The organism is Thermomicrobiales bacterium, from assembly GCA_041390825.1.
Classification (GTDB): Bacteria; Chloroflexota; Chloroflexia; order Thermomicrobiales; family UBA6265; genus JAMLHN01.
Window position 1 is genome coordinate 1 of record JAWKPF010000021.1, and the last position, 57,671, is coordinate 57,671.

Annotated in this window: 48 protein-coding genes and 1 pseudogene (1 of these 49 running past the window's edge); 25 read left to right on the forward strand and 24 right to left on the reverse strand. The window is 61.6% G+C overall.

What is annotated here, in order from left to right; genetic code table 11:
- Both coaE and R2855_12270 read right to left on the reverse strand, forming a co-directional pair.
- Nucleotides 1-348, reverse strand: a 348-nt coding sequence (gene coaE, locus R2855_12265; protein ID MEZ4531781.1) for a dephospho-CoA kinase, incomplete at its 3' end; no start/stop codon positions are given.
- A complete protein-coding gene (locus tag R2855_12270; GenBank protein ID MEZ4531782.1) occupies nucleotides 345-2,300 on the reverse strand; it encodes an ABC-F family ATP-binding cassette domain-containing protein in 1,956 nt (651 codons plus the stop codon). The genes coaE and R2855_12270, both read right to left, overlap by 4 nt.
- Before the next feature lie 161 nt (nucleotides 2,301-2,461).
- On the opposite strand from R2855_12270, the gene lysA reads away from it, so the two are divergent.
- The 3 genes from lysA (at nucleotide 2,462) to obgE (ending at nucleotide 7,086) form a co-directional block, all read left to right on the forward strand.
- Entirely contained in the window at nucleotides 2,462-3,769 is a 1,308-nt protein-coding gene (gene lysA / locus R2855_12275; protein MEZ4531783.1) for a diaminopimelate decarboxylase, read from the forward strand.
- Nucleotides 3,770-4,077: 308 nt separating this feature from the next.
- On the forward strand, nucleotides 4,078-5,538 hold the full coding sequence (gene rpoD, locus R2855_12280) for an RNA polymerase sigma factor RpoD (GenBank protein ID MEZ4531784.1): 1,461 nt from the start codon (nucleotides 4,078-4,080) through the stop codon (nucleotides 5,536-5,538).
- A 123-nt stretch (nucleotides 5,539-5,661) separates the two neighbouring features.
- Nucleotides 5,662-7,086 (forward strand): GTPase ObgE, encoded by a 1,425-nt coding sequence (obgE, locus tag R2855_12285; GenBank protein MEZ4531785.1) that lies wholly within the window; start codon nucleotides 5,662-5,664, stop codon nucleotides 7,084-7,086.
- A 2,059-nt stretch (nucleotides 7,087-9,145) separates the two neighbouring features.
- Here the strand turns inward: obgE and R2855_12290 are convergent.
- Nucleotides 9,146-9,484, reverse strand: coding sequence for a hypothetical protein (locus R2855_12290; GenBank protein MEZ4531786.1), 339 nt, complete (start codon nucleotides 9,482-9,484; stop codon nucleotides 9,146-9,148).
- Nucleotides 9,468-10,064, reverse strand: coding sequence for a hypothetical protein (locus tag R2855_12295; GenBank protein ID MEZ4531787.1), 597 nt, complete (start codon nucleotides 10,062-10,064; stop codon nucleotides 9,468-9,470). Before R2855_12295 ends, R2855_12290 begins: the two co-directional genes overlap by 17 nt.
- Nucleotides 10,065-10,810: 746 nt before the next feature.
- Here R2855_12295 and R2855_12300 point away from each other — a divergent pair.
- The 3 genes from R2855_12300 to R2855_12310 all read left to right on the forward strand — a co-directional run bounded on the left by R2855_12300 (nucleotide 10,811) and on the right by R2855_12310 (nucleotide 11,876).
- Entirely contained in the window at nucleotides 10,811-10,939 is a 129-nt protein-coding gene (locus tag R2855_12300; protein ID MEZ4531788.1) for a hypothetical protein, read from the forward strand.
- Nucleotides 10,940-10,958: 19 nt separating this feature from the next.
- Nucleotides 10,959-11,432 (forward strand): hypothetical protein, encoded by a 474-nt coding sequence (locus tag R2855_12305; GenBank protein MEZ4531789.1) that lies wholly within the window; start codon nucleotides 10,959-10,961, stop codon nucleotides 11,430-11,432.
- A 231-nt stretch (nucleotides 11,433-11,663) separates the two neighbouring features.
- Nucleotides 11,664-11,876: a hypothetical protein gene (locus R2855_12310; protein MEZ4531790.1), complete on the forward strand. Its 213-nt coding sequence runs from the start codon at nucleotides 11,664-11,666 to the stop codon at nucleotides 11,874-11,876.
- Between the two features lie 332 nt (nucleotides 11,877-12,208).
- Here R2855_12310 and R2855_12315 read toward each other — a convergent pair whose 3' ends face one another.
- The 10 genes and pseudogenes from R2855_12315 to R2855_12360 form a co-directional block, all read right to left on the reverse strand.
- Nucleotides 12,209-12,655, reverse strand: coding sequence for a hypothetical protein (locus R2855_12315; protein ID MEZ4531791.1), 447 nt, complete (start codon nucleotides 12,653-12,655; stop codon nucleotides 12,209-12,211).
- 21 nt (nucleotides 12,656-12,676) lie between these two features.
- Nucleotides 12,677-12,913: pseudogene (locus tag R2855_12320) on the reverse strand (ribonuclease PH).
- A 1,546-nt stretch (nucleotides 12,914-14,459) separates the two neighbouring features.
- Nucleotides 14,460-14,645, reverse strand: a complete 186-nt coding sequence (locus R2855_12325; protein ID MEZ4531792.1) for a hypothetical protein — start codon at nucleotides 14,643-14,645, stop codon at nucleotides 14,460-14,462.
- A 19-nt stretch (nucleotides 14,646-14,664) separates the two neighbouring features.
- Entirely contained in the window at nucleotides 14,665-15,612 is a 948-nt protein-coding gene (locus R2855_12330; protein ID MEZ4531793.1) for a hypothetical protein, read from the reverse strand.
- 54 nt (nucleotides 15,613-15,666) lie between these two features.
- Complete coding sequence (locus R2855_12335) at nucleotides 15,667-16,350, reverse strand: L-threonylcarbamoyladenylate synthase (protein ID MEZ4531794.1); 684 nt, start codon at nucleotides 16,348-16,350, stop codon at nucleotides 15,667-15,669.
- Nucleotides 16,351-18,186 (reverse strand): excinuclease ABC subunit UvrC, encoded by a 1,836-nt coding sequence (gene uvrC, locus R2855_12340; protein MEZ4531795.1) that lies wholly within the window; start codon nucleotides 18,184-18,186, stop codon nucleotides 16,351-16,353.
- A gap of 25 nt (nucleotides 18,187-18,211) precedes the next feature.
- Nucleotides 18,212-18,781 (reverse strand): hypothetical protein, encoded by a 570-nt coding sequence (locus R2855_12345; GenBank protein MEZ4531796.1) that lies wholly within the window; start codon nucleotides 18,779-18,781, stop codon nucleotides 18,212-18,214.
- Between the two features lie 236 nt (nucleotides 18,782-19,017).
- Nucleotides 19,018-19,977, reverse strand: coding sequence for an ABC transporter permease subunit (locus R2855_12350; GenBank protein MEZ4531797.1), 960 nt, complete (start codon nucleotides 19,975-19,977; stop codon nucleotides 19,018-19,020).
- Nucleotides 19,970-20,977, reverse strand: coding sequence for a sugar ABC transporter permease (locus R2855_12355; GenBank protein ID MEZ4531798.1), 1,008 nt, complete (start codon nucleotides 20,975-20,977; stop codon nucleotides 19,970-19,972). The genes R2855_12350 and R2855_12355 overlap by 8 nt, the downstream gene beginning before the upstream one ends.
- Nucleotides 20,978-21,062: 85 nt before the next feature.
- Nucleotides 21,063-22,304 (reverse strand): maltose ABC transporter substrate-binding protein, encoded by a 1,242-nt coding sequence (locus tag R2855_12360; protein MEZ4531799.1) that lies wholly within the window; start codon nucleotides 22,302-22,304, stop codon nucleotides 21,063-21,065.
- Between the two features lie 189 nt (nucleotides 22,305-22,493).
- Between R2855_12360 and R2855_12365 the strand changes: the two genes are divergently transcribed.
- Together R2855_12365 and R2855_12370 are read left to right on the forward strand one after the other, a co-directional pair.
- Nucleotides 22,494-23,384 carry a hypothetical protein gene (locus R2855_12365; protein MEZ4531800.1) on the forward strand — a complete coding sequence of 297 codons (891 nt, stop codon included), beginning with the start codon at nucleotides 22,494-22,496 and terminating at the stop codon, nucleotides 23,382-23,384.
- 87 nt (nucleotides 23,385-23,471) lie between these two features.
- Nucleotides 23,472-24,125, forward strand: a complete 654-nt coding sequence (locus tag R2855_12370) for a VTT domain-containing protein (GenBank protein ID MEZ4531801.1) — start codon at nucleotides 23,472-23,474, stop codon at nucleotides 24,123-24,125.
- 129 nt (nucleotides 24,126-24,254) lie between these two features.
- On the opposite strand, the gene R2855_12375 is transcribed toward R2855_12370, so the two are convergent.
- Nucleotides 24,255-25,625 carry a TrpB-like pyridoxal phosphate-dependent enzyme gene (locus R2855_12375; GenBank protein ID MEZ4531802.1) on the reverse strand — a complete coding sequence of 457 codons (1,371 nt, stop codon included), beginning with the start codon at nucleotides 25,623-25,625 and terminating at the stop codon, nucleotides 24,255-24,257.
- A 167-nt stretch (nucleotides 25,626-25,792) separates the two neighbouring features.
- Nucleotides 25,793-26,815: a magnesium and cobalt transport protein CorA gene (locus R2855_12380; protein ID MEZ4531803.1), complete on the reverse strand. Its 1,023-nt coding sequence runs from the start codon at nucleotides 26,813-26,815 to the stop codon at nucleotides 25,793-25,795.
- Between the two features lie 465 nt (nucleotides 26,816-27,280).
- Here R2855_12380 and R2855_12385 point away from each other — a divergent pair, with 465 nt between their 5' ends.
- The 5 genes from R2855_12385 (at nucleotide 27,281) to R2855_12405 (ending at nucleotide 33,773) form a co-directional block, all read left to right on the forward strand.
- Nucleotides 27,281-28,237: a phosphoribosyltransferase family protein gene (locus R2855_12385; GenBank protein ID MEZ4531804.1), complete on the forward strand. Its 957-nt coding sequence runs from the start codon at nucleotides 27,281-27,283 to the stop codon at nucleotides 28,235-28,237.
- Nucleotides 28,238-28,410: 173 nt separating this feature from the next.
- Complete coding sequence (locus R2855_12390; GenBank protein ID MEZ4531805.1) at nucleotides 28,411-29,841, forward strand: magnesium chelatase; 1,431 nt, start codon at nucleotides 28,411-28,413, stop codon at nucleotides 29,839-29,841.
- Between the two features lie 79 nt (nucleotides 29,842-29,920).
- Nucleotides 29,921-31,999 (forward strand): VWA domain-containing protein, encoded by a 2,079-nt coding sequence (locus R2855_12395; GenBank protein MEZ4531806.1) that lies wholly within the window; start codon nucleotides 29,921-29,923, stop codon nucleotides 31,997-31,999.
- Between the two features lie 46 nt (nucleotides 32,000-32,045).
- Nucleotides 32,046-33,233, forward strand: a complete 1,188-nt coding sequence (locus R2855_12400) for a cupin domain-containing protein (GenBank protein MEZ4531807.1) — start codon at nucleotides 32,046-32,048, stop codon at nucleotides 33,231-33,233.
- A gap of 240 nt (nucleotides 33,234-33,473) precedes the next feature.
- Complete coding sequence (locus R2855_12405; protein MEZ4531808.1) at nucleotides 33,474-33,773, forward strand: DUF1905 domain-containing protein; 300 nt, start codon at nucleotides 33,474-33,476, stop codon at nucleotides 33,771-33,773.
- An 18-nt stretch (nucleotides 33,774-33,791) separates the two neighbouring features.
- On the opposite strand, the gene R2855_12410 is transcribed toward R2855_12405, so the two are convergent.
- The 4 genes from R2855_12410 to R2855_12425 form a co-directional block, all read right to left on the reverse strand.
- Nucleotides 33,792-34,589: a hypothetical protein gene (locus tag R2855_12410; GenBank protein MEZ4531809.1), complete on the reverse strand. Its 798-nt coding sequence runs from the start codon at nucleotides 34,587-34,589 to the stop codon at nucleotides 33,792-33,794.
- Between the two features lie 206 nt (nucleotides 34,590-34,795).
- Nucleotides 34,796-35,506: an amidohydrolase family protein gene (locus tag R2855_12415; GenBank protein MEZ4531810.1), complete on the reverse strand. Its 711-nt coding sequence runs from the start codon at nucleotides 35,504-35,506 to the stop codon at nucleotides 34,796-34,798.
- Between the two features lie 471 nt (nucleotides 35,507-35,977).
- The gene (locus R2855_12420; protein ID MEZ4531811.1) at nucleotides 35,978-36,709 is read right to left on the reverse strand and encodes a hypothetical protein; all 732 of its coding nucleotides are present in this window, start codon (nucleotides 36,707-36,709) and stop codon (nucleotides 35,978-35,980) included.
- A gap of 80 nt (nucleotides 36,710-36,789) precedes the next feature.
- The gene (locus R2855_12425) at nucleotides 36,790-37,866 is read right to left on the reverse strand and encodes an endo-1,4-beta-xylanase (GenBank protein MEZ4531812.1); all 1,077 of its coding nucleotides are present in this window, start codon (nucleotides 37,864-37,866) and stop codon (nucleotides 36,790-36,792) included.
- Nucleotides 37,867-38,180: 314 nt separating this feature from the next.
- On the opposite strand from R2855_12425, the gene R2855_12430 reads away from it, so the two are divergent.
- Entirely contained in the window at nucleotides 38,181-40,004 is a 1,824-nt protein-coding gene (locus tag R2855_12430; GenBank protein MEZ4531813.1) for an ABC transporter ATP-binding protein, read from the forward strand.
- On the opposite strand, the gene R2855_12435 is transcribed toward R2855_12430, so the two are convergent.
- Both R2855_12435 and R2855_12440 read right to left on the reverse strand, forming a co-directional pair.
- Nucleotides 39,996-41,219: a crosslink repair DNA glycosylase YcaQ family protein gene (locus tag R2855_12435; GenBank protein ID MEZ4531814.1), complete on the reverse strand. Its 1,224-nt coding sequence runs from the start codon at nucleotides 41,217-41,219 to the stop codon at nucleotides 39,996-39,998. The two genes, R2855_12430 and R2855_12435, sit on opposite strands and share 9 nt — an antisense overlap.
- A 191-nt stretch (nucleotides 41,220-41,410) precedes the next feature.
- Nucleotides 41,411-42,142 (reverse strand): HAD family hydrolase, encoded by a 732-nt coding sequence (locus R2855_12440; GenBank protein MEZ4531815.1) that lies wholly within the window; start codon nucleotides 42,140-42,142, stop codon nucleotides 41,411-41,413.
- Between the two features lie 143 nt (nucleotides 42,143-42,285).
- On the opposite strand from R2855_12440, the gene R2855_12445 reads away from it, so the two are divergent.
- Nucleotides 42,286-43,176, forward strand: coding sequence for a glycerophosphodiester phosphodiesterase (locus tag R2855_12445; protein MEZ4531816.1), 891 nt, complete (start codon nucleotides 42,286-42,288; stop codon nucleotides 43,174-43,176).
- Between the two features lie 11 nt (nucleotides 43,177-43,187).
- Here R2855_12445 and R2855_12450 read toward each other — a convergent pair whose 3' ends face one another.
- Together R2855_12450 and typA are read right to left on the reverse strand one after the other, a co-directional pair.
- Nucleotides 43,188-44,672 (reverse strand): MDR family MFS transporter, encoded by a 1,485-nt coding sequence (locus R2855_12450; protein MEZ4531817.1) that lies wholly within the window; start codon nucleotides 44,670-44,672, stop codon nucleotides 43,188-43,190.
- A gap of 228 nt (nucleotides 44,673-44,900) precedes the next feature.
- Nucleotides 44,901-46,796: a translational GTPase TypA gene (gene typA / locus R2855_12455; protein ID MEZ4531818.1), complete on the reverse strand. Its 1,896-nt coding sequence runs from the start codon at nucleotides 46,794-46,796 to the stop codon at nucleotides 44,901-44,903.
- Nucleotides 46,797-47,083: 287 nt separating this feature from the next.
- Here typA and R2855_12460 point away from each other — a divergent pair, with 287 nt between their 5' ends.
- From R2855_12460 to R2855_12505, 10 genes are all read left to right on the forward strand, one after another.
- Nucleotides 47,084-47,854, forward strand: a complete 771-nt coding sequence (locus tag R2855_12460; GenBank protein ID MEZ4531819.1) for an FCD domain-containing protein — start codon at nucleotides 47,084-47,086, stop codon at nucleotides 47,852-47,854.
- An 87-nt stretch (nucleotides 47,855-47,941) separates the two neighbouring features.
- Nucleotides 47,942-49,627 (forward strand): ABC transporter substrate-binding protein, encoded by a 1,686-nt coding sequence (locus R2855_12465; GenBank protein MEZ4531820.1) that lies wholly within the window; start codon nucleotides 47,942-47,944, stop codon nucleotides 49,625-49,627.
- Nucleotides 49,628-49,715: 88 nt separating this feature from the next.
- Nucleotides 49,716-50,672, forward strand: coding sequence for an ABC transporter permease (locus R2855_12470; protein MEZ4531821.1), 957 nt, complete (start codon nucleotides 49,716-49,718; stop codon nucleotides 50,670-50,672).
- Nucleotides 50,669-51,562, forward strand: coding sequence for an ABC transporter permease (locus R2855_12475; GenBank protein MEZ4531822.1), 894 nt, complete (start codon nucleotides 50,669-50,671; stop codon nucleotides 51,560-51,562). The genes R2855_12470 and R2855_12475 overlap by 4 nt, the downstream gene beginning before the upstream one ends.
- A gap of 21 nt (nucleotides 51,563-51,583) precedes the next feature.
- Nucleotides 51,584-53,164 carry an amidohydrolase family protein gene (locus R2855_12480; GenBank protein MEZ4531823.1) on the forward strand — a complete coding sequence of 527 codons (1,581 nt, stop codon included), beginning with the start codon at nucleotides 51,584-51,586 and terminating at the stop codon, nucleotides 53,162-53,164.
- Nucleotides 53,161-54,264, forward strand: coding sequence for a Gfo/Idh/MocA family oxidoreductase (locus R2855_12485; protein MEZ4531824.1), 1,104 nt, complete (start codon nucleotides 53,161-53,163; stop codon nucleotides 54,262-54,264). Before R2855_12480 ends, R2855_12485 begins: the two co-directional genes overlap by 4 nt.
- Nucleotides 54,261-55,187, forward strand: a complete 927-nt coding sequence (locus R2855_12490) for a dihydrodipicolinate synthase family protein (protein ID MEZ4531825.1) — start codon at nucleotides 54,261-54,263, stop codon at nucleotides 55,185-55,187. The genes R2855_12485 and R2855_12490 overlap by 4 nt, the downstream gene beginning before the upstream one ends.
- Before the next feature lie 170 nt (nucleotides 55,188-55,357).
- Nucleotides 55,358-56,251 (forward strand): Gfo/Idh/MocA family oxidoreductase, encoded by an 894-nt coding sequence (locus tag R2855_12495; protein MEZ4531826.1) that lies wholly within the window; start codon nucleotides 55,358-55,360, stop codon nucleotides 56,249-56,251.
- A 25-nt stretch (nucleotides 56,252-56,276) separates the two neighbouring features.
- Nucleotides 56,277-57,374: a hypothetical protein gene (locus R2855_12500; GenBank protein ID MEZ4531827.1), complete on the forward strand. Its 1,098-nt coding sequence runs from the start codon at nucleotides 56,277-56,279 to the stop codon at nucleotides 57,372-57,374.
- A gap of 22 nt (nucleotides 57,375-57,396) precedes the next feature.
- Nucleotides 57,397-57,671, forward strand: the beginning of a protein-coding gene (locus R2855_12505; protein ID MEZ4531828.1) for a DegT/DnrJ/EryC1/StrS family aminotransferase. It continues 964 nt past the right edge of the window; only the first 275 of its 1,239 coding nucleotides appear in the window; the start codon lies at nucleotides 57,397-57,399; its stop codon lies beyond the right edge, outside the window.

Here is a 57,671-nt window from a genome sequence, read left to right on the forward strand (position 1 = left end):
CTTGACGCCCTCGGTGGCGACGACTGGGGTGGGGGCCAGATCGATGCGCCGCAGGACCTCATCGACAACGGCCGGGTGTGTGAGGTGATCGAGACGGTGCAGGGCCTCGGAGTCAGAGAAGACGATGTCGCCCAGCGCTTTCCGGTTCAACGAGCCGTCGTCATTGGCGATCTCGTTGCCGAAGACATCGGCGAGCTGCTGGACCAGCGGAGAGCCAGGACCGGTCAGATCGCGATAAACGAGATCGCCATCGATGATCGTTGCACCGTGATCGCGCAGCATGGACATGACTGCGCTCTTGCCGCACGCAATGTTGCCGGTGACGCCGATCAGATACGGCCGTGTCACGAAACAGCCGCCTCTTCCATCATCTCCTGCAGTTCAGCGCTGGCGGCTTCCCATGCCTCGTAGGCCAACTCCAGCTGCTCCTGCGTCGTGTCGAAGCGCTCGCTCAGGTCGGCCATCTTCTCGAAATCCTGATCGACCTCGGCAATGGTGAGCGCATCGCTGATTTCGTTGAGCTTGCTTTCGAGCCGGGAAATCTCCCGCTCCGCATGCGCGACGGCTTTGCGCACTGCGCTCTCGGAACGATTGTCTCGGGAGCGGGTTGGAACCGGCTTCGGCGCCAGTTTGACCGGTTCTGGCCTGGGTGGAGGCGCAGCGGCGTTTGCAGCTTTCTTGCGTTGATAGTCGGAATAGTTGCCGAGCGACTGGACGACGGTTTCGTCCTCCACCACCCAGAGCTTGGTGGCCAGTTTGTCGATGAAATAGCGGTCATGCGAAACAAAGAGGAGCGTTCCGGGGAAACCGGACAGCATCTCTTCCAGCGATTCGCGCGCCGAGACATCGAGGTGATTGGTCGGCTCGTCGAGCACGAGGAAGTTCGCTCGCTTCAGGAGCAAGAGTCCAAGCGCCAAGCGGGAACGCTCGCCGCCAGAAAGCGCTCCAATTGGCTTGAATACATCGTCGTCGGAAAAGAGAAACCGGCCCAGAAAGGTGCGGGCGGATTCCTCGCCCATCGGTTGCGCATCGAGAACGACCGACAAGGGTGTACCGGAGAGCGGCAACTGCTCATGCGATTGCGCGTAGTAGCCAACCTGGACGTTGGTGCCGAACTCGAAGTGCCCCTTGAGCACGGGAATATCGCCCATGAGGGTGCGGAGAAGGGTGGTCTTGCCTCCACCGTTCGGACCGATGAGGCCGACGCGGTCTCCCCGCTCGATCAGCAGTTCGGGTGTGCGCACCAGGACGTCCTGCTCGTCGAGATTCCCGCGCAGCTTGTTGGCATAGCCAACCGTGAGCTTCGACGTCCGCAGGACGGTTTCGCCGCTTCTGGTCACCGGGGAAATGTTGATGTTGAGTTCCTGATGCTCGCGTGGACGCTCGATGCGTTCGAGCCGGTCGAGTCGCGTCTGCCGGCCGCGGGCTTCCCGGGAGCGCTGTCCGGCCCGAAATCGGCGGATAAACTCCTCGGTCTTCTCGATGAACTCTTGCTGCTCCTCGTACTCCTTCCAGTGCCGAGCTCTCCGCTCCTCGCGGAGTTTCAGGTAGCCGGCGTACGGAGCGGGATAGTCCTCGACACGGCCGAAGGAGAGATCGAGCGTGCGGGTGGTGACCCGGTCGAGAAAATAGCGGTCGTGCGAAACAATCAGGCAGGCGCCGCCCCAACTTCGCAGGAAGTCTTCGAGCCAGTCGAGCATCGCAAGATCGAGATGGTTGGTCGGCTCATCGAGCAACAGCAGATCCGGGTCCGCCAGAAGCGCCTTGGCCAGCGCGACACGGGTTTTCTGTCCGCCGCTGAGCTGTTTGACTGGCTGGTCGAACTGCTCCTCCTCGAACCCGAGTCCGGAGAGAACTTCCTCGGTGCGATGCTCCATCTCGAAACCACCATGGGTCTCGAAACGTTGCTGAAGCTGGGCATACTCATCGATGAGCGCATCGAACGAATCGCCGTCGACGACGCCCATGAGGTGCTCGAGCTCGCGCATCCTATCGGCCGCGGCCATGACGGGAGCGAAGGCTTCCTGCGCTTCCTCGAGCACGGTGCGGTCGGAATCGAATCGCGCTTCCTGCGGCAGATAGGTGACTCGCACGCCGTCGGACTTGACGACGACGCCCTCGCTCTGCTCTTCGATGCCGGCGATGATGCGCAGCACGGTCGATTTGCCAGCGCCGTTGACGCCGACCAGAGCGACGTGTTCGCGCTCGGCAACCTGAAACGAAATACCGGAGAAGATTTGCTCGCTTCCGAATCGCTTTCCAAGCTGCTGGACAGAAAGAATGGTCGGATTAGGGGGCATTGCGCTTACCTGGACAGACGAATATCGGTCGTCTCATGTGAGCCGATCAGCCGGAAAGTATACAAATGCGCGCTCGCGCACCCGGGTGGCTTGTGCGCATCGAGCGGCATCCCTACACTCACGCGCGGCGGATGACCCATTAACGCGACCAAGGACGAACAATGCTCTGGCCAGAAGGAACCCACCGTACAGCCGACGGCGAACTTATGATCGGCGGCGTCTCGACCGTTGCGCTCGCCGAAACGTATGGAACTCCCCTCTACGTCTTCGATGAGGCGACACTCCGGCATCGGGCGCGGACAGCCGTGGCCGCCGCGCTGTCGGGTGGCCCGGGGAGCCGGGCGGTGTTCGCTTCGAAAGCGCTGGAGCTGCCTGCGATCCTGACCATCCTGGCGGAAGAAGGGTTGGGCATCGATGTCGTCTCCGGGGGAGAACTGTTCGTTGCGCTTCGGAGTGGGGTCGATCCGAGCGTCATCACATTTCACGGCAACAACAAGAGCCGCCAGGAACTGGCGGAGGCAATCGACGCCGGGATCGAGCTGATCGCCGTCGACAACTTGCATGAACTCGATCTGCTTGCCGAGTTGACACAGGGGCGTGACACACCCGTTCCGGTGATGCTCAGGGTCAACCCCGGCATCGACGTGCATACCCACGACAAGATCGCCACCGGAGTGCTCGATTCGAAGTTCGGCTTCCCCCTCTGGAACGGTGACGCAGCAGAAGCGGTCGTACGCGCGATCGAGATTCCGGGAATCACGCTCAAGGGATTCCATTGCCACCTTGGATCTCAGCTCTTCGACGAACACGTTGCGGAGCTGGCAATCGAGAAGATCATCGCCTTCGCAGCAGAGATGCGGGCCAGACACGGAATCGAGGTGGAAGTTGTCTCACCCGGCGGGGGAATGGGCATTTCATACCTGGAGGGAATGCCGGAGATGGACATTGCCGAATGGATGGGTGCGACTGCCGACGCGCTCGAGCGCAGTTGCGCGCATGCGAAACTGCCGCAGCCATCGCTCGTGTTCGAGCCGGGCCGTTGGATAGTCGGTCCAGCGGGAGTGGCGCTCTACACAGTCGGGTCGCGACGGTGTATCGACGGCGTCCGCACCTATGTCTCGGTGGACGGCGGAATGGCGGACAATATTCGCCCCTCTCTCTACGATGCGGAATACACGGCCGAACTGGCCAACCGAAACGGCGAGGGGACGGAAACAGTCACGATCGCTGGGAAATACTGCGAATCGGGCGACGTGCTGGTTCGCGACATCGCGCTTCCTCGCCTGGAAGCGGGCGATTTGCTGGCCATTCCGGCGGCAGGCGCCTATTGCATTCCTATGGCGAGCAATTACAATCTCGCGCTCAAGCCTGCGGTCGTGCTCGTCTCTGAGGGAAAGGCGACGCTGATACGACGGCGGGAGACCTATGCCGATCTGCTCGCGCTCGACATGGTTGCCGTCGGCGCCTGATCTGACCGATGTCACAGATTTGCACGGACTGACGTTTGGTAGTAGCGTTGGGCATCCCCTCTGACCGACGCTGGAGGAAGAAGCGACCGAACCGCGCCTGAGCGCCCAGTTTCACCGAGCGACCTTCCAAGCGTCCGGAGCAATCGATGTCGAATCGCACGCCGCAAGACGACCAGTACGAAGGAGATGAGTCCAACCAATGGCCTCGCTCTGAGGCATCGCAGCCACTTTTCAACCGATCCAGACATGACCAGTTCGATGGCGCCGCAATGAATGGCGGGGCGATCGAAGGTAATGGAGGCCATGATTTGAGCGAGGATGTACTACTCGAGCTCGAGGACGGGACGGATGACGCGTTGTTCCTCGAAGCAATCATCGAAGCCGTCGATACTGAAGCAACCACCAGCTCGTCGATCGAACCGCTTGCCGATGTCGATGCTCCAGCCGAACTGGATGATGACATCGTCGAGGCGTTCGAGATCGAAATCGAACAGGTCAACTTCGACGTTGGCCCGGCGAATCTGGACGATTCCGTGCGCATGTATTTGCGGGAGATCGGCCAGGTCAAGCTGCTCGATGCCGCAAGGGAGATCGAGCTGGCCTCGGCGATGGAACGCGGGGCGTACCTGGCGCAGCGCCGGGCGCAGCTTACCAACGACTTTGGGGAACCTCCTGCCGCCGATGTGCTTGGGCGAGCGCTCTTCCATTCGTTCGAGCAAGGGTGGCCGCACATCGAAGGGCTCTATGCCCTTGCCTATGATGATGATCCCGACATCGGCAAAGATCGCATGCTTCGGGCCGTGCTTCCGCTCAGCCAGGTGCCGAGCGAACATGTCAAGGTCATTACGGAGCAATACGAGCTTTCGCCCGAGGAATTGGAAGGTTCGATTCGCCAGCGGTTCGTCGAGTGGGAACTCTTCCCGTCGGTGCTGCAAAGCGAAGTGCGCCCGCGCCATCAATGGCCGAGCTCGGAACTCGTCGATCAGATTTTCCGCGAGCGATCGAGTCGTCTCGAGGGCGTCTGGACTCGCACGATCGAATCGGGCGAACGCGCCAAGATCGCGCTGACCGAAGCGAATCTCCGTTTGGTGGTTTCCGTTGCGAAACGCTATTCGCAGCGTGGGATGAGCATGCTCGACTTGATCCAGGAAGGGAACCTGGGGCTGATTCGGGCCGTCGAGAAGTTCGACTACCACAAGGGATTCAAGTTCAGCACCTACGCCACCTGGTGGATTCGGCAGGCAATCACGCGCGCGATTGCGGATCAGGCGCGCACGATTCGCATTCCGGTGCACATGGTGGAAACGATCAACCGGGTGATTCGCAAGAGCCGCCAACTGCAACAGGAGCTTGGACGCGAGCCAACTTCGGAGGAGATCGGCGAGGCATTGGAGATGCCGCCGGACCGTGTGCGCGAGATTCTCAAAATCAGCCAGGATCCGGTCTCGCTGGAAATGCCGATCGGCGAGGAAGAGGACAGCAACCTGGGCGATTTCATCGAGGACTTGAAAGCGCCTGCCCCGGCCGATATCGCCAGCAACGAGGACCTGAAGAAGCGTGTCAAGGATGCGCTCGGCACGCTCTCATCGCGCGAGCGGGACGTCATCATGATGCGTTTCGGCATGATCGATGAGCGGCCGCGCACGTTGGAAGAGGTTGGCCGAGAGTTCAATGTCACTCGCGAGCGGATTCGCCAGATCGAAGCCAAGGCGCTGCGGAAGCTCCGTCACCCGAGCCGGGCAAAGACATTGAAGGATTTCCTCGAGTAGCCGGTTCGTTTGCGCCACCCGTCTGCTTGCGGCTGTGGCCGGGCAGAGAGAATCGTCGCGTATGCTTGTCAGGTTCGCTCGCTTTGGGGCGAACCTGATTTTTCGACGGAAAGATCGTCCCCAGTGCTCATCGATCGTGCCCAAATCTATGTCAGAGCCGGTGACGGCGGAAACGGCTCCATGTCGTTTCGCCGCGAAAAGTTCGCGCCCAAGGGCGGTCCCGATGGTGGCGACGGAGGCCGCGGTGGCGATGTGGTGCTCAAGGTCGCGTCGAATGTCACGAGCCTGATCGAGTTCCAATACAACCAGAAGTTCATTGCCAGGAACGGTGGGCAAGGACTGGGGCGCCAAAAGACCGGCAAGTCGGCGCCGCGGCTTGTCATCAAGGTGCCGCCCGGCACCGTTGTCTGGGACGACGATTCCGGGGAGATCATTGCCGACCTGACCGAGGACGGAGAAACCTTCCGCGTCGCCAAAGGTGGACGCGGCGGGCTTGGAAACGTCCATTTCAAGACGTCGACTCGCCAGACGCCGCGTATCGCGGAATTGGGCGAGCCGGGCGAAGAGCGCAGGTTGCGTTTGGAATTGCGGCTGATTGCCGACGTCGGGCTTGTCGGGCTGCCGAACGCTGGAAAGTCGACTCTGCTCGCGGCCTCGACCCGCGCCACGCCGAAGATCGCAGACTATCCATTCACCACGCTGGAGCCGAATCTCGGGGTGGTGCAAATCGGCGGCCGCAGCGGCCCCACCTATGTCATGGCGGATATTCCTGGGTTGATCGAGGGCGCCGCGGATGGCACCGGATTGGGTCACGACTTTCTGCGCCACATTTCACGCACCGCCGTGCTGATCCATGTGCTCGATGCCTCGGGCGGACTCGAAGGCCGCGACCCGATGGTCGATTTCGAGACGATCAACAACGAATTGCGCTCATACGACCCGGAACTTGCCAGGCGCCCGATGCTGGTGGCCCTGAACAAAGCCGACCTGACCGAGGCACAGGAACGCATTCCTGCCCTGGAAACGGCCATTCATGCCCAGGGGCTGCGCACGTTTCGCATCTCAGCAGCGACCGGGCAGGGCGTTCAGACGCTTCTCGAAGCAACCGAAGCAACGTTGCGGGAAGCGCGAGAGGCAGCAGTGCACGAGCAGAAACCGCAGGAACGCCGCCGCTACACGTTGTCCGAAGCAGATGAGCGCGCGTTCAAGGTAACTCGCACGGGTGAAACGACCTACACCGTGAGTGGCGTGGCGATCGAACGGCTCACACGGATGACGAACTTGACCAGATGGATCTTGTCGAGCGGTACCAGCGTGTACTGGAACGGAGCGGTATCTCGAACGAGCTCGAAAACAGGGAGTCGAGCCGGGGACGTTGTCACCATTGCCGATTTCCCGCTGATCTGGGGCGAGGAGTCTGGAGCTCCCGAACTGCCATCACGACGAACGGCCAAGGAGTTGTTATGTCGGCTTCGGCGCCGGACGATCTCGAGGGGGAAGGATGTAGAGATCTACGATCTCGACGATGCCGACTACGAGCCGGAGTGATCGGCGACGAAGATCTCGACGGTGACGACTTCGATCCGGCGGATTTCGAATTGGTCGACGATGACGATGAGGAGTAGGGGATGATCAGCCGGTGTTTCTGCTCCGCCAGCTTTTCCGCGTAGACGCCGCGGTAGCTCTCCGGGAGTAGCCGCGCGATTTCGAGCATGATGATATCGGCCGCCTCGGCGGCCGATATCTTTTTCCCATCGACCGTGCGCGGCAGGTAGAACGGCTCTGCAGACGATGTGCTACCACCTGGGCGATCCGCCCTGGCGTAGCCGCGCGGTGTCCCCTTCGACCCGCTGAATGGCAGGTGTTCTCCGACCTCGAGATTGCCACCGGAGCACCGGGCGCCCGTCTTGAGCGCCAGCAATCCAACCTGGCCTGGCTTCGCTGGAGCGCGCCAGTGACGCTGCGGGTGCCTTCGGCATAGATTCCGACAGCCAGACCCTTCTCGAGACGCTCCTCTGCCTGGCGCAGGCTTCCCGGTCGAACTTCCCGCGATCGACTTCGGGAACCCTCCCGATGCTTCGGAGATCTGGCCAAGACCGGTGTGTCGAAGAGTTCCTGTTTTCCCATGAAGTTCAGCGGCCAGGAAGATAGAACTCGATGCTGGGATCGAGATTGTGCAAATGGTTCGACACATAGAGCAGCGGGCCGAACGGGGGATATTGTCGACGCCTTCCTGGGTGATATCGGCCACACGGTGAAGCCAGGGCCAGATGGCCCAGTAGGCGCGAGCTTGCCGCGCGCCTGGCGACGCGCGCTCTGCGCGAAATAATTTCCGGGTCGAGTCTCGACCGTGAACGGCGCTTGCGCCAGACTGGTCGCTGAGCGCTTGGTAGGCATCGACAATGCGGTCGGCAACCTGGTCGACGGAAAGATCGTCTGTGTGAACCACGAGCGCGTCCTTGTGCAGCTTCAGCGGAGAGGTCGCAATGTGATGAACGCATCGCGCTGTTCGAGCTCGCTACGGACATCGTCGATCGAGACACTGGCTCCAGAACGTTGAAGATGAAACGACGGCGCGCGCGCTCTTCGATGCCAGCGTCGAGGAACACCTTGAGCCCGGCGTCCGGAATGACCACGGTCGCGATATCACGCCCCACCATGACAACCGGGCGCCCACTGGCGATGCTGCACGGGCAAGAGCGCGTGCGCACCGCGGATGGGCCGAGACTTCGAGACCCAGCGATCGACTCCTGGTGTCCGAATCGCGCTGGACACGTCTTCGCCATCGAGCAGCACCGCTCCAGAATCGAAATTGCGATCGAAATCGACTTGGTCAATGTAGCCAGCGCGGACCCATCGGACGGCGCAATGCCCTGGCGAATCGACGCGAGCGTGACGGCGCGATAGAGCGCGCCGGTATCGAACATGGTGATGCCGAGCCGCTCCGCCACTGCGCGGGCAACGGTCGCCTTGCCGGAGGCCGACGGTCCATCGATGGCAATCACGCGCAAATGGGCCAGCGCTCATTCGGATTCACCTTCGAATGGTCGAGGCCGACAGCTTCGTAGAGACCGCCGACCTCGCCGGGACGCAACTCGCGTGACTGGCCGACCCGCAGTGCGCCCAACGATCGGAATCGATGCGCGTACGGCGTAGCCGGGCGACTTCGATCTCGTGCTTATCCATCATCTTGCGCACAACCCGGTTGAGTCCTTCATGGATGACCATTTGAGCTCGATCCCTTCGGCGGTCTCAGGCAGAATGCGGAACTCACGCGGAACGACCAGCGTGCCATCCACCCTGGCACCCTTGCGGATCGCCGCCATTGTGGCATTCGCGGGCCGAAGGTGCGTGAGAATCTGGTACTCCTTGTCGATCTCATACGCGGATGCATGACACGGTTGGCGAGATCGCTGTCGTTCGTCAAGAGCAGCAACCTCTTCCGTCTCCCGGTCGAGACGACCTATGGGATAGACCCGCTCTCTCGTTCGACTGTGTCCATGACGGTGCGGCGTCCGCGCTCGTCACTGGCGGTCGTGATATAGCCCGAGGCTTGTTCAGCATGAGATAGCGTTTCTGCTGTTGCACCAGGAGTCGGCCATTGACTTCAAGATCCGGTCGACGGCGGGATCGGCCTTGGCGCCTGTGCCTTCCGCACGACCTTGCCGTTGATTTCGACTCTGTCGAGGATGAGCTGTTCCGAGGCGCGGGCGGGCGATGCGATGCCGTGGGCGGCAATGATGCGCTGGAGCCGTTCCATGGCCAGGGCAGTGCCGGCTTGCAGCACCGGCCGCGTCGCAACGACTGTAATGCCACTGAAGAACAGCACTGTGCTGACCGGCGCATCAGGTTCGGCTGGCGGCCCGAGCTGGAGGAGATAGCGAAGTGAACCGCACTGGCGGAAGGTGAACGATGGCGTGGTCGTCTCCTCAGCCGGACGTTCCAAACCGCCAATTCTTGTGAGTCCCGGGGAACGCTGCATCGCCAGGCTGGACCCAGCGATAGCTCTCATTCATGGCGCCAATGACCGTGCTCATATCGTCGAACCGCATGTCGGTTTCGGCAATTTGAACCTGGTCTTCATCGAACTCGATATCGCTGCCGAGCACCACGCCAATCACCATGTTGCCGTTGCCCTCGTCGAGCAGCACGACCAGACAAGCGCCAGATTCCATCAGGGTGCCTGTCTTGCCGCCGATCACCCCGTCTTGCCCGGAAAGATCTTGTTTGTGTTGGTGAGCGTCATTTCGCGGGGATTCGCGCCTCTGGGTCGTCAGGGTATAGGTTGGCACGCTGGACGCTTGCGCGATCTGGGGAACGGCGAATGCGTGGCTGGCGATGATCGCCAGGTCGCGCGCCGTGGTGGTGATCCTCGCCGCATACAATCCGGCGGCGTTGGTGAAATGGGTGTTCTGCAAACCCAGATATTCGGCGGTGGCGTTCATTTCCTGCACGAACTGCTCGACCGGATCCTGTCGCGCCTTCCGCTGCCAGCAGGTTCGATCCGATGACTCGCGCCATGGCATGCGCCGCATCGTTCCCGGACGGCAGCATGATGCCGTATGAGTTGCTCGACGGACAACACGTCACCTTCCAACAACCTCTGATGAAGGACTCGCCGTCCTCGGCGGCCGATGTCGCTCGCGTCGGGCCGCCTACCAGCGCTTGCCAGTCGGTTGTGTTGTTGGCGATGACGAGCGCGGTCATCAGCTTTGCCAGGGCCAGCCGGGGAGCGGCGCTCATCAGCATTGAGAGAAACAAGGGGAGCACCGGCTGTGGCGTCTTCGACGAAGACGGCTTGCGCCGTCACCCCTTCGGGCGGAGCGATGGCCTGAAGGCCAGCTGGCGCGGCATTCTCGGTCCGCGCGCGCTCCCGGCGCCAAGAGAACCGTCGAGATCACCAGCGCCGCCAGACAGCGCAGCATCCGCCCATATCCCGTTCCCTGCACCTTGGACACGACGACTCCCAAACAGTCTTCGAACCCGGGGCGACCGCACCGGGCGCTGCACTCGCGGAGTATACCGACTGCGCGGTCCTTGCCTCGTTCAAAGCCGGATCAGAGGCGTGCGGTACCATACCAATTGGGCCTGACCATCAGTTCGGCCCTGATTCGACCCGTTTGACAAACCGGTATCATGCCTGATTTCGTCCGCTTTGCAGCCATTGGCGACCTTCACATTCTTCGCACCACAGTGCCGTCGGACTTTGTGCGGCAGTTGATCGGCATCGAACGACACGCCGATTTTCTGGTGGTGCCTGGCGATATTACGAATGGCGGTCGATCCAGAGGTCGAACTGGCGGCCGAACTCTTTCGACGCATCGACATTCCCATCGTCGGCGTCATGGGCAACCACGACCGCCGCACGATGCGCCGGCGTTTCCTCCAGATTCTGGAGTAAGTTTGGTGTCCGGATGCCGATGGCGACACGTGGGTATCTCGGCATCGGTATCGCCGGAGCGTCCGGTTCGGGTGGCGGATTCTGGCCGGAAGAACCAGCCGGATCCCGTCTCCACCGCGCCTGGCAGGCGCGCTGGCCGGGCGTGCCCGCAGAGGCAGGCGAATCGCCTGGATGGCGCGCTCAGCACGCTGCAGACTCGACGGCGGATCGCGCTGCTGCATTTCGCGCCAACAACGGCCACGCTGGTTGGCGAAAACCACCGCTCAAGTACTGGCTGCTTGGCAATTCGGCGCTTGGCAATGTGGTCGGAGAAGCACCGCGTCGATCTGGTGCTCCATGGGCATGCACATATCGGCTCGCTCTATGGCCAGACTCCGGGAGGAGTTCCGGTCACGTTGCTGCCGGTGTCACCGGCGGCGTATCCATTCATGAAGTGCCGCTCGATCCCGAACTGCCGATCTCCACGTCGCCACTGATGTTGGCGCGGGTCTGAGACGATCATGCTGGTGCTGGATTTGGCTCGGTATCGCCGTATCTCCCCACGAAGGAAATCCTGGCTGCTACGTGCGGCTGCCCGAGCGTGATCTTCCGGCCGACCGCTCCATTCCCAAGTGCTGCGCGAGCGGCTCGCCATGCTCCATGACGTCTCGTCGGAGCGGATCGCGCTTCCGCACGACGAGCACCGATTCAACCGCTGCTGGAGCGCCAGCGTGACGTGCCCTGGGTGACCTACTCGCCGGGTGGTCATTCGCTTGGCAGCCCAGCCTCGCTCTCGATCGAACGCGATCGTCGTTTCCGCATCGACACAGCCCAGATCGAAGCCACGCCGCGTGGATCGGTCGCATTGGTGATGACACCGAACGATCCGACCGGAAACGCGATTAGTCACAACGGCCGCTCAGCTCGGACGACGGTGCAGTCTCTTGATCCTGGATGAACGGTCGGCCGAGATGCAACGCAGATCGATGCCGATCCCGCTGGTGGAGGAGTTCGATTCTGATCGTGCTGGCGCGGTCGTTTGCCGATTGGGCAGGTTTGGGAACAGATGCCCTGGGTATGCGATTACCACCGTTGATTGCGAAGACACTGATCGATCTGGCGACCTCGCGACTGCCGGCGTGCACGCGGCGCTGCGGCGGTAAGCAATGCGGCTCAGCTCGACGCGATCGCGCATCGGGTGCGACTCGAACGAATGCGGCTCGGTCGGGATGCTGCGCAAGCTCAATTTCCTCGCGCTGTTTCCCAGCGACTCGGATGCGCTGGCGCAGGTCACACGAGGCGATCGACACGATCGCTGCTGCCTTGCAGGAACGTGAGATTCGCGGTGTTCGCACCCGCCGACGATCGGCTGCGCGAAACCCTGCGTTTTTCCGCGATCTCGCCGGCAGCAACCAGAGCGCCGTGACGCCTGGTGGAAATCAGCCGAACCGGGGCGATCGACTGATCAGAATCTGGCAATCGCTCTTTCTGACATTCGAAGAGTTGATCGAGGCCAGTGCTGGCGAGGACGAGCAGCTCGGTGAGTGTTCCATGCGAGAACGGCGACTTTTCAGCGGTGCCCTGAATCTCGACGAACGCCTGTTGATCGGTCATCACCACATTGAAATCGACATCGGCGGCTGAGTCCTCCGCATAGTCGATATCGAGGAGCGGCGTCCCGCGAACGACTCCGACGCTCACTGCGGCAACGGCCGCCTTGAGGGGATCGCGCGACATGCGCCCGTCATCGCGCAGTGCCTACGACTGCGCGAGCGCCACATATCCACCGGTGATCGAGGCGCAGCGCGTACCGCCATCCGCCTGAATGACATCGCAGTCGATGATGATCTGCCGTTCGCCCAGCGCCTTCAGATTGACCACCGATCGGAGCGAACGGCCAATGAGTCGCTGAATCTCGACGGTGCGGCCACCCCATTTACCCTGAACGGCTTCTCGCTGGGTCCGTAACCCAGAAGCGCGCGGCAGCATCGCGTATTCGGCAGTGACTCAGCCGCTGCCCTGACCCTTCATCCAGCCGGGAACCTTTTCTTTCGACGGTCGCCGTGCAGAGCACATGCGTATTGCCCATCTTGATTAGCGCCGAACCCCGGCATTCGGGCGACCGGCAATGATGTCGACGCTGCGAAGCTCCTCCGGGCTTCGCCCACCGATTCGTCCCGCGCTCATTCTGCTCCCTCTGGTGTTTCATTCGCTGTTTCGTAGATTTCACGCAACGCGCCGCAGCCTGTTCGTCGATCACGCTCGAACCCGCGAATGTTGGCCGGTAATATCGCTGCCCGGCGAGATTCTCGGGCAAATTCTGTTGTGCCAATGATCCCCATCAAAGTCGTGCGCGTAGCGATACCCCTTGCCGTACCCAAGATCCTTCATGAGCCCAGTGGGGCGTTGCGCAAATGGATCGGGACGGGTCATTGCGCGTCGACTCGACATCCTCGCGCACCGCGCCGTACGCCCGATAGACGGCGTTACTTTGGCGCCAGCGCAAGATAGACCACGAGTTCGGCCAGCGCCAACGCTCCTTCGGGCATTCCCAGGAAGTGGATGGCCTGTTGCGCCGCCATTGCCAGTTGCAACGCCTGCGGTCGGCCAGTCCGACGTCCTCGCTGGCGAAACGCACGAGCCGGCGCGCGACGTAGAGCGGATCGTCTCCCCGTTCGAGCATGCGAGCAAGCCAATAGAGCGACGCGTCAGGATCCGAACCGCGCAAAGTCTTGTGCAGTGCCGAGATCGTGTCGTAGTGATCTTCACCAGACTTGTCATAGGTGGCGGCGCGGCGCTGGGCGGCTTCCTGACGAGTGCAACATCGATCCGCTTGTCGTCCAGTCCGGCGGCAGCGAACTCGAGCGTGTTCAGCGCGAAACGCGCGTCACCGTTCGCCAGGTTGACCAGCAGGTCGATGGCTTCGTCGTCGATCCGAATGTCTCTTCGTCCCAAACCCCGCTCGGTGTCTGCCAATGCAAGCCGGATGATCCGCTCGATATCGGCATCGGTGAGCGGCTGGAGCACAAACAACCCGCGAGCGGGAAAGCAAGGCGAATTGACCTCGAACGATGGGTTCTCCGTCGTCGCGCCAATGAGAAATGACCGTACCGTCCTCGACATATGGCAGGATCGCGTCTGCTGCGCCTGTTGAAGCGGTGGATCTCGTCGATAAACAGGACGGTTCGCTGGCCATGCATGCCGAGCCGGTCGCTGGCGTCCTTGATGGCGGCGCGCAAATCGGCAACACCCGAGGAGACCGCGCTTACCGAAACGAAATGCGCGTGTGCAATATGATGATACGGGCGATGGTGGTTTTCCGGTGCCCGGTGGACCCCAAAGAACAATGGAGGAGAGTTGATCGGCCTCGATCGCGCGGCGGAGCAGCGCCCGGTCCGAGCAGCTTCCGTGACCGACGAGCTCGTCCAGCGAGCGCGGACGCATGCGCGCGGATAGCGGCGCCTTGCGGGCGAGCTGATCCTCCTTGTCTGCGCTGGAAGAGATCGCTGAATAGAGCTGGACGACGAAGGCAACGGGTCGCTCAGGGTGCTTCGACGTCGGCTTCGAGCTCGTCGATCTGCTGATTGAGCAGCAGCATGCGCGCTTCGATTTCCTCGATCGAGGAAACTCCCAGCTCGTTCATATCCTCGAGCAACTCCTCGAGACGATCGAGTTCCTCGTAGTGCTCGTAGAGCTCAGTGGACTTCGCGTTTTTTGGATTGGCCACGGCAAGTTCTCGCAGTGAGCTACATGGTGACGATCAGGACGGCGAGGACGATTGCGGCCACGGCGAGGAACTCGACCAGGTCGCGGCGGCGCACCATACCATGCTGGGTCTGCACCAGCAAGATACCGGCAACTGCATAGAATGCGACGAGCAAGACGCCGCCGCCAGTCCAGCCGTAGGTGAGCCACCAGTTGACGTAGACCATGGCCACAGACATCACAATGGCGCCGAGGAAAGCATAGAACGCCCGCTGCGGCATTGGCGCGGTGCCGCGCTCGAGGTTCTCCAGCAGCAGCAGAAACGAGAAAATGGCCACCAGCGGAACGGACCACCAGAGCGACATCTTGTTGAGGTAGATCGCGCTCAGGCCGAGAAACGCCACCACATGGATGACGATGGTATGGACCGTTGCCGCGGTGCGGAGCGTGGTCTCGGTCGCGTCGTCGAGCAAGTCGCGCGCCAGCAACGAGCCGCCGACCGCGAAGAAGGCGATCACCGGTCCCGCCACGAACATGGCGGTGCTGTGCAATGTCGCAACCAGCATGATCGCGGCAAACATACCGCAGGTGGGAATGATCCAGGCAGTGGGGTAGTCACGGGTGCGGCGCGGGTGGCCCAGCGCGGCGGCAGAGCGCGCTGCCGAGATCTCCGAGAACTGGGCGCCAACGGCGATGAGCAAGGTGAAGAGCACCGCCAATCCCCAGAAAAGGGGACCAGTCGTCTCTGTGGCCGGGGTGCCGGTAACCGATTCGCGCTCCCGCACGGCGAGAATGGCAAGGATGAGCAAGAACGCTGCCGCGATCAGACTGACGACGATACCCTGGCCGTAGACGGGCTGCCGCGCACGCTCGATCGACGCCCCGACTGGCGTGTCGGCACGGCTACTCAGGCCTGTTGTTGTTTTGTTGGCGTCGTCCACCGGGGTCACATCGGTTACCCCGGGGGTTATTTCACGCCCTGCAGACATTGCTGTCGAGCCCTTCCTGTCCGCTCCCATCGTACTTCGGAAGTGTGCCGAACGTCACATTCCTGCCGCGACCTCGTCCCAAATGCGGATAACCTCCGTCATGGGAATCGCGCCTTCACGAATGAAACGGAGCGTCGCGCCATCGATTGCGACTACGGTGGATGCTACCCCGCCCGGAGTCGTGCCGCTATCCAGAATGATGTCCAGATCTGTACCGATCGTCTCCGCCACCTCGCGCGCTGACCGGGCGGGGGGTTCCCCGCTTCGGTTGGCGCTCGTGCACGCAACCGACCCACCGGCCTTTTCGATCACCTCGATGGCAATGTAGTGATTTGGGAGTCGGACGCCGACCGTATTTCCCGGGCCAATGACCTGGTCCGGGAGACTCGCTGTGGTGGGGAGGACAACCGTCAACGGGCCGGGCCAGAACGCATCGAGCAACGGGATGACTGCATCGTCCAATGTCACCAGATGAGATAGCGCGTCGATCGACGAAACCAACACGGGCAACGGCTGACCGGTCGGTCGTCCCTTGATCTGGCAGAGCCGTTCGACCGCGGCAGGGTGCGCCAGTGATGCCGCAATGCCGTAGACCGTATCGGTTGGGATCGCCACCACACCGCCGCTGGCAACGCGTTCGGCCGTCCATTCGATCGCGCGCGGCGCCGCCTGGTCGAGGAGCGTGATTCGATGCGGTTCGTTCGGCTCAGAGCCTGCGACAGATGATTCGGTGTGCATCTAGAGACTCGCCTTGATCGTGGCGACAAGCCTGGGATTGATACCGTCGACCGCCAGCAACTCTTCCTCGCTGGCTTCCCGAATTGCGGAAACCGAGCCAAACTGTTTCATGAGCGCTTTCTTCTTCTTGGGTCCGATTCCGGGAATGGTGTCGAGACTCGAGACAAAGGACTGTTTGGAGCGCTTCTGGCGATGGAACGACACCGCGAAGCGATGCGCTTCGTCGCGCACGCGCTGCACGAGATAGAGCGCCTGTGAATCGCGTGGGAGGATAACCGGAATGGGATTGCCAGGCAGATAGAGCTCTTCATTCTCTTTGGCAAGCCCGGCCATCGGAACGTTCAGTCCAGTTTCCTCCATCGCAGCGAGCGCGGCATTGAGCTGACCTTTCCCGCCGTCGATGATGACGAAATCGGGCAGGGTGGTCCATTTGCCCTCCGTCTCTTCGTCCCGATCGGCCGCACGCTTGAAGCGGCGCCTGATGACCTCGTGCATGCTGGCGAAATCGTTCGGACCGTCGACGCTCTTGATGTTGAAACGGCGATACTCGCGTTTGGCCGGCCGCCCGTCCTCGAACACGACCATGCTGGCAACGGTGTTGGTGCCCTGGAGATTCGAGATGTCGAAACACTCGATGCGCCGGGGAAGCCGCGGAAGATCGAGCGCGTCGGAGAGCTCATTGAGCGCTGCGGTCATGCGCATTTCATCCGAGAGGAACTTGACCCGATTCTGCTCGAGGTTATCGGTTGCCGACTTGGCGACCATCTCCACCAGCGCGCGCTTCTGACCCCGCTGCGGGACAACGATCTCCACCTTGCCGCCGCGTCGTTCCTGCAACCAGGTGGCAATCACCTCATCTTCTCCTGACGGGAGAGGATGTTGGAGAATGAGCCGCGCGGGAATCAATGCGGCTTCGGCATAGAACTGCTCGACGAATCCACCGATCAGCTCGGACGGTTCGTCCTCGATCCGCGCGCTCATGGGAAAGAACTCGGAGCCGAGCAGCTTTCCGTTGCGGAGGAAACTCACCTGCACACCCGCATCACCCCCGGGACCTTGAGCGACCGCGATCACGTCCGCATTGGTGCTGTCCGCGCTAACAACCTTTTGCCGTTGCAGGACGTGCTTGACCGCGTCGATGCGGTCGCGCACTTCGGCGGCGCGCTCGAAGTTCCAGGCGTCAGCCGCTTGCTGCATCTCTTCCTCCAGTGGCCGGAGGATCTCATCGCCTCTCCCATTCAGAAAAAGCGCGGCGCTCTCGATTGCCTGAAGGTATTCCGCGTGCGTGGTGGCGCCGATGCAGGGCGCCAGGCATTGTTTGATGTGGTAGTAGAGGCAGACCTCATCGTGTCCGGTGATCTTCTTCTCGCACTTGCGGAACGGAAAGAGCCGATTCAGGAGATTGAGCGCCTTGTAGGCGGATCCCGCGGAGGTGTACGGGCCGAAGTAGCGCCCACCGTCCTTGACGATCCGCCTGGTCGAGATGATCCGTGGCCACTCCTCGTTGGTGATCTTGAGATAGGGATACGTCTTGCTGTCTTTCAGCATGACGTTGTACTTGGGTTGGAGCCGCTTGATGAGCTCGTTTTCGAGGATGAGCGCCTCGGTGGCCGAATCGGTCCGGATGAACTCGAAATCGGTCACATGCCGCATGAGCTCGCGGGTCTTGGGGTCGCGCCCCCGCATGGACTGGAAATAGGAACGCACGCGATTGCGCAGCACGATTGCCTTGCCCACGTAGAGCACCGTGCCGTCGCTGTCTTTGAGCTGATAGATGCCCGGTCCGGTGGGGAGCGCGGACAACCGCTTCGAGAGGGTGTCGCTTGGAGTCGTCATAACGTCTATCTAGAACAAGTGTACGTCACATTGCAGTCGACACGCCAATCTGCTCGACGGCCTCGACGATGAGCGACCCTGCACGCATTCGCCGTTCGGCGGAAAGGGTAGGGGAAATGACCGCTTCGATGTCGATCTCATCCGGGGTGCGAACACCAAGGTCCAGATCGGTCGCTGCCTGCACGAGCGGGTCCTCCCAGGGACCGGGACCACGAAATCGACCGCGCTCGGCCGGCAGGGCGAGCGTCACAAGCTCGGCAACCATGATGTCCGGTGTTGCGAGCAGAAAGGTGAGCTCGTTTTTGCGGTCGCGGCTGACGATTGCGTAGCGGTCCGGATGCACCGCCAGGGCGATCTCCGCCGTCAGTCCATCGGTGGTTCCGCCGAACCGAGCGCCGGCGCGCACGATCGGATGCGCGAACGCTGCCCACAGCCCGATGGCGATCACAGGGCGAGCGGCAGTCTCGTTGCGGAGGTCGTTGATTGCCAGCAGTCGCTGGCTCCCAACCAGCGACGAGGGCATCTTGACGGTGCTCAGCCGTTGCGCGCGTGCATCGACATCGACGTCTGTCCAATAACCGCCGCGCCGCAACATGCCGGATGGTGCCGACGATGGACGAACCCACTCCGCGCAGGTGGAGAGCGGAACTAGCACTGTGCAAATCTGCTGGATTGTCCGGTCCATCGTCCCGCGTGGAGCGGCCACTGCCGTCGAGCAGCCGATGCAGTCATCCTGTTGCCCGAAGCAACTCAGCGCGTCGGTGAGGTCGGAGCCGACAACCAGCGTGGTTCTTGCCGGGTCACTCGACGCAGGGGCATCGCGAACCCGAATCATCCTTTGACTGCGCCAACCGCCAGTCCTGAGACGATCCACCTCTGCAGCAGGAAGAAAAGCACCAGGATTGGGAGGGTGATCAGGATCGCCATTGCCGCAAAGTCGGACCAGGGAGTATTGGACGAGTACTGCCCAACCATACCATTGAGCCCCATCGCCAGTGTGAAGCGGCTGGGATCGGTCAGGAAGGTCCATGCCAGCACGAACTCCGTCCACGCGGCCATGAACCCAAAGAGCACGGTGATGGCGATCGCAGGGGCGATCAGCGGCAGGATGACGTCGAAGAATGCGCGGTTCGGATTGGCTCCATCGACCAGTGCCGATTCTTCGAGTTCTCGCGGCAGCGTGTCGATGTACCCGCGCAGATTCCAGATTGCAAACGGGAGCGCGCCGCTGGTGTACGCGATGCCGACGCCAAACAGCGTGGTCCGCACGCTCTCGGTCGTGCCAGGTATCTTGATCTGGCTCAACAGAACGAACAGCGGCGCCAGTGTGGCGACCGATGGCAGCATCAGCACCGCGATGAAGAGAAAGAGGCCCCACTTGCGCCCGGGAAAGTGGAAGCGCGCGAAGGCATAGGCAGCAGTAACCGCGAACGCGACCACCACGAGACTGACGCCAACCGAGAGCACGAGACTGTTCTTCAGCATGGTGGAGAACATCACGTTGTTGGCCTGCGGCTCGGTCAAGACGCGCTTGTAGGCGTCGAGCGATGGCGAGGGCGGAATGATGCTGAGCGTTGTCGGCCGGCTGATGTTGCGCCCGTCGAGCGACATCGAAACGATCCAAACGACCGGAAAGAGCACGGTGATGGCAATGAAGACCAGCGCGATATGCGCCAGGATGTCTTCGAAGAGCGGGCCTTTCGGCCGTGAGGTGCGTGCGCGCGTTTCGGTGCGGACGATCGATTCCTCCGCGGCGAGCGACCCGGTTTGCGAGAACTGAGAGTCAAGCATCGGACCACCCCTCCAAACCACGGGCGACACGGTTTTGCGCCAGGGTAATGACCAGCAAGATGAAGAAGACCATGATGCTGAACGCGGCCGCCATCCCATACAGACCGTTTGGATTGACCAGCTTGAACGCTTGCGTGACAAGAATCTCGGTCTTGCCGTAGGGGCCGCCGTTAGTAATGAAATAGATGATGTTAAACTGATTGAACGTCAGGATGGTGCCGTACATGATGGCCGGCACCATGGCCGGACGGAGCAGGGGAGCGGTGATATCCCAGAACTGCCGCCAGCGCGATGCGCCGTCCGTGCGGGCTGCCTCATAGAGATCGCCGGGGATCGACTGCAATGCTCCGGTCGCGATCACCATCATGAATGGCCAACCGAGCCAGACATTTGCGATCAGGACCGCGAAGAACGAAAGCGGCAGCAGATCGACGCCCGGTATCGGTGGCGTGGTGGACGTGAGCCAGGCGGTGTCGCTTGGCAACCCAAGCTCACCCAGCAGCAAGTTGATCGCCCCGAACTGGGTGTCGAACATGTTTTTCCAAACAGTCGCCACGACGAGCGGGGGCATAGCCCATGGAATCACGAAGATAGCGCGCCATACCCGCCGCCCCAGGATGCGCTTCCGGTTCAGCAGCAGGGCAACCGCCACACCGATGACAACGTGGAAGAAGACGTTGCTGATCGTCCATACGATGTTGAATGCAAGGATGTTCCAGAAGTCAAAGTTTGGCAGCGGAACCTGGTTCTTGATGATGCGTTCGTAGTTGCGCAGGCCGACCCAGCTCGCATTTCCGGTGCGCAGGTTCTTGATAGCAAAGTTCGTGAACGAGAGATAGATCTGATACCCGATGGGATAGAAGGTGACAATCGCCAGCACGATGAACGCAGGCAGGATGTAGAGGTACGGGAGCTTGTAACGCTGCCACCAACTGGCGCCGCTTGCTTTTCCCAGCCCTTCGATGGGACCGGTGCTCTTCTGCTTCGATGGAGCGACCATGCCTCGTCACCTTTCGTGGTGATACGTGCGGGTCCTTGATTGAAATGTGGCCGGCCCCGAGAATCGGGGCCGGCCAAATGGCTTGCTACGCGTCCATCAGGCTGATGGCGTCGTCGATTTGCTTGGCCGCGTCCGCAGCCGCTTGCTCTGGCGTGGCGCTGCCGTCGAGCACCTTGCCGATCATGTCTTGCGCCGGGGTCCAAACCTGTCCCATCTCGGGAACCGTCGGCATTGGCGTGGAGTTAGCGGCCTGCGCCACGAATGCGCTCGCAATTGGATTGGCCGACACGTCGACACCAGTGTTGGCCGGCAGATGACCCGCGCTATCGGCCAGGATTTGACCGACCTCGGCGCCGGTGAAGAACTCGGCGAACTTGGCGGCCAACGCAGCCTGGTCGTCGTTCAGGTTCGAATTGACCATGATTTGCTTCACACCCAGGAAGGGAAGGGCTGGGGCGTCTCCGTTTTCGGAGATGACCGGCAACGGGGCCACGCCCACCTTGTCCTCGCCGAGCGCAGCCTGGTAGTCGGCAACCGCCCACGGGCCATTGATGACCATAGCGGCCTTGCCCTCTTTGAACAGCGAGCTGATGGCGCCGTCATCGTTCTGGTACGTGACGCCCGGCTGAGAGGTGAGGTCTTTCAGCCAGCTCAGGAAGGAGACGGTCTCTGGCGAATTGAATGCCGACGTCATCTCCTCCGTGAAGATTTGCCCGCCCCATCCGAAGAGATACCCGGCGGGATGGTAGAAGTTCGAATAGAGCGCGAAGCCAAAGGTGCCTGCATTTGCACCGGCGATCTCGCCAGACATCTGCGCCAGCTCGGTCGAGTTTGCGGGCGCGGTGGGAACCAGGTCGGTGTTGTAGAAGAGCGCGACCGTCTCGATGCTCTCCGGCAGTCCGTAGAGTTGCCCGTCGAATGTCAGAGCCTGGACCGCCGAGGGGACGTACTGGCTGAGCGTCTCTTCGGGGACCAGACCGTTCAGCGGTTTGATGAGATCGGCGCTCGCAAGCTCGCCAGTCCAGTCAGCCGGACCGATCAGCAGGTCCGGACCGCCGCCGGTGGCGACTTCGGTCTGATACTTGTTCTTGAGCTGATCGAAAGGGACCGCCAGCACGTTGATCGTGATGCCTGGATTCGCGGCTTGCCAGGCAGGGATGATCTCCTTGTTCAGAGCGTCGGCCTCTGAACCGGTCCAGCCATGCCACAGTGTGAGGGAGCCTGAATCCTGCGCATGGGCAGGAGCCATCCCAGATGCGAAAAAGGTCATGGTCAACAGGAAAGCCATGACCAGCGACGTTGCGCGTGACATTCGTCCGTGCATCATTCCCTCCATCGGTTGTATCGTCCCGGCGGCCCATGCCACCGGTTCCCTTGGTGTACCGGCAATTGTAGTGCTGGAAGCCGGGCTGCCAGGGCGGTAATCGTTACAGAATCGTGCCAGTTTTCCGGAAGGATCGATGCAGAACCGCCAAAATGTGTTGTCGAGTGGGCGATCGACTGGTCTGAGCGCGTCATGACCGGAACGGACTTGATGCGCGAGGTGCCCGTTCCAGCGCCGTTCTCTCTCGCGGCAACCTGTGGACCGGTGGATTGGGCGCGGGGCCGCTGGCCCAACGAGGACTGGATTGGCGGGGAGCTGATCTGGGTTGGCTGGGAGGGCGATCGTGTCGTGCATCGCCGGGTTCGCTCGTCCGGCGCATCGCTTTCGATTGGCGGCGACGCCGATCCGGAACTCGACCGGATTTGGGCCTCCAGCAAGCTGTGCATCGACCACTGCATGCCTCGGCCCGTGGACCCGGTGATTGCCCGGATTGCTCTCGCGAATCCCGGGCTGCGGCCGCACACCTCTGGCAGCCTCTTTGCAGGACTTGTCGACTCGATCGTTGGGCAGAGCATCACGGTCATGGCCGCAGCCGTCGTGTCCGCCCGGATTGCGTCGCAGTTCCACCCGGGAATCGAAGTCGCAGGGCGTATCTTCTGGCCGCTTCCACGACCGGAAGACCTTGCGAATGCCGATGTTGCCCGGCTACGACGCACCGGGCTCACCTGGAAGCGTGCTGAGGCCCTGATCGAGGCAGGGCAGACCGCGCTCGATGGACGTTTTCGCGAGCGGGATCACCCGTCGGCCGAGGCGCTCAGAGAGATGTTGCTGGAGCTTCCGCTGGTTGGGCGCTGGACAGCAGAATCAGCGATGCTCTGGGGCATCGGCGCTGGCGATGCCTTTCCGATGGGCGATGTCGCGCTGTTGCGCGCCGCCCGGAAGGCGTACGAGCAGCCGGAGATGACCATGACGGAACTCGAGGAGATGTCGCGCGGTTGGGCAGGGCATCGGGGCTGGGCCTCGCGGCTGCTCTGGCTCGAGCTGTTCGGTCCGGCGCGTTCGTACGCGTGCGGACCAGAATAGGCGGGGCGGGACACGTGCTCTATACTCCGTGGGCTCTCGGAGCTTGTTTCCGCTGAGCGTGACGCGCTGCCTTGCCCTGGACTTCGGATGCTCCCGGTCGATATCAGTCACCTCATCGAAACAGTCGGCTATGTCGGCATCTTCCTCATCATCTTTGCCGAAACCGGGCTCCTCATCGGGTTTTTTCTTCCGGGTGACAGTCTCCTCTTCACCGCCGGTTTCCTCGCGTCGCAGGACATTCTGAACATCTGGATCCTGGTGCCTGTGTGTGTTGTAGCGGCGGTGCTCGGCGACCAGGTCGGCTACTCGCTCGGCAAACGATATGGCCGCGGGTATTTCAACAAACCGGAGTCACGTCTCTTCAAACCGAAGAATCTCCTGCTGGCGGAAGAATTCTTCGAGAAGCACGGAGGGCGAGCGATCATCCTCGCGCGGTTCATTCCGTTTGCGCGTACCTTCGTGCCCGTTGTTGCCGGGATCTCGCAGATGCCGTATCGGCATTTCGCGTCGTACAACGTCATCGGCGCAGTGCTGTGGGGCGCTGGATTGCCGATCCTGGGGTACTTCCTCGGCAGCGCGATCCCGAGTGTGGACCACTATCTCCTGCCGGTGATCGCGTTGATCCTGTTCATTTCGGTGTTGCCGTCGGCCTATCACATGTGGAAAGAGAACGGCGACCGGATCAAGTACATCACCCGGGTCCAGCTGCGGGAGATCTTCGGCAAGGGTGACGCCGAGTAAACAGCGCGCTCTGGCTGGCGCTTGCTGCGAGGCATGCCGGGACGCTGCCGGCAGTGATGCCCACGAGTTTCATGTGTGAGACGCGCCAGCCCTTTCGTGTGAGTGGGCTGGCGCGATTGGCTCGTGAGACTAGCCGACCTGCGGGATATGGGTCATGGCTTCTTCGATGGCCGCTGCCGGGTGCTCATAATCCTGCAACGACCCGGAGAGGAATGTGTCGTACGCGGCCATATCGACCGCGCCGTGACCACTCAGGTTGAAGAGGATCGTGCGTGCCTCGCCGGCTTCCTTGGCGAGCAGCGCCTCGTCGATTGCCACGCGGATGGCGTGGGTCGGTTCCGGCGCCGGGATGATGCCTTCCGACCGCGCGAAGGTGACTGCCGCCTCGAACGCCGCGACCTGCTTGACCGCCTGCGCTTCCAGGTATCCCAAATCGTAGAGATGGCTGATCAGCGGAGCCATTCCGTGATAGCGCAGACCACCGGCATGGATTCCCGCCGGCATGAACGTGTGCCCGAGGGTGTGCATCTTGAGGAGCGGCGTCATGCCCGCGGTATCCCCGAAGTCGTACGCGAAGACACCTCGGGTCAATGTTGGGCAGGCGGCCGGTTCCACGGCGATGATGCGTGCCTTGCCGCCGGCGAGTTTGGCTGGCATGAAGGGGAGGATGAGTCCGGCGAAGTTCGAACCGCCGCCGGCGCAACCGATGATGACATCTGGCTCCGCGTCGGCCATCTCGAGTTGCTTGATGGCTTCCTGCCCGATGACGGTCTGGTGCATCAGCACGTGATTGAGCACGGAGCCGAGTGCGTACTTGGTGTCCTCGCGGGTGGCCGCATCCTCGACCGCTTCGGAAATGGCGATGCCAAGCGAGCCGGTGGAATCGGGATCGGTGGCAAGAATGGCGCGCCCGGCGTTCGTATCCATGCTCGGGCTGGCGACGCATTCGGCGCCCCAAGTCTCCATCATCGCTCTGCGATAGGGCTTCTGCGCATAGGAGATCTTGACCATGTAAACCTTGAGATCGATCCCGAAGAACGCGCACGCCATCGCCAGTGAGCTGCCCCATTGGCCGGCGCCGGTCTCCGTAGCGATGCGCGCGACTCCGGCCTCCTTGTTGTAGTAGGCCTGCGGCACAGCGGTGTTCGGCTTGTGGCTGCCTGAAGGGCTCACACCTTCGTACTTGTAGAAGATCTTGACATTGGCCGGCAGGTCGAGCGTCTTCTCGAGACCGCGCGCGCGGTAGAGCGGCGTTGGCCGCCAAAGGCGATAGACATCCTGCACCGCCTGGGGGATCTCGATGTAGCGCTCCTGGCTGACTTCCTGCTTGATCAGCTCCATCGGAAAGAGCGGAGCCAGGTCTTCCGGTCCAATCGGTTGGCCGGTGCCAGGATGCAGCGGCGGCGGCAGCGGCGATGGCAGATCTGCCTGCACGTTGTACCAGGCTTCTGAGAGTTGATCCTCGGTCAGCAGGTACTTGGTCGTCCGGTCTTTGCCCATGATGTGCCCTCGTTTCACGCTACGTGCCATGGAGCCAGTGCGGCTCCCGTGCTAGACGGTGATCTTCCTATATCCCCGCGACCTGTGTCGACTGTCCAGGCAAACGAGCATATCCAGCACGCTTGTCTCGTGCGACGCAACCCTCGCTCGCATCCCGAGAACCGCCGCTATTCAGACGAGAGCCAGCCCTTGCGCTTGAAGACCGCCCACAGAACGACGCCGACCCCCAACATCATCAACAGCGACAACGGGTAGCCCAGCTTCCAGTGCAGTTCCGGCATGTGGTCGAAGTTCATGCCATAGATCGTCCCGACCAGCGTTGGGGCGAAGATGATGGCAGCCCAGGCAGAGATCTTCTTGACCTCGTCGTTCTGACGAAGCGAGATCTCGGAGAGCCGCTGCACCTCTTCATTGCGTTGTAGCCCGATGATGGCGATGTTGACGCTCAGAACGTTCTGCAGAATCTCCCGATAGGACTGCACCTGCTCCTCGACTTGCGCGACATGATCCTGGACGTCTCGAAAATAGGCGCTGAGCTTCGGATCGATCGTGAGACCGTCGCGTCCCTCGACGATCGTGGCAAGGATTGCGCTCAAAGGCGCAACCGCCCGCTGGAAATCGATTACCTCGCGCGCGAGCGAATAGGTCCGCCTGGAAACATCTGGCTGGCCGCCGAACACTTCCGTCTCGATCTCGTCGATGTCGTGCTCGAGATCGCTGACCACAGTTCGGTAGTCGTCGACGACCTGGTCCATGATGCCGTAGAGCACGGCAGCCGGCCCCAGCGCAAGCAACTCCGAGTCTTCTTCGAGGCGGCGCCGGACCTTACGCAAGTCCGGTTCGGCGCCATGCCGGATAACGATGATGAAGTCGGCGCCAACGAAGAGATGGATCTCGCCGAAGTCGATGATTTCTTCCGGATCGACATAGTGGACCGTGCGCAAGACGATGAAGACGACGTCGCCGTATCGCTCGATTTTCGGTCGCTGGTGGGCCTGGACAGCATCGTCAACGGCAAGCTCGTGAATGCCGAACTCATCGGCAACCGCCTGAAACTCCTCGGGAGTGGGCTCGTGGAGGCCCATCCATGCCATCCCGCGCGTCGCGAGAATGAGCTCGGACGTTTCTTCGATTGTCTTGGGGGTGGACGCTTCCTTGCCGTCCACATAGATCACGTTGTTGACGATCACACTCTGGCCTCCTGCCGGATCGGGCAGGCGGAATGATATGGCATTGGCGGCGTTTGTCACGAGCAGCTACCTGGGGCGCTCCCGTGCCGAGAAGACACAGTGTCGCGAGATCGAAAAGGCGACGGCGCTGAGAGATTCCTGAGTGTTTCCGCGTCCGGACGCAGCGAATGAAGTACGCTGCGGGCGAACGGAAGCCTGAGCGCTTGCTGTGAATCCGGTGTCCGAATGACACTTGTTGCGGCGTGCAACAACATGTGCCAAAATCGCGGCACGCCCCCGCGTAAACCGAGTCATTCCAGGCGCTTTCGGATTGTCGAACACTGGTAGTCCGAGCCCCGCTCGATGGTCTTGCAGGACCTCGCGGGTGATGCGCCGCACGATAGAAATCGAGGTAGGGAAGTGGGGAGAGGGGAAGCAGCTGTCCTATGGGGGACGTTTCGCGGTTCGGCGGGGAATTTCGCACCCGTGGGCGCTCCGTCATCGCCGGCAGAGGGTGGTTTCTTCCAGTCGGTACGGGAGCACGCGTTCGCCCATCCAGCAGAACAGGATCTGGCGCGGATCCTCTCGTTCTACCGCATCCGCTGGGTGTACGAGCCCACAACCTTTCACCTCGAGTTCCGCGAAGATGGTCGCCCTGCCGAACAGATCACTCCGGACTTCTATCTTCCCGATCACGATCTCTTCATCGAATTGACTACCATGCGCCAGCGGCTGGTGACCCGCAAGAACCGCAAGATTCGTCGCCTGCGCGAGATCTTTCCCTCGGTTCAGATCAAGTTGCTCTATCGCAAGGATTACGATCGCCTGATCGGCGCGTATCCAGCGCTGGATCACATTGCCGATCCGCGGCTTGCGGAAACGGTCTTCGATGCAGTCGCGGTCCAGCGGCGGCTGCGCGAACTCGCTTGCGAGATCTACGAATCGAGCGAGTCGCTCGCGTCACTTGCCGAGGAAGGGGGCCGGCAACGGATTGCGCCGTTGCACCTGATCGGTGTTGGTCCCGGGTCGAGCCGCATTCTCGCCGATCTCTCCACACACCTCGACGCCCATGCCTGCTGTGTATCCACTGACATGCTGGCGCTCTCACGCTATGCCGGCAACGAAAACGAGCAGGTTCGTTTGGGCCGGTCGCTCAGCGCGCCGGTGGATGGCCGGGATGTTGTGTTGGTGGCGGATATCGTCAGCAGCGGGTTGAGCCTCGTCTATCTCACAGACTGGTTGCGCAGCAAGGGGGCGCGAAGCGTGCGCGTTTGCACGTTGCTCGACCGGGAGGACGCGCGCATCATCGAGATACCGCTCGATTTCGTCGGTTTCCGCGCGCCGGATGAGGTGCTCGTTGGATACGGTCTCTCGTCCTATCCGCAGTTCAGCACGCTTCCCTTCATCGCTTCCATACACGACGCAGAGGACCTGAACGCCTGACGTCGGTGTTCCCGGTTCCAGCGCCTCCCCGTTCGATCAGGTCCCCTGATTGCCATGAGCGAGTACCCTTGAGAGGCGACCCCCCGGCAGTTACGCCACCTGGCGTATCGCATGCGCCGGTTCGGGAGGCCGCCTCCAGCTCCTGTCGAACCTACGCGAGGCAACCTAGACGAATGAGTGCTATCGATCCCATGACGAATGTCTCCGAGTCCCCGGCAATTGCCACACTCGGCGCCCTAAAGGAGAGCGGATACACGCCGCGCACCGTGCGCGAGGAGATGCGCACCAATCTGATCGCCAAGATTCGCAAAGGCGATACCCTCTTTCCCGGTGTGGTCGGGTATGAGCTGACTGTCATTCCCCAGATCGAAAATGCGATTCTTTCCGGACAGGACATCATCTTCCTGGGCGAACGCGGTCAGGCGAAAACCCGACTGGCCCGCAGCATGATTCAGCTGCTGGACGAATGGATTCCGGTCGTGGCCGGATCCGAGATCAATGACGATCCGCTCGAACCGATCTCGCGCTACGCCATCGATCTCGTCGCAGAAGCGGGCGAGGACACCCCAATCGAATGGCTGCATCGTTCCCGGCGGTATGGCGAGAAACTGGCGACGCCCGACACGACAATTGCCGACCTGATTGGCGAGGTCGACCCCATCAAAGTGGCCGAGGGGCGATACCTCTCGGATGAGCTCACGATCTCCTATGGGCTGATTCCACGCACCAACCGCGGCATTTTCACGCTCAATGAGTTGCCCGACCTGGCCGAGCGGATCCAGGTCGGTCTGCTGAACATCATGGAAGAACGCGACGTCCAAATACGCGGCTACAAGATTCGCTTGCCGCTCGATGTGTTCGTGGTCGCCTCCGCGAACCCGGAAGACTACACCAACCGCGGCCGCATCATCACGCCGTTGAAGGACCGATACGGCTCCCAGATTCGCACACACTATCCGGAGACGATCGAGCTGGAAATCGAGATCATGGACCAGGAGCGGTCGACCTTCTCGACCGAGGGGATCGAGGTAATGGTCCCGCAGTTCATGAAAGAGATCGTTGCTGAGCTGACCCATCTGGCCCGTCGATCGCCCGACGTTTCACAACGGTCCGGCGTGTCGGTTCGCATGAGTTCCGCCAACTACGAGAACCTCATTTCGAACGCAACCCGACGCGCCCTGCGGCTTGGCGAGCGTAACGCCGTGCCGCGCATCTCCGATCTCGCAGCAGTTCAGTCATCGACGATTGGCAAGATCGAACTGGAAACGGTCGGAGAGGTGCGCGAAGAACAAATCGTGAGCAAGCTGCTCGCGGGCGCAATTGTTGCGACCTTTAACCGGCACTTTTCGGTGCGCCAATTCGACCAACTCATCCAGGGATTCGAGAACGGACTGGTCGTCGATGCCTCCGAGCTGATGCCCTCGATGGACTATGTGCTTCAGATCAGTCACATGGATGGCATGAAAGAAGCAGTCGACAAGCTCGGTGTCGGCGGCAACCCGGGCGCGGCGGCGTCGGCAGTCGAGTTTGTGCTCGAAGGGCTGCACCTCAATCGGAAACTCAACAAGGACAGCGGCGCCGGTCCAGCCCGCTACCATCGGTAACATCGTCTTCCCACCCAACCGGATTTCTGCGCCAGAGAGTCGCTCGAGACGCAGGAATCCGGTCCCCAGGACTCGCACCATGGCACTCACACGATTCGGCACCCGCTACTCACGATGGGACGGAACACAGCAAGTCGACGAACTCAGCGCGGATGATTTGATGCGCGCCATGTCGGACGAGCTCGTGCGCGACGGCGATCTCATGAACGCGCTGCGTCGTCTCTTTTGGGAAGGGGTCGATCGGCCAGACGCCGATCGCCTGCCAGGATTGCGCGATCTCATGAACCGCGTTCGTCAAGCCCGCCAGGAACAAATGCAGCGGTACGACCTCGGTTCCATGCTCGACGACATTCGCGAGCGTTTGCAGGACGTGATCGACACCGAACGTTCGGGCATTCGACAGCGCCTGGAGGAGGCGAATCAGTCGCCCGAAGACGGCGGCGGTGACGCGAACGATGCTGACCCGGAACATGCGGCGAACGAAGACGAAGGTGAGTCGCCTGGCAACGGGCTACGCGAATTGCTGAATTCGATTGCCGACAAGCGCAACCAACAACTCGATGCCTTGCCAGACGATCCCGCTGGCCGGATCCGGGGGCTGCAGCAGTACGACTTCATGGATCAGCAGGCCCGGCAGAAGTTTCAGGAACTGATGGATCAGCTGCAGCAGCAGATGATGAATCAGACGTTCCAGGGGATGCAGCAGTCGCTAAGCCAAATGACCCCGGAGCAGATCGCCGAAACACGTCAGATGATGAGCGACCTGAACGACATGCTCGAAGCCAAGAACCGGGGCGAAGATCCAGGCTTCGAACAGTTCATGCACAAATGGGGACACTATTTCGGCAACAACATTCGCTCACTCGAGGACCTGATCGAGCACATGCGGCAACAGACCGCGGCCATGCAGCAGCTGATGGACTCGATGAGCCAGGAGCAACGCTCCGAGCTGCAGGGAATTATGCAGGCAATCATGCAGGATCCCGGGCTTCAGCAGGAAATGTCCCGCATGCAGCAGAACCTGCAACAGACGATGCGTCCGGAGGACTGGCGGCGCAGCTACGACTTCTCCGGTGATGAGTCATTGACGTTGCAGCAAGCGATGCGCATGCTCGACCGGATGAACGAGCTCGACGACCTCGAAAAACAGTTCAAGGATGTGCGCGACTGGAACGATTTCGCGAACATCGACCAGGACAAGGTCCAGGAATTGCTCGGTGAGGACACTCGCGAGCAAATGGATCAGCTCGGCCAGCTCGCCAAGGTGCTCGAAGACGCGGGCTACATTAAGAAGACGCGGCGCGGTTTCGAGCTGACTCCCCAGGGGGTTCGCAAGATCGGCGAAAAGGCGCTCACGGACATCTTCGCCCAGCTCAAGCGCGACCGGATCGGCGCGCATGAAATCAATCGCCAGGGAGGAGCAGGGGAGCGGACGGACACATCGAAACCCTACGAATTTGGCGACCCGTTTCTGCTCGATCTCGAATCGACCGTCATGAACGCGGTGCAGCGTGAGGGTCGCGGGACGCCGCTCAAGATCGTACCGAGTGATTTCGAGGTCTATCGAACCGAATACTCGACACGCTCATCGACGGTGCTGATGATCGACATGAGCCGGTCGATGTTCTATTCCGACAGCTTCACCAGCGCCAAACGGATCGCGCTGGCGCTCGACTCGCTCATTCGGAGCAAGTACCCACGCGACACACTCGAGCTGGTCGGCTTCTCGTACATTGCCGAGCCGCTCAAGCAAGCCGATCTGCCGACCTTGACCTGGAACGAATACCAGTACGGCACCAACATGCAGCATGGCTTCCAGCTCGCGCGGCAGATGCTCGGGCGACATAAGGGAGCAAATCGTCAGATCATCATCATTACCGACGGCGAGCCGACCGCGCATATCGAGAACGGGCAGGTCTATTTCAACTGGCCGCCCATGCCGCGCACCTTCCAGGAAACACTCAAGGAAGTGGTTCGCTGCACTCGCGACGGCATCAAGATCAACACCTTCATGCTGGAGCGGACTCCGATGATGATCGAGTTCGTCAACGACCTGATGCGAATCAACGGCGGACGCGTTTTCTACGCCACACCGGACAAGCTGGGCGAATACATACTGGTCGACTATGTTGCGAACAAGCGCCGCTGGGTGAGCTAGCCAGCAACAGAATATGCGCGGCCAGACCACGAGGGAGCAGAGCGAGATGTCAGAGTCGCGTTTTCTTGGTGAGCCGATGGCTGGTCCGAATCGCGGAGGCACCGAAGATGGCCCACGCGATCTCCTGCGCGAACGCGAACATCCGGACATGATGGTCCCTCCCGTGACCGATAGCGGGACCCTGCCGAATCTTCGGTTTTCCCTTTCTGACACCCACGTCAAGCTCTGTGACGGCGGATGGACCCGCGAGGTCACCGAGCGCGAGATGCCGGCGGCGCGAACGATCGCCGGTGTGAACATGCGCCTCGATCCCGGCCAATCGATGACAGGCGTGCGCGAGCTCCATTGGCATCTCGAAAACGAGTGGGCGTACATGATCAGTGGCTCGGCAAGAGTGACGATCCTCGATCTCGATGGGAACATGCATGTCGACGACGTTCCGGCCGGCGATCTCTGGTTCTTTCCCACCGGTCTCCCGCACTCCATCCAGGCGCTCGAACACGGGTGCGAGTTCTTGCTTGCGTTCGATGACGGCGCTTTTTCCGAGGAGTACACGCTGCTCTTGACCGATTTCCTCTCCCATATGCCGCCCGAGGTGATTGCCAAGAATTTCGGCTGGTCGGCCGAGACCGTCAGTCTCTTGCCGAAGAACGAGCTCTACATTTTTCCAGCGTCAGTTCCGGGCCCGCTGTCAGAAGACCTGCCTCCAGGCGTCGAACCCGGTTCGGGATCTCCGTACACCTTTCACATGCGTCAGGCCAATCCGGTGGAATGTCCAGGCGGTCGTGTGACCGTCATCGACTCGTCAAGCTTTCCGATAACAACCATCTCATGCGCAGTTGTCGAGGTCGATCCTGGCGGAATGCGCGAGTTGCATTGGCATCCGAACAACGATGAGTGGCAGCTCTTTCTCGAGGGACGTGCGCGCATGACCGTGTTCAATACTGGCAGCGTGGCGCGAACTTTCAACTACCTGGCCGGCGACGTGGGCACCGTACCCCGGGCAACAGGGCACTATGTCGAGAACATCGGCAACACCCGCATGCGCTACCTCGCATTGTTCGCGTCACCCGAGTTCCAGGAGATCTCGCTGCAGCAGTGGCTGGCCAAGCTTCCTCCCGCGCTCGTGAAAGCCCATCTGAATCTCCCTGATGACGTGATTGCAGCGCTCAAGAAGGACCGTCAGCTTGTGGTAGCGGGAACGCCACCAGCGGATCAAGAGCAATCGTCGTAGCAGGACGCGGCTGGCAAGCGACGATTGCTGCTCGATGGTTTGCAGCTCGAATCGAAAGCTCTTGGCGACCTGGCTCGCAATTCATCGGATCCGCGCCGCCATCCTGTCGAATCAAGCAGCACCCGCACTGGCAGCATCCTTGCGGACAACGCAGCTTATCCGCAAAACATTTCTGCGGGACTTCCCCGGGTATAGTGGGACTCCCCCGCTGTATCGGCTGATCGAGGAGTCCGAGTTCCGATGCATGAGTTCGATTTCGAGGGAACGGTTTGGCACTATCGAAATCCAAACAGGGTCTACTTTGTGTCGCTTCCTAAAGATCTGTCCGCCGAGATCCTGGCGCTTGTTGGCACGTCGTTGAATCCCTGGGGCACGGTTCCGGTCGACGCAACCATCGACGGTGTCACCTGGTACACATCGATGTTTCCGCGCGATGACGGCCGCTACTACGATCTCCCGCTGAAGCTCGCGATTCTGTCGCGCTTGGGGTTGGTCGATGACCAGTCGGTCGAGGTGCAGATCGCGATCCGGCTGCCCTGAGGAACCAACGCGTATCGGCTACGTCGCCGCACAGCCCCATTTTGCGGCACGACGGTGCTTCATCGATCGAAGACCGGTGGCGTACGTGACGAAGTCTCGCGGTCGCGCGCGTTCGAAGCGCGTGTCGTGCACGACGGCCGTTTGCCCAGCTCGGATGGCTGCCAGGAGATCGCCGCGAAAGGCAGTAATCCCCCGTCCGACACTTCGGAAATGCGCATCTGTTGCTCCGATTGGCCCCATCAGCTGGTCACGATGGCGCTCGTGGTAAGCAAGCGCGGCTCCGTTTCGGTCGATGCCATGTCGCCGGGCGCGTGGATCGAAACGATCGATGTCGGCGATCGAGGCGTTGTAGACCTCGAGCGAGACCGGAACGCTCAGTTCGAGGTCCCGAAACGCGCGGAGATACCCGGTGCCGTTCTTGAACGGGTGCGCAAGGACTGGAACGCCACCCATCGCCACCACCTGTTCGACTGTCCAGGCCGGATCTTGCCACGGAGCAATATCGTCTTCGATGCCGAGCGCCAAGATGTGAACGTCATGTCCGTCGATGCGTGCGGTGATTTCGCTTCCCGGGTAGATCGTCAGGGGCAGCGACCGGCGGGTCACATAGTCGCGCAGTTCGAATCCGGACCGAACCTCGTCATGGTCGGTAACGACCAACGCATCCAGTCCAGCGGCCAAGGCTGCTTCGGCCAGGCGAGCTTCGTCGAACCATCCGTCTGAATGGCGGGTGTGGATATGCACATCCGCCAATTGCATACCTGGCTCATAGTCGCCCGCTACAACGATGAGTTCGTTCCCCGCGACCTGTGGCATGTCCAGTCCTGCGCCCCTACTTCACCGAATCGGCGAAAGCATACAGCCGAAGGAGCACAGGAAATCGAAGGAAACGTTATGGTTACTCGGGCGGTGCTGGCGCACATGCGCTGACATAGAGCGAGTATCTGACTGTTTGGCGGCCCCAGATTCCGGTCGGAGCCGCCATTCGATTGCGTCCCCCTACCGAACTTCGAAGTGCCGGATCAGTTAGGGCCAAATCCAAGGAGCCTGGCAGCGTTGTCCCACAGGATTGCCTGTTTCGCGTCATCATCGACCTGCGCGCTTTCGATGCGCCCCTTCTGGGCCCCCGCCCAGTAGAGCGGTGTGTCGGTGCCGAACAGAATGCGGTCATGACCGATTTGCTCGACGGCCCATTCGATCAAACCGCTGTACATCGAGCGCGTCGACGATGTGTCCACCCAGAGATTCCCATTGCGCGCGCGCTGAATCGCTTCCACTTGCCGAGAGATCGAACCGTCGTCGCTATTTCCGAGATGCGCCAGGATCAGCTGGATGTTCGGATAGCGGTCGACGAATGGCACAAAGTCCTCCGGATAGCTGCCGATATCGCCGGAGTGCGTCAAGACGACGGCATTGCGCTCAGCGGCAAACGCGAAGAGCGCCGGTCCATGCTCGCGAATTTCGTAGTCGTGCGCATGCGGATGGATCTTGATGCCCGCACAACCGGGATGGCTGAGCAAGACGGCTGATTGGGCGAACGATTCGGGGAGACGCGGATCGACGATCGTCCAGAAGCGCAACGCGCGATTCGATTCGGCAGCTTCGGCCGCATCCTGATTGCCGAGCACCGCGTTGCCGCGATACGGCATCAATCCGTTAATAGCGGAGACGATCGTTATCTCGATGCCACACGCGAGCCCTCGTTGCGCTACCTGATCTGCGCTCGCAGACATGAAGCCATCGACCCGTGATCCAAGACCACGGTCATAGGGCCCAAAGTGGCCGTGAACATCGATGGCCTTCATGAGGGAGCCCTATCGAGATCGAGGGCGCGTGGTTCGCCAAGCGGCATTTCGGCCCGGCAGACGTCTTTGCGATGCGGCTGGAGCACGGTGCGTGGTTCACCGCCCAGACCGAGAATCCGACTCGGGACGCCACACGACATCGTGCAGATCGGTCCCCCATCCTTTCCGGTCGCGCGCCTCCGCCCAATCCTCCTGGAGGGACTGCACTCCAGGCGCACGACTCCCAGATGAAACCCGTTCATTGCTCCTCCCTGTCGAGCCTCGAAACCCGGTCAGTGACAACATCGATCGAATCACCATCGCAATTCGCCAGGCGACCGAACGACCTCTCGTCCGGCTGTCGTGCTCTGGCCAAGCCCGTGAACTTCTCGAACCACTCGATGGTGAGTTGGAGATCGGTCACACCACCTCGCCCAGAATAGAGTTGCTCGCTGACTCGAATCGCAACTCGGTGTAGTCGGTGACACAGATCGGGCCGTGGCTCCCCTCCCCCACGACATGCGGTCGTCGAAGCACGAACTCAGCCCGGTCGCGTTGCCAGTAGACGACGTGCGCCACGTCGAAGCGCAGCGGAGGGGCGAGATCGGCGACATCCCAACGTGGCACGAGGAGCGGCCCAGTGTCGACCTGGAAGCTCATGGGCTCCTGGCGGACATTCATCGTCTTGATTGGATAGTCGATGACCGCGCGCGTGCCGTTGGTTGGGTCGGTCAGTTCGGTTCGGACTACCAGGCGGCGGTTGTCGAGCGTTGCCTGCACGACATCCGCATCGGTTTCCAGCGGTTCGAAATGGCCGGGAGTCAGGTCGATGGCAATGCGCTCGAACCGTACATCGGGTTTGGCGTATTCCGGCGATTCACGGTCGCTGGTCCAATGGGTGCGCAAGAGGACCAACTCATTCGATGCAAAGATGCCGCAGAACTCGTAGTTCGGCATCTGAAAGAGCTGGCCATCGAGGTACATCTGCTCGCTGCGGCAGGGCGCAATCAGGTGAAACTCACCGGCCTGACCATTCGGTCCCCAACTGTCGACCCTGCTTGTGGCATCGATCTGAATGCGGGCAATATTCCCACCCTGTTCTGGAGTCGTGAAGAACGTGACGAACGAGCGAGAGTAGTCGAGCGCCTTCAAACAGTTCCTCCGTAGATCGAAACCGACCGAGCACCGCGGCGCTGCGTGGCGGCGCCGAACCGAAACGCAGCAACGTCGGTCTACCCGCCTTCCACGAGTGGGCAATCCCCCTCGGGGAGTGACAAGACGTCCTGAATTCCGTCGCAATAGGCAGGTTTCGGCCAGAACCCGCGATCGAACAGCAGGGGCGCATCGGGGATCTGCCCAAACTCGAAGTCTGTGTTGATCCACGAATGACCGTCGTCGATGCCCCACACGGTCAATCGCACGCATGCCGGACGCTCGAGACAGAGTTGAGCCACCTCGCGGTAGATGTCCGCCTGCGCTTGCAGATCTTCGATCGAGAGCTCCCAATGCGGTTCGCCCAGGCGCACGTCCAGCTCGGAAATCGCAAACTCGAGACCGAGCTCGGCTACCCGGTCCATGGTTTCCGCGAACCGATCGAGCTTCGCATGACGATCCAGATGCGCCTGGAAGCCAACGCCGTCGATGATTCCGTCGTTCGCCAGTCTGCGCACGAGTGAAAGCATGCGCTCGGCCTTCACACCCCACTCGATCAGATAGTCGTTGTAGTAGAGCCTCATCTCAGGGCATGTGTCACGCGCCCAGCGGAAGGCATCGACGATGTAGTCGTCATTGCCGTAGAGCCGCTTCCAGACGCTCTCTTCCTCCGTGCGATAGCGCGTCGTGCTTCCGAGCGCCTCGTTCACGATGTCCATCGAAGGGATACGGCCGCAGTAATGGCCGACGACGGTGCGCACATACGTCTCGAAGTCATCTTTCGTGTACCAATCGGCGCACCATGAGGTTTGCCGGTGCCAGACCACCGCATGACCATGAAACTCGAAGCCGTACCAATCGGCATAGTCGAGGAGCTGGTCGGCGGCCGAAAAGTCGAACCAGCCATCGCACCCGTAGATCGTCTCCATTTTCATCGCGTTGTCAGGTGTGACCGACGTGACTCCGTAGTACGGTAGGAAATCGGGAAACTGGGTCACGACTCTCGCGTTGATGGCGAATCCGAAGAGCGGGTCTTTTTGCGACTGCGACTGATAGCCGGCGCTGGCATGCGGATCGAGCATCGCGAACAGCACGATGAGCACCAGCCAGAGTCGTATTGCTCGAAGCTCGAACGCTGAGGTTATCGTTCGGATCATTGGCTTCATGGCGGCGAACATCACCCTAGCCGTTTGGGCGACCCCGAAGTGGGGGTTGGCGGACGAATAGCGTAACCGGACAATTGTGCCGCACCGATTTTCGCATGTAGTGTGATTCCGGTTCGAGGCGAGCCGGAAAACAAGAGGAGGCGCACGAGAAGCAATTGTTCGATCCATCTCCAATCCATGGCGGACGCAACCCGCGCCCGCGCATCAACTCCACGTCAAGACCCGACCCAGAATCAGGAAGCAAGCGCCCCAGGTGGGAGTCGCTTCGTCACGGAGTCTCGCAGACCTGGACCTCGACGGTTCGGGTGTTTCAGCTTGTCTGGCAGACGAGCAAGTGGCAGACCATCGCGCTTGCAACGTTGACGTTGCTGCTGGCTGTCATTCCCGCGCTTCAGGTGTGGCTCGCGGGAGCGTTGATCGATGAGGTCGCCGCCGGCATCGGCGCGGACGATATCGATCCGTTCATCCGCTCGATCGTCATTCTGGCGATTGCCCAACTCTTGCTCTTCCTGGCGGGGTCGCTCTTCCAGACACTGAGCAACATCGACCAGCAACTGCTGCAGGAAAAATTGACCATTCATGTGCAGCAGATGATCATGCGGCACGCCAACACGCTCGACCTTGCCGATTTCGAGAACGCGTCCTACTACGATCAGCTGCAACAAGCGCAACGCGAATCGGCCAGCCGCCCGGTGATGATGGTTTCGGGCGTCTTCGGGCTGATCCGGTCGCTCATCACATTCGCCACGATGGTTGGGCTACTGATCGGGCTTTCGCCCTGGATTGCCATTGCCGCCTTGCTCTCCCCTATTCCCGCCTTTGTTTCCGGCTCTCGCTATAGCTGGTGGGGATTCCAACAGATGCGCCGGCTCTCGCCGACGCGACGCATGATGTCGTATCTGACGAATGTCCTGACCACCGACTCCTTCAACAAAGAAATCAAGCTCTATACGCTCGGCGATCACTTCATCGGCCGGTACGACGACATCGCCCAGGGGTACTACGCGGAGACGCGCAGTCTGCTCATCCGCCGCTATCTGGCGGGGTTTGGCTGGGGAGCGCTGACCATCGTCGCCAGTTCGGCGACATTCCTGTACGTCGCGGTACAGGCGGTGAAAGGCGTCATTTCGCTGGGGCAGCTGACCGTCTTCACCCAGGCGGCACAGCAGGTGCAGAATTCGTTCCAGGGTCTGTTGGGCGGGTTTCAGAGCATTTACGAGCACGGTCTCTACCTGTCGACGCTGTACGATCTACTCGACCGGAAACCTCTGATCGACGCTCCGGAGCATCCGGTGCCCGTCCGAGTTCCATTCCAGCAGGGCATCGAATTTCGCAACGTCTCCTTCACCTACCCTGGGCGCACCGAACCCGCGCTGGACAATGTCTCCTTCACCATCGGATTGGGCGAGACGATTGCCCTGGTCGGCAAGAACGGGGCCGGGAAGTCGACCATCGTGAAGCTTCTCGGGCGCCTCTATGACCCGCAAGAGGGTCAAATCCTGATCGATGGCGTCGACGTGCGCGACTACGATCCACGTGAGCTGCGCAAGCAGTTCGGCATGATGTTCCAGGACTATGCGATGTATCAGCTTCCGGTGGCCGAGAACATCGGTGTGGGCAACGTCGAACGGGTGCTCGACCGGAGCGCCATCGAATCGGCGGCGTTGCGTGGCGGCGCCACGGAGTTGATCGAAGGTCTGCCCGATCAGTACGACACGATTCTTGGTAAATGGTTCGAAGACGGTCACCAGCTCTCCGGGGGCGAATGGCAGCGTGTCGCGCTCTCGCGCGCGTTCATGCGCGACGCGCAAATCCTGATCCTGGACGAGCCGACCTCAGCGCTCGACGCAGAAGCGGAATACGACCTCTTCGCCCGCATCAAGCGCTTGGCCGAAGGGCGCATGGCGATCTTCATCTCCCACCGATTTTCGACGACGCGGCGCGCCGACCGGATTCTGGTGCTGGAGAATGCCAAGCTCATCGAGCAAGGCACGCACGCGGAGCTGATGATGTTGGGTGGTCGATATGCCGAGCTGTTCAGCCTGCAGGCCGAGAGCTATCTGGAGCCGCTGCCTGCCGCGGAGTTCGCATCGGCTCCTGGCCCGGACTGGGCGAGAGCGTCAGCCTAGCGCCGCAACAAGCTCATCGCGCAGCACGACCGGATTCGATCGCGTGATGCGGACCTCTGGAGTTCCGTGCCATGCAGCGAATCCGGCGAGCGCGTCGGCCAGTTCAGTGACGAAGCGCTCGTCCGGGCTGAATCCGGGTTCGAGATGGAGCGCTTTGACCTCGAACACGCCGTTGGCGCGGTGTGCCTTGGGATCCAGCCGGCCGACCAGCTCCCCACGATGCAGGATCGGCAGAGTGAAGTAGCCATAGATTCGCTTCTCCGCGGGGGTGTAGCACTCGATGGTGTAGTCGAATCCGAACAGCTCGGACGCGCGCAATCGATGCCACACCACAGGATCGAACGGAGACAGAAGCACGGTGCGCCCGGGAGCGAGCTTTCCTCTGGCGGCCTTGCTCGCGAGACTCACATTCGCTTCGTGCACGAACGCCGTTCCTACCTCGTCGATCGATGTCTCGAGCACGGTGCCCCGTTCCAGCAACCGTTTGAGCGCGGCGGTGGCGCGGGCAACCGGCATGCGGTAGTAGTCTGCGATCCAGCGGGCAGGGGCCACGCCAAGCGCCGCAACCGTTTTGGCCACCATGAAATCGTCGGCATCGTCCATCGACGCGGCATGATGGTCCTCCCAGTCCGGCAGCACCATCTCTCGCAAGCCATAGACACGTTGGAAGTTGTCGCGCCGCACGATCATCACGTGCCCTTCGGCAAAGAGACCTTCCAGAATCAACTTCTCGTGCTTGCGCTCCGACCACCAGCCGCCGTTGCGCGGCGCTTCTCGTTCGAAATCGGACGAGCGCACCGGTCCGCTGGTCCGAATGAGCTCCATAAGCTCGCGCGCTCTGTCTTCGTGCGCAGCGAGAAAGTCGCGATTGCGCTTGCGCCATGGCTTCGGCTCGGCGAATCGGGCAGCCGCTATCGGGTAGTCCTCGATCGGTAGGAAACACGCCTCGTGCGACCAGGCTTCGAAGATCTTGCCCTGGGCCAGAAGTTGCTCGAGCCAGACGGTTTCGAACGACCCGATGCGCGCGAACAGCACCAGGTACGGACTGCGGTTCGCCACCGAGATCGTATCGATTTGCAACTGACCCATGCGCGTGATCGCCGAACGGACCGTCCCCCTCGTGGCTGGTTTTGCCGGTCCGGGCTCGATCCCTTGGGCGGCGAGGAGCATGGCGCGGGCCGCCGGGATCGACATCGACGATGGCAAAGCTGGCATGGGACGGAGCTTTCCTTTGGCATGGCGGAGTTGCCGCCCGGGACCGAGTCGCGATGTTCGAGCGTATCGCTGGCGAAACACGAACGCGCGGATAGTACGCCAGTCGAGTGCTGGGTTCGCTTGCTACAACGCGGAATACCTTGCCGGCATGAGATCGTCTGAGATCACGCCGCACAACGACGCATATCGGGCTAGAAGTGCAGTGTCAGCTCGGAAAACCGCTCGAGTTGCAGAAACCGGCCGTCGGTGGCGTGAATCTCTTCGATTTCGAGTTCCCAGGTGCGGTCGTATGGAATGAAGACCGCTCCCATCCCGGCGTTCAACGCCGGATTGATGTCAGAGCGAGGCGAGTTGCCCACCATCCAGGTGCGGTCGGTTACCGCGTTCACCGTCGCGATGACCTCGACATATGCGCGCACGTCCTTCTCCGGCACGATGCCGACATGGAGGAAATGCTGGGCAATGCCTGAGCGCTCGATCTTGCTGCGCTGTTCGTCGGGGTTCCCTTTGGTGAAGAGGACCAGCTCATGACGCGAACTGAGCTCTTCCAGCGTTTCGCTCACCCCATGGAGCAGTTCGATGTCGGCATCGAGAATGCTCATACCGAAATTGAAGACGTCATCGAGCTGTTTCTGGTCGATTTCCCGTTCGGAGAGCCGGCGATAGGCTTCCACCAGGTTATTTGCATAGCTCTCAGCGCCGTAGCCCTTCGTCTGGAGATTCGCGTGCTCGATCTCCATGATGACCTGCTTGATCTCGTCCCGGCCGAGAGACGTATGCCGCAGGTAGTCGATGAAGGTTTCGGTCGTCTGCTCGAAGTAGATGTTGTTGTGCCAGAGCGTGTCGTCTGCGTCGATCAGCATGGTCTGGCGAGCGTTTTGGTAGCTGTTCATGGTGAGGAGTGTAGTGCGTGATCCCGGCACGCTTGTAATCGACGTGTAAGCGGAAATGGAACGTACAGGGTGTCCTGTTGTCAGAAATCCGGTCCGTTCGTGGCGACTCTCGGTCACGAACGTATATGCGCGGACACCCATCGCTCACCGTAAACTTGAACCAGTCACCGCCGATGTCACAAGAACGAGCGACCTATCCGCGCCTGATGATCGAGGCGGGTGGCTGCACGATTGGAGACGCTATGACCGTTGCCCACACGGCAATCCGCAAAACCATTGGCCGCGTAGGAAAACTGTTCCTTGCGATGGTGGTTGCGCTTGGGTTTACCGTTGGCGGGGACTTCTCGTTGGAAGCCCGTCAGGCTGTCTTCGGCCAGCGGCAGATTCAGTTCTACGTCCCCTACTCCGGCAGCACCCCGGTGTACCTGCCTGCGGTCTTGCTCGTGGCGCACAATGCCGGCAATCAGCAGGAGACCGCCCAGCGCGCTTTGCATCATCAAGCCATGGGCATGGAGATCGACGTTCGTTTGGTGAACGGTGTGCTCTACGCGACCCACAGTTCGCCGTCGAGTTACGTGCCACTCAGGGCGTGGCAGGCCCCTCGGCTGCGAGAAGCGTGGGCCTATTCCGCGGATGCCACCGTCTTGAAACTCGATCTGAAGTCGACCGGCGAGAAGGCTCTGCTTCAGCTCGTGCAATTCATCCAGGCGCGGCCGACCGAACAGCAGATCATCCTGGTATCCAAGAATCACGACGCGCTGATCATGCTGGATGTGGCGCTGCCCAATACTCTGCAGTTCCTCTCGCTCTCGAATGGGGCTGAGATCGATGAGCTCTTGTTGAAAGACGGTCGCGTCGAAGGGGTCGACGGCATTTCGATTCCCGCATGGGCGCTGACTTCTGAGCGGATCCTCGCGCTCAAGGAGCACGGCTACGCGATCGACGCGTGGACCGTCAACGACGTCGAGCGCCTGGTGGAGTTGGCGTCGCTCGGTGTCGACTCAGTGACCACCGACAATCTCGCCTTCTTCGACATGGCGGTCGAGACGCCTGGAGAGCACTAGGCCTCGACCGCTCAACTGCTGACGGTGTTCTGGTCAGCAAGCGAATCACGCTTGGGCGCGGGTTTCTTTCGCTTGACTTTCGTCTGGCGCACCATGGTGTGCGCGGCTTCGCTATCCGGAACGCGCAACGCGAGCAGCGAGCCGATGAACGCGATTACCGCAGCAGCCATGTAGGCGGCGTGATACGCATCGACGTTAGGCGGCCCGTCGATGGTCCCCCCGACGGTCGTACCGACGACAGCCATCACGCTCCCGAGGACCGCGATCCCGATCGCGCTACCCAACTGGCGTTGCACCGAAAAGAGCGTCGATGCACGGCCTGTCTCGGACTTCGAAACCGTTGCCAGGCTGGCGGCCTGGTTGGGCAGGAAGATGTAGGCCATGCACACCCCGAGCGCGAACATGAGGATACGCACCGGCCAGGGACCACCCTCCAGCGTCAGGCGGGACATGATGAGCGCCACGCACCCAAGCCCGGCCATGCCGCCGACCATGAGCCTGCGTGGCCCGAATCTGGGATAGAGCCGCGCGACCAATTGGGTCGAGCAGACGACACCAATGGCCTCGGGGAAGGTGGTCAGACCAGATTCGAGGGGACTCACGCCCCTCCCCTCCTGCAGGAAGACCGGCGTCACGAAGAGGATTCCCAGAAATGCCGCCGACGAGAAGAACGAGACGACGGCTGTGGCGCCAAACAGCTTGTTCTTGAAGAGCCGAAGTTGCACCATCGGCTCCGGCTTGTGCAGCTCGACGTAGACGAACGAGAGCATCAGGGCGATCCCGATGCCAGCGGCGGCAAGCACCAGCGGCGCTGTCCACCCCTGCCGGTTCCCCTGATTGAGCGCGAACATCACACAGGCCAGCCCGAAGCTGCCCAGGACGAATCCGGCGATGTCGAATCCGCCTGGCGCCGCTTCCGTGTGCTCCTCGAGAAAGAGACCGCCAAACACGAGCGCGGTAAGCCCGACCGGGACATTGACGAAGAAAATCGCGTGCCAGGAGAACTTCTCCACCAGGAAGCCACCCACAAGGGGGCCACAGGCTGGACCGATGATGAGCGCGAACATGAGGATGCGCGAGATGCGCACCCGTTCTTCTGGAGGATACGTGCGATAGAGCATCGCCATCCCCACCGGGATGATCAGTCCGCCGCCGGCGCCCTGGATGATGCGCGTTCCGACCAGCATCTCGTAGCTTTGCGCCATGCCGCTCAAGAGGGAACCCAGGGTAAAAATTCCCAACGCGAGCAAGAAGATGCGCTTGGTGCCGAACCGGTCTCCCAGCCAGCCGGAAGCCGGAATGAACATGGCCATGCTGACCAGATAGCCGATCAGGATGCCCTGCATCTCGTCCGGCGTGCGGCCGAACTCGCGGCCGAGCGTCGCGAACGCCACCGTGACCATGGTCGAATCGAGCGAGTTCATCATCATGCCGCAGACGTACACCACGGCCACGACGAGTTTCTGGTTGAGCTTGCGCGAGCCCACGCGGGCCATTCCGATCACGTTTCCAGTCGAAGGAGTCCTGGACCTTCAGTGCGCGACGACGACATTCTGGCTAGGATACTCGGCAACGCCGAGAATCCATCCGCCATATCCGCCGAACGACACGAGACTGAGTACAGGTTCTTCGCTGAAGTCGAAAAAGGAGCGGATCGTTCTTCCGCCCCTCTCTCCCGTCGAGCATTTGCGTTGGGGAACGAAGCGCTGACCCCAAAATCCCGCCTAGTAGGACTGTCCAGCTGCGATCGCCGCGCGTTTGCGCTCTTTCGCCCGGTCGTCCTGGGATAGGAGCCGCTTGCGGAGACGGTAGGACTTGGGTGTCACCTCCAGCAGCTCGTCGTCAGCCAGGAAGTCGAGCGATTGCTCCAGACTCAGAACTACCGGAGGGGTCAGCTTGACCGCGATGTCCGAGGTGCTGGAGCGGATGTTGGTGAGCTTCTTGGCGCGGCAGACGTTGACCACCAGATCGCCCTGGCGCGGTTGCTGACCGACGATCATGCCCTCGTAGACCTCGGTCTGCGGATCGATGAAGATCACGCCGCGTTCCTGTGCGTTGGCGATCCCGTTGGCCAGGGCAACTCCGGTTTCTGAGGCAACCAGCGCGCCGGTGCGTTGCGAATCGATGGGTCCGTAGAACGGCTCGAAACCGATCAGACGGGATGCCATGACCCCATTGCCCTTGGTGGCGGTCAGGAACGCGTTGCGCAGACCGATGAGTCCGCGGGTCGGGATCGCGAATTCGAGGCGCACATTGCCGCGGCCATCGTTGACCATGTTCATCATCTGCGCGCGGCGTCCACCGACCAAATCGGTGACCGCGCCGACGAACGACTCGGTTGTATCGATCAGCAGGTGCTCGATGGGCTCGTATGTCTCGCCATCGATCGTGCGGGTAATCGCTTCCGGGCGGGATACCTGGAACTCGTAGCCTTCGCGGCGCATCGTTTCGATCAGGATCGAGAGGTGCAGCTCGCCGCGGCCGGAAACCGAGAAGACATCGGCCTGATCGGTCGATTCGACGCGCAGCGACAGGTTGGTTTCCAGCTCGCGAAAGAGGCGTTCGCGCAACTGGCGAGAGGTCGAGAACTTCGCTTCCCGACCCGCAAACGGCGACGTGTTGACGCCAAACGAGAGCTTCAGAGTCGGTTCTTCGATCGCGATGGGAGCAAGCGCATCCGGCGCGGATGGATCGGCCAGCGTCGCGCCGATCTTGGCATCGGCAAATCCGCAGATGGCAACGATGTCACCGGCTGAGGCCTGTTGGATTTCCTTGCGCTTGAGTCCGTCGAAGGTCTCGAGCGTGGTGATGCGCTGCCGCTGCTGCTCGCCGTCTGGATCGATCTGCAGCATCGTGTCGCCAGCCTTGATCGTCCCGCGATGAATGCGGCCAATCGCGACCCGTCCGCGATGCGTGTCGTAGTCGAGCGATGCAATCAGGAGCTGAGCAGGCGCCTCGACATCGACTGCCGGCGCCGGAATCGACGACAGGATCGTATCGAGGAGCGGACGCAGATCGCTGGTCAGCGCGTCGGGAGCGAACCCTGCGCGGCCCTCCCGGGCTATCGCGTAGACAACCGGAAAATCGAGCTGATCGGCATCGCTGGCGAGATCGAGGAAGAGATCCTGGGTAAGCCCGATCACTTCCTCCGAACGCTGCGCGGGCCGGTCGATCTTGTTCACGACGACGATCGGGCGCAAGCCGATTTCCAGCGCGCGCTGGAGGACCGTGCGGGTCTGTGGCATAGGCCCCTCGACGGCATCGACGAGCAAGAGGCAGCCATCGGCCATGTTGAGGACACGCTCGACCTCGCCGCCGAAGTCGGCATGACCTGGGGTGTCGATGATGTTGATCTTGACGCCTTCGTAGAAGATGGCGGTGTTCTTGGCCAGGATGGTGATGCCGCGCTCGCGTTCGAGGTCGTTCGCGTCCATGATGAGCTCGCCGGCGGCGTCGGGATCACGGAAAACATTCGATTGTTTCAGGAGACCGTCGACCAGGGTGGTCTTTCCGTGGTCGACGTGGGCGATGATTGCGACATTGCGCAGATTCGTGGCGAGCATGTCGTGGCCCATACGGCGCTCTTCCTCTGTAGGGCGTGCTTCGAGTTCGGTCGTCATGTGTTTGCAGGTCTCGAATTGAACGGGATGCGCGACTGGACACAAAAAGGCGCCGGTCTCGCGGACGTCGGCGACCGGCGCAACCTGCATAGTTTGACAGAAGAAACCGATCGGTTCCAGCTTTCGCGCCGAAATCGGGTCCGATGCGCCCGGACCAAGGGGCATTCCCGGCATACGGTCGACTCTGTGAGAATTTCTGTCACGGTCCTCGCAGCCATTGACAAGGCGCCCTCACGGTCGATAGACTTGGCTGTAAGACATCTTACAAAAGAGAAGATGGGTTCCCTGTGAGCAAGTCTTCAACCCTGCAAACTCCAAGCTCCGTGACGACGGCCAGCATTCGACCGATCGAGTCGGTTTCGCTCGTCGCCGAAGTGCACACGCGGCTGCAGGAATACATCGTCGACAACAACCTCCAGCCTGGAGACCGATTACCCTCCGAAGCTTGGCTCGCGACCCAGATGGGCGTCGGCCGCCCGCTGATACGTGAGGCGCTCAGCGGCATGGAAGCGGTCGGTCTGATCGAGACACGCAAGGGCGTTGGCCGATTCGTGCGGGCTCTCAATGTCGAGTCCTATCTCGGCCAGGTGACCTCGGATTTCCTGATCCAATCGTTCTCTGTGAAGGATCTCGCTGAGACACGCTGTCTGCTCGAGATCGCCGCAGTCAGCGATGCGGTCGAGCAACTCACGGATGAGGATTGCGACCAGATTCTCGCCTACCTCGACGCCATGCGCGCAAGTTCCAAACAGGGCTACACCGACACCGACGCGGATATTGGCATGCATCGCGTGATCATGAACCGTTCGGACAACCGCATCATCGCCGCGCTGCTGGATGCGGTCTACGCGATTTCTGTTGTCCGCGCGGCCGATCCGCCTCGTCCGGTGGGATACAGCCAGCAAGACCTGTTGGAGCACGAGGCGATTGCCGCCGCGGCCATCCGGCGGGACGGCCCTGCCGCTCGCGAGGCGCTGATCGCGCATTTCGAAACGACGTCTTCCCGCATTGGTTTCCGGCCACTCTGGCGCAATGTTTACGGAAAGGAGCGAAGCTGACCTGGCCGCCGGCCCAGTGTTGCGCCGGCACTTCGATTCCATTCGGCACGAGGCTATGGTTTCGTCAGAGGTTCAGAGGGAGTACAGATGAACGAACAACGACTCGGTATCGACACACTGATCGCGGGAGCGAAGTCGGGCGAGCTCTCCCGCCGCGACATCCTGAAGGGATCGGTCGCGCTGGGGCTGGGATTGCCGTTCGGCATGGCGCTCGTCAATGCGGGCGGCGCGAACGCGCAGGATGCGATGACATTGAGCTTCGACGCGGGCGCCACGCAGGGCGGCGGCGGCAAGCCGAATGCGGAAGCCATTGCGTACAGCTTCATCGTCAACGGCGGCTCTCAGTTCGAGATCAACCGCATGGTCGATGCCCGGCTGGTCACGATCTCCTCGGATCTTCAGGAGATGGTCGGCGATCTGGCCGAGTCCTGGGAGATTTCCGACACGACGGCGACCTTCAAGCTCCGCCAGAACGCAGTCTGGCACGACGGCACCCCGGTGACCGCGAAGGACGTGGTCTTCACGATCAATATGCTGACCGACCCGGCCACAACCTCGCGCTGGGGATCGGCGTTCCGCAATGTCGTCGGGTATGCCGATGCCCAGGCCACGCCGACTGCCGGCCCGACCTCGCTTTCGGGTGTCACAGCGCCGGATGACTACACAGTGCAGATCGATCTGGTGCAGCCGGACTCCGGCATGCTTCCGGGCTTCATGTTCATCAGCATCATGCCGGAGCATGTGCTGGGCACCGCCGATCGCGCGACGATCACCGAACTGCCGTTCTGGACGACCAACGAGCGCGTCGGCGCGGGACCGTTCAAGTTTGTCAATCTGGTCGAGGGCGAGCGCGTCGAGCTGGTTGCGCACGACCAGTATCACTTCGGCGCACCGGCAGTCAAGAACCTGAACCTGCTCTTCTTCTCAAGCGCCGAAACCTCGTTGGCGGCCTTCCAGCAGGGTTCGAACCTGGCGGCGCCGATGACCATCAACGATATCGAGCTGGTTGGCGGAATCGAGGGCGCAGAGTCGATTGGCTTCCCGGCTGGCGTCGGCGTGATCTTCTTCAATGCCTACCAGGAGTACCTGCAGGACAAGCGCGTCCGCCAGGCGGTGGCCTATGCCATCGACAAGAAGACGATCGCCGAGACGATCTTCCAGGGACAGGTGCAGGCGGTCTCGACCGAGATCCCGTACGTCACGTGGGCGCAACCCGCCGATGCCAATCCGTACGACTACGATCCAGAGAAGGCGAAGGCGCTCCTGGAAGAAGCCGGTTGGACGGGCGAGCATACCCTCGGGCTTTGGTACTACTACACCGATCCAATCACCGCCTCCGCGATGGAAGCAATCCAGCAGTATCTGCAGGCCGTGGGCATCAACACCGAGCTGAAGTTCGACGACGGCTCCGGTGTGCGCACGCAGGAAGTTGCCGACCACACCTGGGACATGACCTACGGATCGTTCGGTGCGCAGCCCGCTCCTTCGAACCTGACCGCGGTCTGGGGCCCTCCGGGTTATGTCACCTATGGTTGGGAGAGCGCCGAGTTCAACGCCGAAATGGACGCGGCCCTGCTGACCTATGACCAGGACGAGCAGGCCACGCACTACCAGGCCGCCATCAAGATCCTCAACGAAGAGGCTCCCTCGGTTTGGTTGTTCGATCGCCAGAATCTGGTGGCCGTGAACACCGCCAAGCTCGAGAATTCGGTCTGGGGTCCCGGTCACATCATGTGGCTGAACAACGCCCAGAGCTGGACCGTCGTCGAATAGTCGACCCTGTCATCGCCGGGAGCGCTCTCCACGCTCCCGGCTTCTCACTCCAGTTCATCTCCAAACGCTCTGAACGAGATCGGACTCTGTGGCCCACTACGTTCTTCACCGGCTCTTTCACGCTCTGACGATTCTGCTCGGGGTGAGCGTGCTGGTGTTCGTCTTCGTAGAGATGGCGCCAGGAGATGCCGTGGACGCGCTGATGCCGCCCGAGTCGCTTTCCACCCCGGAAGCCAAAGAGGCGATGCGCGAACGGCTGGGGCTCAACGATCCCGCGCCGTTGCGGTACGTGCAATGGCTCGAACGCGCGGTGCAGGGGGATTTCGGCTATTCGCTGACGTCGCGCAAACCTGTCACCGACATGATCATGACTCGCCTGCCGAACACCCTGCTGCTGGTGGGAACGGCCATGATCTTCTCGATCATCGTCGGCATCTCGACCGGCATCGTCTCGGCTGTCAAGCAATATTCGATCATCGACTATCTGGCGACTTTCTTTTCTTTCTTCTGGTTGTCCATCCCCGGTTTCTTCCTGAGTCTGTTGATGATCTACGTCTTCGCGGTGCAGCTCAACTGGTTCCCGGTCTTTGGCGCTTCCTCGCCCAATCCCGAGAATCCCGTGCTCGACCGTGTCCATCATTTGATCCTGCCGGCGGCGGTGCTCGGCCTCGAACTGGCGGCGGCGCTGACACGCTACACCCGCGCCAGCCTGGTCGAGGTCATGCGCGCCGACTACATGCGCACTGCCCGCGCCAAGGGGTTGCGCGAATGGGCGGTGATCGTGCGCCATGGCCTCAAGAACGCGCTCATTCCGATCATCACCGTGATCGCCTTTCGACTTCCGTATCTGCTGAGCGGAGCGATCATCATCGAGACCGTGTTCCAGTGGCCCGGACTGGGATTGATGACGCTGAACGCCGCCAACCAGAAGGACTATCCGGTGATTCTCGCCCTCACAATGGCGGTCACTATCCTGGTGGTCATCAGCAGCTTCATCGCGGATATCGCCTATTCGATCGTCGATCCCCGGATTCGCATCGGATGAGCAGCGCCGCACTCGCCACCTTTGGGCCGCAGCCGCACGCGCTGGACGAGATCAAAACTCGTCCCGGTTTTTGGAAGCGCTTCGCACGGCACAAGGTGGCCGTCGTCAGCCTGGTGTTTCTCGCATTTATGGGCCTCGCAGCGCTGTTGACACCGTACGTCTCTCCCTACGATCCCTACGCCATGAACCTGGTCGATTCCAACCAGAAGCCGAGCCTCGAGCATCCGCTTGGAACGGACAAACTCGGGCGCGACACCCTGACGCGGGTCTTCGTTGGTGGGCGCGTGTCGATCGCGGTAGCGCTGGCGGCGGTGGCAATCAGTTCCTCGCTGGGGACGGTGCTTGGACTGGCTGCCGGTTTCCGTGGCGGCTGGGTCGACACCATCATCATGCGCATCACCGACATCTTCATGGCCTTTCCGCTCTTCGTCTTGCTGATCGTGCTGGTATCGATGCTCGGACCCAGCGCCAAGAACGTGGTGCTCATCCTGGGCTTCTTCAGCTGGATGGGGGTTGCCCGTCTTGTTCGCGGTCAAGTGCTCTCGGTCATGAACCAGCCGTTCATCGAAGCCGCGAACTCGACCGGTGTGCGCACCGGGCGGATGCTCTCCCGGCATGTACTTCCGAACAGCTTCGTCCCCATCGTGGTGGCGAGCACCCTGGGAGTTGCGAATGCCATGCTCTCGGAAGCGGCGCTTTCCTTTCTGGGGCTGGGCATCCAGCCGCCGACCCCGTCGTGGGGCAACATGCTCAACGCCGCGCAGTCGCTGCAGGTGCTCGTCAACGAGCCATGGGTCTGGATCGGACCCGGGTTGGCGATCGCCCTGACCGTCTTGAGCATCAATTTCCTGGGCGATGGTTTGCGAGACGCCCTCGATCCACATCTCTAGGTTCAGAAGGAGTTAGCCGGCGTGGCGTTCGACACCGTAATCCGCAATGCAACGATCGTCGATGGATCAGGGACCACTCCCCTCTTCGTGGCCGATCTCGCGATCGATGCCGGCCGCATCGTTTCGATCGGAGACCTGCGCGACCAGTCCGGCGCGGACGAGATCGATTCCACAGGGCTCACGTTGGCGCCTGGCTTCATCGATGTTCACGTGCATTCCGAGGTAGCGCTCATCTCGCCGCCGACGCCCAATCGGTATGGCTCCGTGCGTCAGGGGGTGACGACGCAACTGCTTGCGCCGGACGGTTTCGGTTGGGCACATCTCGACGGCGAGCTCTTCCGGCAAATGTGGGACTACACCCGGTTCGCTACCGGCGACGCGGACCTGGGCGGCCCGTGGCCCAGAGCGGAAGACTATCTCGCGATCTTCCCAGACCTTACGCCGGTGAATGTCGTGCCAGAAGTGCCGCATCTGCCCATTCGCCTGGCGGCCATGGGCTGGGACGACCGCCCAGCCACCGAGCATGAACTCGACGTGATGCGAGAGCTCACGCGGGAATGGCTCGATGCCGGCGCGGTGGCGTTCAACACTGGTCTCGATTATCAGCCGACTGCGTTCGCAGACACACACGAGCTCATCGAGCTCTCGAAAGTGGCCGCCGAGGCGGGAGCGATCTACGCGGCGCACATCCGTTACCACATCCTGGGGCGGGAGGCAGCCTGGCGTGAGACCTTCGACATTTCGCGAGAGGCCGGCATCCCGGTGCACATCTCGCATGAGTCGGTGGATGACATTACCCGCCCCCTCCTGCAGGAAGCAGACGGAACGGTCGATCTGACCTTCGAGTCCTACATGTACCCGGCTGGCTGCACGCACTTGGCAATGACGTTGCCCACCTGGGCCCAGGCTGGCGGTACCGACGGTGTCATGAGGCGGCTCGAGGATCCAAGAACTCGAGCCGAACTCACGCAGTTCCTGCAAGACTCGTTGACCATCAGCGAAGGACGCACAGCCCGCCTCACGATTGCCGCCAACCAGAGCGGTCGATACATCGGCCGCACACTGGCGGACGTGGCCGAGGAGCAGGGGCTCTCGATTGGCGAAGCAGCGATGAAAATGCTCATCGCCGAGCATCCGTATGCTCTGATGATCTATCACCGTCCCTGGGGGCAAGATGTGGCCGACGTCATCGCCCGTGAGACGTTCCAGCATCCGGCGATGATGGTCGCAAGCGACGGCATTTACCACGGCACGTTCAGCCACCCTCGATCGAATGGGTGCTTTGCGCGCGCCATTCGCATGGGCGTGCGCGACTTCGGCGTCGTTTCGCTGGAAGAAGCCGTCTGGAAAATGTCCGGCTTCCCGGCCATGCGGTTCCGGATACCCGATCGAGGATTTATCCGCGAAGGCTATGCCGCCGATCTGGTGCTCTTCGATGCCACCCATATTGCTGAAGGCAACACCTGGGAGAAGCCGCTCGAAAGCCCGGTTGGCATCGAACGGGTCATCGTGGGAGGAGAAACCGTCGTTCGGCAGAACGTGCCGACCGGCGCCATGCCGGGCAAGGTGCTCCGTCGCCAGGACGCGACGATATCGCAATGAGCACTCGGTACCGCGCGATCGTCGCCGGACTCGACCACTATCACGTCACCGGTTGGGTGGAGACTCTCGGGCTGTTCGCCGACAAGATCGATGTTGTGGCGCGTTACGACCCAGATCCCCGACGTGCCACGCTCGATCGCCCGTCCTTCGTCGACCCCAATCTGCCGCAGGCGTTTCCCGAATGGTTTCAGCGCGCGCCCTTCTCATCCGACCTGACGGAGCTAATCCGGGAAGCACGCCCTGATCTTGCCCTGGTGACGATGCCAAACCGGCTTGCGCCAGACGTGGTGATCGAATTGGCACGCGCGGGCTGCCATGTCATCGTGGACAAACGGGGGCGCTCGACGCCGTTGGCGCCGAACGGTGGTGTCGCGGCGCGCACCACAGGGGTGAAACTGGCCGTGGCGTTCACCCGGCGCTACGGACATGCCTGGCAATCGGTCGCGTCCGAGATAGCGCGGGGCCGACTTGGGCTATTGCTCAGTGTCGAGGCGATGTTCGTCACCTCATCGGTGCCGTTAAGAGGACCGGACAATCCGATCTTCGATCGAAACATGATGGGCGGCGGCATCTTGCACTGGTTGGGCATTCACGATATCGACCTCATCCAGTGGTTGTCAGGCGAACCAATCGTCCGGGTACAAGCCATGTCGGCGACGATGAGCAGTCGTGCGGTCGATGTGGAGGACACCATTTCGGTTCAGTTTCAGCTCGAGGGCGGCGCAATCGGAACCATGCATTTTGCCTATGCGCTTCCTCGCGTAGGGGGGAGCGGGTACGTGGCGCTGCGAGGTTCGAAGTCATCCGTGCGCATCGATGCGACCGGCGCCATTGAGTGGATTGGTCCTGCATCGGTGCGCGATCCGCTCCGCGTCGAAACCAGCACGAGCGATGTCGTTCGCCTGCCCGGCTACGGGGCGGCGGGAGCCTCGATCGTGGCTGACCTGCTCGATGCCGTCGAACACGACCGCGATCCGCTGGCAACCGGGGAGAACGCACGGGATGCGCTTCGTGTGGTCGATGCGGCATACACCAGCGCGCGAATCGGGCAGCCGGTCTTCCTGGTGACCGGGTTCCAAAGCGAGGGAATTGGAGCATGAGAGAAACACTCCATGGCGTCTGGGTGGCGATGCCGACTCCCTGGCAATCCGATGGGACGGTCGACGCCGGCATCGTCCGAGAGCTCGTCGAGCGATACGCCGCCGCTGGGTTGCATGGCGCCTATACCACGGGAACCGATGGCGAAGTGCACGTGATGGAAGTGGCCGAGCTCGATCAGCTCGTCGCTCCGTTTGCCGCCACCTCCGCCGACGTGGGATTGCCGGTACAGGTCGGGTGTGGGTGGTCCCATACCAATGGCGTCGTCGAGCGCGGCCGTGTGGCCCGTGCGCACGGTGTTGGCATCATCCAGGTGACACTTCCGTCGTGGATCCCCCTGAACGACGACGAGGTCGATCGCTTCTACGGCGCGGTAGGCGATGCGCTGCCGGAGGTGCTGCTCATTCACTACAACATCATGCGCAGCGGCCGGATGATGAACGGCGCCGATTTCGCACGTGTGCACCGGCTCGCGCCGGGTCTGGCGGGCAGCAAGCACACTGGCGGCAACATCTCGCTCCTGATGGACATCATCGATGCGACGCCAGGCATGGCGCATTTCATGGTCGATTCCGACATCGTCACGGGCGGTCTCTTTGGCTCACCCGGCTACTACTCGTTCATTGCCAACACCTCGCCGGCGTTCGCGCTCTCGATGATGGCTGCCTGCGAGCGCGGTGATTGGGAATCCGCCGCCGAGCACGCCAAGACTTGCCGCCGCTTCTTTCGCCGTTGGCTACCCATGTGCGCCGACATCAACTCCTCGTCTGCTTTGGCCAAGATCGCGACCGCGGCCGGCATTCTTCCGGATATGCCGCTCGCCATCAAAGCGCCGTACAACAGCGGCACGCAGCGGCATGTCGATGAACTGAAATCGCTGTTGCGCGCCGAGTTCCCAGAGCTGATCGATCCGCAATTCGCGTAACTCTCACGAAGGAGCATGCATGACCTCGTATCGCGTTGGAATCGTGGGTCTCAGCTGGATCACCAACGATCCGGCAGGGCCCGGAACCCATCCCGTGCTCGGCAACGCGCAGCCCGGAACGCACCTCAGCGGCATGGCCCGCATTCCGGGACTGCAGGTCGTCGCAGGATGTGACATCAGCCAACCCGCGCGCGACCGCTTTCTGGAGCGCTGGAGTGGAACCTGGCCCGGACCTGCTCGTCTTCGACGACTACCGTGCCATGCTGGAAGACGTTCCCCTGGACCTGGTGGCGATCGCCACACCGGACAATTTGCATGGGCCGGTGCTCAAAGCGGCGGTCGAGGCGGGAGTCAAGGCGATCTTCTGCGAAAAACCGATCTCGACACATACCGACGAAGTCGACGAGATGATCGCGGCCGTCGAAGCGGCGGGCATTCCCGTCAATGTCAATCACACCCGGCGCTGGAATCCGACCTGGGTTGCCTCCCGGGAGGCATTGCGAAACGGCCGTATTGGAGACCTCGTGACCATCATTGGCAAGTTCGGCGGCGAGCGGGCAATGCTCTGGCGCAACGACAGTCACCTGATAGACATCATCAATTACTTTGCAAACGCCAACCCGGTCTGGGTGGTGGGCGAGCTCGAACCGGCGCATGCCGACTACGGCACCCGATACCACGGCGACGGCGGCCGCGACGCGAGTCTCGAACCAGCGGCCAACGCGTTCTGGGCCTACGACTCGGGTGTGCGCGCGTTCCTGAGTGGAATGAAAACCGCTGTGCCGATCCTCGAAGTCGAGCTGATCGGCTCCAGCGGCATCATCACCGTGAGCGATACAGAAGCGTGGGTGCGGGAGATCACTGAAAACGGCATCGCCACGACACCGATACTGCCGAGCTACTCCATGGTGGGCATGCAGGCGGCGGTGGTCGATCTGATCCACGCCCTCGAAAGCGGAGAGACACCCCAGTCGCCGCCGCGGGAGGCACGCAAGGCCGTGGCCATCATCGAGGGGATCCTGCAGTCGCAAGCGAACGGCAACCATCGCGTCGACATCGGCTAGCACCATGCGAATTGTCGATCAAGGAGTGCTCTACGATGCGGACGGGGCGCCGCCAGAACGGCGGTCGTGTGCCTTCACGTCCCTGGTTGCCCTGACCGACGGTTCGTATCGATGTTCGTTCCGCGCGGCCCCCGGCCGCGACATTCCCGGAGGACGGCTGCGCATCATGGGAAGCGCCAACGGTTCCGACTGGGAGGTCGTGCATCCGGGATTGACGCACACGCTCGACGGGATCGAGGGAGATCTGTACGCCGGCTATCTGGCCGAGCCGACACCCGGCATTTTGGCCGGATCGTTCGTGTGGGTGGACCGATCTGATCCGTCACGATCGTTCGTCAATCCGGAAACCGCCGGCGTGCTCGCAATGCGCAACCTGATCGCGGACTCGTCCGACGGGGGCGCAACCTGGACCGGCTGGCGGGAGCTCGACCTCGGCCCTGAAACAGGATGCTCGTGCACCGGGCCGATCTTTTCACCGGAAACGGGTGTGCTGGCGTTCCCCTACGAAACCTGGAAGTCGTACGACGATCCTGCGCCCGGCTCGCACACGGCGTCGCTCCGACTCTCCCGAGACAATGGCCGCACCTGGGTCGAACGACGCATCGTTGCGGCCGATCCCGATGAGCGCATCTTCTATTGGGACCAACGAATTGCCGTTCATCCCGCAACCGGCGAGCTGGTTGCCATGTTCTGGACCCACGATCGAGCGCTTGGAGCGGATATCGAGAACCACATTGCCTGGTCCGCGGGGATCGACCAGCCGTGGACGACCCCAACAGCAACGGGGTGGCCGGGACAGCACTGCCAGCCGGTTGCGCTCGGAGGCGACTGGCTGGCCGCGATCCACACCGAACGCACGCCGCCCGGTGGGATCATCGTTCGACTCAGCTCCGACTTTGGGCGGACCTGGGAAGCGGCGCCGCCTGTGCGGATCTATGAGCCTGAAAATCGATCCGGAACCGAAGCGCGGTCGTTCGAGGAATTCTGGCAGTCGATGATGTCGTGGCCCTTTGGACATCCACGCGCGGTCGTGACGCCAACCGGCGACCTGTTGGCTGCCTGGTATGCGGGTGCGGACGACGTTATCGGCATGCGCTGGGCGCGCATTGCTATGGATCTCTAGACCGAAGCGAGAAAGCGAGCAGATGGGCGACTCAATGCAAATCCTGGCCGTCGACGGCGGCACACCAGTTCGCTCGACCCCGCTCCCAGGGCACGACCGGCTGATGGGACAAGACGAGATCGACGCCTTGACGGAGGTGATCCGTTCCGGACAGCTCGGGCGGCATGGCGGAACGAAAGTGAAGGAGCTGGAACTTGCATTCGCCGAGCGCTATGGAATGAAGCACGCCATAGCGGTCTCGTCCGGCTCGGCGGCAGATCACACTGCTATTGCGATGATCGATCCAGAGCCTGGCGA

Excerpts from the sequence above, each read along its gene's own strand:
- R2855_12270 (MEZ4531782.1), bottom strand. The coding sequence starts at position 2,300 with ATGCCCCCTAATCCGACCATTCTTTCTGTCCAGCAGCTTGGAAAGCGA.
- lysA (MEZ4531783.1), top strand. The coding sequence starts at position 2,462 with ATGCTCTGGCCAGAAGGAACCCACCGTACAGCCGACGGCGAACTTATG.
- R2855_12295 (MEZ4531787.1), bottom strand. The coding sequence starts at position 10,064 with ATGCCATGGCGCGAGTCATCGGATCGAACCTGCTGGCAGCGGAAGGCG.
- R2855_12300 (MEZ4531788.1), top strand. The coding sequence starts at position 10,811 with ATGGCGGTCGATCCAGAGGTCGAACTGGCGGCCGAACTCTTTCGACGC.
- R2855_12305 (MEZ4531789.1), top strand. The coding sequence starts at position 10,959 with ATGGCGACACGTGGGTATCTCGGCATCGGTATCGCCGGAGCGTCCGGT.
- R2855_12315 (MEZ4531791.1), bottom strand. The coding sequence starts at position 12,655 with ATGTCGCGCGATCCCCTCAAGGCGGCCGTTGCCGCAGTGAGCGTCGGA.
- R2855_12330 (MEZ4531793.1), bottom strand. The coding sequence starts at position 15,612 with ATGTCTGCAGGGCGTGAAATAACCCCCGGGGTAACCGATGTGACCCCG.
- R2855_12335 (MEZ4531794.1), bottom strand. The coding sequence starts at position 16,350 with ATGCACACCGAATCATCTGTCGCAGGCTCTGAGCCGAACGAACCGCAT.
- uvrC (MEZ4531795.1), bottom strand. The coding sequence starts at position 18,186 with ATGACGACTCCAAGCGACACCCTCTCGAAGCGGTTGTCCGCGCTCCCC.
- R2855_12345 (MEZ4531796.1), bottom strand. The coding sequence starts at position 18,781 with ATGTTGCGGCGCGGCGGTTATTGGACAGACGTCGATGTCGATGCACGC.
- R2855_12350 (MEZ4531797.1), bottom strand. The coding sequence starts at position 19,977 with ATGCTTGACTCTCAGTTCTCGCAAACCGGGTCGCTCGCCGCGGAGGAA.
- R2855_12355 (MEZ4531798.1), bottom strand. The coding sequence starts at position 20,977 with ATGGTCGCTCCATCGAAGCAGAAGAGCACCGGTCCCATCGAAGGGCTG.
- R2855_12360 (MEZ4531799.1), bottom strand. The coding sequence starts at position 22,304 with ATGATGCACGGACGAATGTCACGCGCAACGTCGCTGGTCATGGCTTTC.
- R2855_12365 (MEZ4531800.1), top strand. The coding sequence starts at position 22,494 with ATGACCGGAACGGACTTGATGCGCGAGGTGCCCGTTCCAGCGCCGTTC.
- R2855_12370 (MEZ4531801.1), top strand. The coding sequence starts at position 23,472 with ATGCTCCCGGTCGATATCAGTCACCTCATCGAAACAGTCGGCTATGTC.
- R2855_12375 (MEZ4531802.1), bottom strand. The coding sequence starts at position 25,625 with ATGGGCAAAGACCGGACGACCAAGTACCTGCTGACCGAGGATCAACTC.
- R2855_12390 (MEZ4531805.1), top strand. The coding sequence starts at position 28,411 with ATGAGTGCTATCGATCCCATGACGAATGTCTCCGAGTCCCCGGCAATT.
- R2855_12395 (MEZ4531806.1), top strand. The coding sequence starts at position 29,921 with ATGGCACTCACACGATTCGGCACCCGCTACTCACGATGGGACGGAACA.
- R2855_12400 (MEZ4531807.1), top strand. The coding sequence starts at position 32,046 with ATGTCAGAGTCGCGTTTTCTTGGTGAGCCGATGGCTGGTCCGAATCGC.
- R2855_12405 (MEZ4531808.1), top strand. The coding sequence starts at position 33,474 with ATGCATGAGTTCGATTTCGAGGGAACGGTTTGGCACTATCGAAATCCA.
- R2855_12410 (MEZ4531809.1), bottom strand. The coding sequence starts at position 34,589 with ATGCCACAGGTCGCGGGGAACGAACTCATCGTTGTAGCGGGCGACTAT.
- R2855_12415 (MEZ4531810.1), bottom strand. The coding sequence starts at position 35,506 with ATGTCTGCGAGCGCAGATCAGGTAGCGCAACGAGGGCTCGCGTGTGGC.
- R2855_12425 (MEZ4531812.1), bottom strand. The coding sequence starts at position 37,866 with ATGATCCGAACGATAACCTCAGCGTTCGAGCTTCGAGCAATACGACTC.
- R2855_12435 (MEZ4531814.1), bottom strand. The coding sequence starts at position 41,219 with ATGCCAGCTTTGCCATCGTCGATGTCGATCCCGGCGGCCCGCGCCATG.
- R2855_12445 (MEZ4531816.1), top strand. The coding sequence starts at position 42,286 with ATGTCACAAGAACGAGCGACCTATCCGCGCCTGATGATCGAGGCGGGT.
- R2855_12450 (MEZ4531817.1), bottom strand. The coding sequence starts at position 44,672 with ATGGCCCGCGTGGGCTCGCGCAAGCTCAACCAGAAACTCGTCGTGGCC.
- typA (MEZ4531818.1), bottom strand. The coding sequence starts at position 46,796 with ATGACGACCGAACTCGAAGCACGCCCTACAGAGGAAGAGCGCCGTATG.
- R2855_12465 (MEZ4531820.1), top strand. The coding sequence starts at position 47,942 with ATGAACGAACAACGACTCGGTATCGACACACTGATCGCGGGAGCGAAG.
- R2855_12475 (MEZ4531822.1), top strand. The coding sequence starts at position 50,669 with ATGAGCAGCGCCGCACTCGCCACCTTTGGGCCGCAGCCGCACGCGCTG.
- R2855_12485 (MEZ4531824.1), top strand. The coding sequence starts at position 53,161 with ATGAGCACTCGGTACCGCGCGATCGTCGCCGGACTCGACCACTATCAC.
- R2855_12490 (MEZ4531825.1), top strand. The coding sequence starts at position 54,261 with ATGAGAGAAACACTCCATGGCGTCTGGGTGGCGATGCCGACTCCCTGG.